The organism is Sinosporangium album, from assembly GCF_900100605.1.
GTDB lineage: Bacteria > Actinomycetota > Actinomycetes > Streptosporangiales > Streptosporangiaceae > Sinosporangium > Sinosporangium album.
In genome coordinates this window covers 255,928-300,439 of record NZ_FNCN01000006.1, presented here as the reverse complement: position 1 = coordinate 300,439, position 44,512 = coordinate 255,928, and the positions used below count along the sequence as shown (strand labels likewise).

Sequence of the window (44,512 nt, the reverse complement as noted above, 5' to 3'; positions counted from 1 at the left end):
TCACGCTCACCGCAGGCGCGGACACCAGGTAGCAGCCGCTACGCGGCCCGACAGACACCGTCGCGACCTCCCACCCGGCTTCGTCGACCGCGAGCAGTTCCCCGTTGCTCTGCATCACCGGGGACAGCCCCAGCTCAGACGAGAGCAGCAGGGATTCGGGGAGCATGCACCCGGTCATAGCGACTCCCGGCCGTACGGGAGCAGACCCGGCAGGCTGAGCGGGTCGTTGCGGAGAAGCTTGGCCAGCTCGCCCACGGGGAAGAGCCACTCCTTGGCCACCGGGTCCATCTGGCGGACGAGGAAGTGCAACTTCCGCCCGTCCCAGATCGGGGTCTCGACCACACTGACCGTCGCGGCGACCCCGCAGGCCGACCGCACCAGCAGCCGGTGACCCGCTTCATGCACCACCGCGTGCTGAGACCTCAGCGCTGAAGCGTAAGGCCGCAACACCTCCGAGGCATTCGCCCCTCTCACCGGTCTTAAGGCCGTAAGATTCATCCCAGATCGCACCTCACTTGCGATCGAGGGTCCGTCGTTCGAATGCCATCGTTCGACGGACCCGTACTGGTCGTTATCGGTCTTCGTGGCTTCGCGTGAACTATCACCGGCTTGACATCGGTCGAGCCTTTGACTCACCACTCGCTTAGCCGCCTTAGATAGATGTGCCTCTAAGGTCTCTAGGTCGCTGGCCCTTATGCAGGCTTCTGCGCCATCAATGCGACGAGCGACCCAATCCCCATGACGCCCCTGATCGATTTCGCGCCAAATCTCCCAGGCATCGCTGAATTTCGCTTGCAGCTCCTCAGCGGGAGTTGGCCATGGGCCATGCAAGCTCTCCCCACGTACTCGCTCAGGTCTCATCATCACCTCGCTGGGCACGACGAGAGAGACGATAGGCGGAGGTGCCCCACCAAAACAGAAGCGCAGCACGGCCCTTACCGTGCTGCGCGATCTGAAGGGCTACGTTTCGTAGACCTAGTCCATGATTCCCATATGGTCGGCCAGGGCCCTCTGTTGCTCCGTGAGCTTCCGGGCACGAGTGGCGAGCACATCACGCAAGGTGTCTCGCCCGAGCTGCTGATATCTCAGCCATTGGGGACTACGCCGCCGCAGCTCTACTAGAACTTCTGTAGCTTCTTCAGCGTTGCCGGTCTGCACATGAGCACGTGCTCTGTCGAGAAGATGACGGTTCCACTCCTCATCGGTGAGGTCTTCAGTCCTTGAAAGCGTGGATGCGAGGGCGAGCGCCTTGTCAGGTGCCCCAGAGACAAGGTGATTCTCGACCGCCTTTAGCGCGACCGTCGCAGGCCCGAAGCTCTTCTGATCCACGGTTGGGTGCTCCCGCCGGAGCGGCGCGGCGGCAGCGGCGGCCATCCCCTGGTACTCCGCTGCTTCATGAGGGCGATTGTTCCTGGCCGCAGCCGCACTTGCCCGCAACAGCATCCAGCCCCACGCTGATAGCTGTGCGGGGGTTGCCTTGGACAGCCTTGGTTCGAGCTGCATCGCTGCTTCGGCGCACAGTATCTCTACCTCTGCGAGGCGGCCCTGTCGCAACATGGCGTGAGCCTGTCCGCTCACGGCCGCAGCCGCCCGCGCGGCATCATCGATCTCTAGTGCATCCCGAAGCGACGCGTGAAGCGCAACAAGGGCCAAGTCATGAGCCCGAATCTGGATCAGATAGCGCCCTGCTAGTCCAACCACATCCGCGCGTAGCTGTAGCGCTTCCCGATGAGTTTGGCCTTGGTCCATCGAGTGGCCATCAACGTGATGGTGCGCTGAACGCACCAGCGACGGTAGAAAGCTAGCTAGATCGTCATATCGGTTGGTTCGGTATGCCCTTTCGGCCAGTTTGACCGCCTTAGCCAAGTGCTCTAGGTCGAGTTCCTCGTCATCAGCCGACCCGTAGATAGGGCGGCCTGTGAGCCCCATGGGTGGCGAGATCGCGGATCTTAAATCCGCAAGCACCGCGTCATCGTTATCTTCTTTCGGCTCAGGCGAAGTCGGTCCGACGAAGGTGAGGGTTACCACTCCTAGAGCCCGTGCAAGTTGGTGCAGCGTTTCCAGCCTTGCACTCCCACCACGTTCGATCTTTTTCACCACCTGAAGACTCAGGCCCGATGCGTGGGCGAGCTCTTCCTGTGTAAGGCCGCGTCGTCTACGCAGGTCGCGTAGACGGTCTGCGATTCCGTGGTTGTCTGCGATGGTGCATCACCCTCTCGCAATTTGCGCTGATCCCAGGCTAGCCGAACAGTCACCACATGCCGGGTGAGCCAACATGAGGCATAGCTCTACTATGCGGATAGCGTGACATTGCTCACGGCCCAAATGGCGGTAGTCCGCATAAGCCCAGGTCAAAGGCGGATGGGCTAGGGCACCCTTAAGAAGGCTTGTTTGTCCAAGCACCGGCGCCCCCTCGCGCTCCCGGGGTGGGCGGGTCCGGAATGGGGACGGGCCGGGTTGGCCGACTCCCGGCATGTTGGGCAAGCTGTGTTTGATGGCGACGCTTCGCGTCGCGGCGAGGGGGCTCTTGATCCGGTGCTTTCCCTCGTCGCTTTGGTCGCTGCGCTCCCGGCGCTCCTCAGTCCAAGCACCGGCGCCCCCTCGCGCTCCCGGGGTGGCCGATCACCGAATCGGTATGGGCTTCGGTCGGGCGGAGGCCGTCGGTCGGCCGCTGCTGCCCGGTGGGAGGGATGAACGTTCTTCCTCTGCTGTCCTTGGACACCGGAGCCGCTTGGGTGTCGGCGGTCAGCGTCATTCCTTCACTCGCGCTCATTGAGCACCGCCGGCCTTGCGCGGTCGAGTCTGTTCACGGTCCACCGCGATCGGCGCTGGCTCTCGACCGTCTGGATTGTCCGTGACGACCGCCTTTCGACCGAGGTCGGCGACGAACCGGATCTCATCAAGCGTGATCACAGCGACTCCCGACCGTAGGGGAGCAGGCCGGGCAGGCTGAGCGGGTCGTTGCGGAGAAGCCCGGCCAGCTCGCCCACGGGGAAGAGCCATTCTGCGGTAGTCCTTGTCGCCCAGGGCGATGTAGACGAGGGAATCGCCGAGGCTCGTCGATGCATTATCGGTGCGGAAAACGTTAAATCTGTCAGCATCCGAAATGATTTACGAATGTTGGCAGCGGAAATGCGCACCCACGGACATGTGGAAGTTGCCGATGAGCTGGAGCGAGATTGATGACATTTTGCAGGAGGCGTTGATCCATCACAGGCGGAAAGGTAATGCCTGAAAGCCGGTGCTGCCAGGGCGGGGAGACCCTGAAAGTGCGACCTGGTTCCTTTCTTCAGGTCCCTGGGAGACCGGCCTCGGGTTGGTGCGGGGCCCGAAGGGTCAGGGGCGGAGGGCTTGCCAGGCGTCGGTGATGATGGCGTGGAGGCTGGGGTGGGCGGGCTTCCAGGAGAGTTCGTGCTGGATGCGGGCGGAGGAGGCGACGAGGACGGCGGGGTCGCCGGGGCGGCGGGGGCGGGTGATGGCGGGGATGGGGTGGCCTGTGACGTCGCGGCAGGCGGAGAGGACTTGGCGCACGGAGAAGCCGGTGCCGTTGCCGAGGTTGTAGATGGTGTGGGTGCCTTCGGCGCAGGCGGGCAGGGCCAGGAGGTGGGCCTGGGCGAGGTCGGCGACGTGGATGTAGTCGCGGATGCAGGTGCCGTCAGGGGTGGGGTAGTCGTCGCCGAAGACGCTGACGGAGTCGTCGAGGCCGAGGGCTACGGCGAGGACGCGGGGGATGAGGTGGGTTTCGACGGTGTGGCGTTCGCGGTAGACGCGGTGGTCGGCGGCGGTGTAGGCGCCGGCGACGTTGAAGTAGCGCAGGCTGACGGCGGCGAGGCCGTACATTCCGGCGAAGGCGGTGAGGGCGGTGTCGACGGCGAGTTTGCTTGCGCCGTACGGGTTGGTGGGGCGGGTGGGGGCGTTCTCTTCGATGGGGGTGGTGTCGGGTTCGCCGTAGGTGGCGGCGGTGGAGGAGAAGACGATGCGCGGGACGCGGTGGGTGCGCATGGCGTCGAGGAGGGCGAGGGTGCCGCCGAGGTTGTTGGCCCAGTAGAGGTCGGGGTGTTCGACCGATTCGCCGACTAGGGATCGGGCGGCGAAGTGGAGGACGCCGTGGAAGCCGCCTTCGGCCAGGGTGTCGCCGGCTTCGGTGATCGGGGCGCGGACGAAGCGGGCCGCGGGGGGGACGGCGTCGGCGTGCCCGGTGCTCAGGTCGTCGAGGACGACGACGTCGTGTCCGGCTTCGCAGAGCTGTGCGGCGACGACGCTTCCGATGTATCCAGCGCCTCCGGTGACCAGCAGTTTCACGAGATCCTCACGGTGATCGGCTTATGGGACGGATGCGGGGCCGCGCGCTGGTTTCGCCCGGCCGGGGGACGGCGCGGCGGGGGAGAGGAACGCATTCGATAAGATCGAAGTTTCCAGCATAGGGGGTTGTCACTTCGGGGAGTACGCTGACAGCTCCACGTCAGCGTCTGCGCAATCCGGACGGGAATCGAGCCGTTGAACAGCGTCCTGGTCAACTCCGCCATCGTCCTGCTCTTCATTCTGATCGGTGGCTTCTTCGCCGCGGCCGAGATGGCGCTGGTGTCGCTGCGGGAGAGCCAGGTGCGCAATCTGGCCGCGCGGGGGAGGGGCGGAGCCCGTGTGGCGCGTTTGGCGCGCGACCCGAACCGGTTCCTGTCGGCGGTGCAGATCGGTGTGACGGTGGCGACGATGCTGTCGGCGGCGTTCGGCGCCGAGACGCTGGCCGCCCACCTGATTCCCACGCTGGTGTCGTGGGGGCTGCCTCAGGGCCTCGCGCCCGCGGCGTCGTTGGTGCTGGTGACGCTGGCCATCTCCTATGTTTCGCTGGTGTTCGGCGAGCTGGTGCCGAAGCGGCTGGCCAGGCAGCGTGCGGAGGGCCTGTCGCTGTTCGTCGCGCCGCTGCTGGACGGCATGGCGACGCTGTCCAGGCCGGTGATCTGGGCGCTGTCGAAGTCGACCGATGTCGTGGTGAAGCTGCTCGGCGGCAACCCGTCGGCCGACCGCGAGGAGATGACGACCGAGGAGCTGCGCGACATGGTCGTCGGCCACCACGAGCTCACCGAGGACGAGCGGCATCTGATCGGCGAGGTGTTCGCCGCCGGGAAGAGGCAGCTCAGGGAGGTGATGCTGCCGCGCACGGAGGTCGAGTTCATGGCGGCCGACACCGCGCTGGCGGAGGCGGCGGTGCTCGCGGTCGCCATGCCGCATTCGCGCTATCCGGTCTTCCGCGATTCCTACGATGAGATCATCGGGTTCGTCCATGTCAAGGATCTGCTCGACCCGGTGCTCACGGGCCGGATCGAGCCCATCAGTGAGCTGGTGCCGATCCGCCCGGTGAAGCTGGTGCCCGCGAGTAAGCGGGTGCTCACGACGTTGTCGGAGATGCGGGACGAGGGCCACCATTTGGCGATCGTGGTGGATGAGTACGGCGGGACCGCGGGGATCGTCACCCTCGAAGATCTGGTCGAGGAGCTCATCGGCGACATCCGCGATGAATACGATCTCGATGGCGGCCGGTCGGTGCGCCTGCCGGCTGGTGAGGTCGAGATCGAGGGTCTGGTCAACCTTGATGAGTTCGCCGCTAAATGCGGGATCAGGCTGCCCGACGGGCCTTATGAGACGCTGGGCGGGTTCATGATGGCGGCGCTCGGCCATCTGCCGACTCTCGGCGAGCGGGTGGAGATCCCCGGTTTCGAGTTGGCCGTCACCGCGATGGACGGCCGCCGTGTGGACCGGGTCCGGGTCAAGCGCCGCACGCCGTCCCCTCCGCCGGACTCGTCGCTTTTGCCCCCTGCCCAGGTCGGCGAGTCGGCGTCATTGTCCGCGCCGTCCTCCGAGGCCGATCCGCGATCTGCGACCGGGCAGTCCACCGGTGTGCGGCCCACGGCGTCCGGGCCGGAGGCGAACGGCAGGGGACCCGGTGGTGCCGAGTCGCATCCGCCCCCCGGGGCCTGACAGAATTGCACGCTATGGCAGCCAGACCACGTGTGCTTTCCGGCATCCAGCCCACGGCCGACTCTTTCCACCTGGGCAACTACCTCGGTGCGGTGCGTCAGTGGGTGCCGTTCCAGGACACGCACGAGGCGTTCTACTGCGTTGTCGACCTCCACGCCATCACGGTGCAGCCTGACCCGAAGGAGCTGCGCCACCGCACGCGCGTGGCCGCCGCTCAGCTGTTCGCGGTGGGGCTCGACCCGGAGCGGTGCACGGTGTTCGTGCAGAGCCACGTGTCTGAGCATGCCGAGCTGGCGTGGGTGCTCAACTGCATGACCGGCATGGGCGAGGCGGGCCGGATGACGCAGTTCAAGGACAAGTCCGCGAAATACGGTGAGGGTGCGGCCAGCGTCGGCCTGTTCACCTATCCGATTCTGCAGGCCGCCGACATTCTGCTCTACCACGCCGATCAGGTGCCGGTGGGGGCCGACCAGAAGCAGCATCTGGAGTTGACCCGCGATCTCGCGCAGCGGTTCAACCACAGGCACGGGGAGACGTTCACGCTGCCGTCGCCGTTCATTCTCAAAGAGGTCGAGAAGATCTCCGATCTGCAGGACCCGTCGGCGAAGATGTCCAAGTCGTCCTCCAGCCCGCAGGGCATCCTGGACGTGCTGGAGCAGCCGTCGTCGCTCCGCAAGAAGGTGATGCGCGCGGTCACCGACACCGGCACCGAGGTGAAGGCCGACGAGGTCGACAAGCCGGGCGTCACCAATCTGCTGCGCATCCAGTCGGCGCTGACGGGCACCTCGATCTCCGATCTTGAGGCGCGTTACGCGGGGCAGGGCTACGGCACCTTCAAGAAGGAGGTGGCCGAGGTGGTGGTGGACGCCTTCACGCCGATCCGGGAGCGCACCGAGGCCCTGCTGGCCGATGAGGAGAAGCTCGACCGCATGCTGGCGATCGGCGCCGAGCGTGCCCGCGCGGTGGCGGCGGAGACGATGACCAAGGTCCGCGACAGGGTGGGGTTCCTGCCGAGAGGCTGACCGGTCGGTACCGCGAAAGCGCCTGAAACATCCTGAATGTCCGGCTCGTGTGTCTGCGGGTCGGACATTCTGCTGTGGCGGGCGATGTCGATCGTTGACACTGGTGTTCTTTTTTAGATTGATGTTGTTCTTTCATGATGGAGGCAGTGGCACTCCAGAGACACGCTTGAACTGCGTCAACATTGTTCAACTTCAGGCGTATGGGTGAACCGGGCGGGCAGGTGTGGCTACATGCGAATCCGTACGAAGCTACCCTGAGATCACCATGGGGACGAAACACCTGGTGTCGGTCACGGCGCTACTCGCCTCTGTCGTACTCGTCCATGCGCCTCCCGCGCAGGCCCGTACGGCGCCGCCCATCGGCGGCGACCTGCTCGGCCATCGGGGCCTGGTGGCCCCGGCCGAGGTCAAAGCGCCACCGAAGACCAAGGCGAGGTCCTATGTCGTCGCCGACGCGGGCACCGGCGAGGTGCTCGCGGCCAAGGACGCGCACGGACGCTACTTGCCGGCCAGCACCCTGAAGTCCCTCACGGCGCTGACCCTTATCCCGCAGCTCAACCGCAACAAGCGGGTCACGCCCAGCCGCACCGCGTGCAACCAGGAGGGCAGCGCGGTCGGCCTGGTGCCGAAGCCCCTCTACCAGGTGCACGATCTGTTCCGGGCGCTGATGCTGTCGTCGGGCAACGACGCGGCGATGGCGCTCGCGGAGGCGAACGGCGGGCTGGAGCCGACGCTCGCGCAGATGAATGCCGTCGCCCACAAGCTCCAGGCGATGGACACGGTCGCCAAAACCCCCAGCGGGCTGGACAAAGCCGGACAGAGCAGCTCGGCCTACGACCTTGCCCTCATCACCCGGGCAGGGCTCGCAAACCCCGAGTTCCGCCGCTATGTCAGCACAAAGACTGCTAAGTTCCCCGCGCCCAAGGGCTACTACGAGATCGGCAACCACAACAAGCTGCTGTGGAGCTACGACGGCATGGTCGGCGGCAAGAACGGCTGGACCACCAAGGCCATGGGCAGCTTCTCCGGAGCCGCCACACGCGGGGGCCACACCGTCATCGTCGCGATCATGCGCCACGAGGGAGCGTTCTGGGGCGAAGTGGCCGACCTGCTCGACTGGGGATTCGCCGCGCGGGGCAAGGTCACCCCGGTGGGGCGCCTGGTCGACCCGCTGCCCGACAAGCCTGCCCAGACCGCGTCACCCAGCCCGGTGGGCACGCCCATGAACGCCGCCCCCGCCGACGCGGCCAAGGCGTCGGCGCCGGGCACCGGCTCCGGCCTCGCCGTACCGCTGCTGATCGGCGTCAGCCTGCTCGGCGGCGTGGCAGGTGTCCTGTACGGCATGCGCCGCAAGGTCAAGGCCCGTGCCCGTTGAGCGCAGGCCCCGGTGACCTCGGCATCCCGAGGCCCGGCACCGGGGTGGGCGCGGGAGGAGGGCCCATGTCGGCGGTGGCCGTCCAGGCGGCGACGTACAGCGTGAGCCGGGCCGACAGGTTGATCCAGATCAGCAGCCCCACCATGACCGCGAAGGCGCCGTAGATCGGGTTGTTGAGCGTGACCGGCAGCACGAGCGCCGCGATCTGCTTGAGCACCCCGAACCCGATGGCGCCGAGCACCGCGCCCTTGAGGATGGTGCGGAAGGGCTGGGAGGGCTTGGCCACCCAGCCGAGCACGATCAGGAACAGCACGATGTCCGCGGCGACGCCGACCAGCACCCCGGCGAGCCAGACGGCACGTTCGGCCACGGCCGATCCGTCCAGGCCGACCCAGCCCGTGACGATGGCGCCGGCGCTGGTGGCGAGCCCCGTCACGACCGTCGACACGATCAGAGTGAGCCCCAGCATGAACAGCGTGGCCAGGTCGCGCAGCTTGGCGAGGGCGAAGTTCAACGGCGGCTCCGTGGTCATCCAGATCTGCCGCAGTGCGCCGCGGAGCGCGTCGATCGCGCCCAGCCCGGCGTAGAGCAGGCCGAGCACACCGATGAGCCCCGCGCTGAACCTGGCCTCTCCCAGGTGCGCGACGTCGAGCTGTTCGGCCAGGCCGGGCAGTTGCCCGTTGATGGCGTTGGTGAGCACCTGCAGCGCGTCCGGGCGGAAGGTCACGATGTAGCCGAACACCGCGAAGGCCAAGGCGAGGATCGGGAAGAACGACAGGAACGCGAAGTAGGTGACCGCGCCCGCGAGGCGGTCGCCGTACTGGACCTGGTAGCGCTGAACCGTCCTGATCAGATGGTCGACCCAGGGGTGGCGCACGCGCTCGCGGCTGGTCACGTGTCGGCCCCACTCCTTGACCGACTCGACGCGGCGTTGGATAAGGGTGACCGTATTTCCCATAGAGGACCATTACCCCATGGATTACGGTCAGACCCTCCCGCTCATAGGGCGGATCCCAGGGCCAGATGCGTTTTCCGGTGCAGCGCCATGGCCTCCTCCGGCGAGTCCGCGATGCTCGTGAACCCCAGCTTGCCGTGCTCCGGCACCGACCCCAGCAGGTGCAGCACATTGCCGGTACGGCTGCGCCGGTCGAACCCGAGCCCGAGTTCCTCGACCCTGCGCACCACCTCCCCGGGCGTGCTGCCCCGCAGGCTCGGCGAGGCGCAGTTGTCGGTCGCCGTGTAGTACTTGGGCCTGCCGTCCGCCGCCACCGCGCCGAGCACCGGGTCGAAACGCGCACCTGTGGTGAGGAGCATCGCGCCGAAGGGGTGCGTGGTTCCGCCGATGCGCAGGTTGATCTCACAGAGCAGCGCCCGGTAGCCGCCGTCGGTCTTCACGACGAAGAAGTCGATGCCGAACAGGCCGATGACGCCTTTGCCGGCCAGCACGCGGCCGATGCGCAGGGCGCAGCCGTTCACCTCGGCGCGGTACTCCCCGCGTGAGGGGAAGTTGCATCCCTGGTACAGGTCGGCGTTCACGCCGCCGAGCACCTGGTCGTGCGTCGCGATCACCTCGGCCCGCCCGTTCGGCGTGATCTGCACAAGTGCGCTGGGGAAGGAGACCAGGTCCTGCTCGATGTACTCCTCCAGCACCGCGCCGCGCTCGCAGATCTTCTTGGCGAACTTGTCCCAGGTCTCCCTCGCGGCGGAGAAGCTCGTGGGGGAGTCGGCCAGGGAGTGTCCGCTCCTGGTGACGATGGCGTTGCCCAGGCCCGAGTAGCCGTCGTTCAGTTTGACGATCATGCGGCGGCCGGACAGCGCTCGCGCGGCGTGCTCCACCTCGGCGAGGGAGTGCAGGTCGGCGAAGCCGCGCGGCATGGGCACCCCCGCCTGCCGTCCCGCTTCGCGGGACCCGCTCTTGGAGCCGAAGCGCGCCGCGTGGGCGGCGCTCGGGCCGTAGATCGGGAGGTTCCAGAGCCGCGCCAGCTCCGCCTCCAGGTCCGTGGAGATCCATGGGACCATCCAGGCCGGGCTCTCGTGGATTCCCGGGGCTCCCGGGGCTGTGCGCGTCTCGGCGAGGAGCGCGCGGACCCGGTGGATGAGGTCGGGCCTGTCCAGGAGGGCTTGGCTCAGCGACTGCGACTGCGACTGCGACGGCGGTCCGGGGGTGTCGGGGCCGGGAGTGTCGGCGCTGATCATGTGGAGGCGTCCGGCGGCGTCGCGGGGGTCGCGGAGGAAGCCGAGGTAGTAGTCGACGATGGCGGGGTCGACGGGGAGGGACGACACATAGATGAGGTGTACGTCCGGATGATCGAGGGCGAGCAGCAGGAACATCAGACGCTCTTCGTAGTGCCGTACGCCCTTGATGCAGCTCAGTTCCGCTGGGGGAAGTGAGATCGAGGGAACGACCACCATGGTCCCCTCGCTCGGTTCGAAGATGTTCAAACTTCCACACTTCCCGGCGAATGGGATATTAGCGATCACAAGGGCAGTGAAACATGCATTTGTCCTGGTGGCATGAGTCGAGGGGGTGCGATGAGTGGCACCGGGGGTTACGGCATTTGCATGGCTAGTCGATGTTTGCCGAAAAGATCGGCGGGACAGAGTGGGAGGATGTTTGTCCGGGATTGTCCGGTCGCCTGTCACGCTGTGGAGTGGGCCTAATACGCGAATCCGGCGAAGCCGGATTAGAGGGGTCATCTCTCACATGACCCCCTGTGACTACGGAGGCATGGTGTCTCCGGATGGTTGGTGGATCATCTGCGTGGCCACCGGTGATGTTCGCCCACGTGAAGGCCTGGTCAGCGGCATGCTGCATCCCAACATTTGGTGCGGTTACTCACGTGACCAGGCGTGAGCGGGATACAGTCGAATCATTCGTCAACGCGCACACGGCCTTCCCGCCGTGTCTCTTCGCGATGGCGATCTCAGATGGGAAGGGTAACAATGCGGGGACGTGACCTACGGGGGGAGCTTGACGCGTTCCTGGCCGGGACCGAACGGGCTCTGGTCGGCTTTCGCCGTGACATCCACATGCATCCGGAGCTGGCCTTCGCGGAATACCGCACGACTCAGCGCATCGTCGACAGGCTCGCCGAGGCCGGGCTCGCCCCCGTGGTGATGCCGAGGGGCACGGGCGTCATCTGCGACATCGGCAGCGGCGACGGGCCGACGGTGGCCCTCCGCGCCGACATCGACGCCCTGGCGCTGCCGGATGAGAAGGACGTCCCCTACGCCTCGACCGTCCCCGGCGTGTGCCACGCCTGCGGGCACGACGTGCACACCGCCATCCTGCTGGGCACGGGCCTGTTCCTCGCGGGCCAGGCCGCCGAGGGGCTGCTGCCCGGCAGGGTCCGTCTCATCTTCCAGCCGGCCGAGGAGCTGCCCGGCGGCGCGCGTGAGGTGCTGGCCTGCGGCGGCATCAGCGGCGTCGACCGGATCTTCGGCCTTCACTGCGACCCGAGGGTCGAGGTCGGGCAGGTCGGGCTCAAGGCCGGGCCGATCACCTCCGCGTGCGACAAGGTCGCCATCCACGTCAGCGGCCCCGGCGGCCACACCGCGCGGCCCCACCTGACCGCCGACCTGGTCTTCGCCCTCGCCAAGATCGTCACCGAGGTGCCCGCGGGCCTGTCCCGCCGGGTCGACCCCCGCTCCTCGCTCAGCCTGGTGTGGGGCCGGGTCGAGGCCGGTTCGGTGGCCAACGCGATCCCCGACGGCGGCGTCGCCGAGGGCACCGTGCGCTGCCTGGACGAGGAGGCGTGGCACGCGGCCCCGGAGCTGATCCAGACGCTGCTCGACTCCGTGGCGGGCGCGTACGGCATCGAGGCCAAAATGGACTACGCGCGCGGCGTTCCCCCCGTCGTCAACGACGAGGAGAGCGTGCAGATGCTCGCCGAGGCGGCCGAGCGCGTGCTCGGCGCCCAGGCCGTGGTGCCCACCCAGCAGAGCCTCGGCGGTGAGGACTTCGGGTGGTATCTCGAATCCATTCCGGGCGCCTTCGCCAGACTCGGCACCCGCAGACCGGGTTCCCCGCTCCAGACCGACATCCACCAGGGCACGTTCGACGTCGACGAGAGCTGCATCGGCATGGGCGTGCGTTTCATGGCCGCCACGGCGCTGACCGCGCTGTGGGAGGGCGGCAGGCCGAGCGTCGACGGCCTCACCGAGCAGTTGAGCGAGCTGGGCAGGGTCTGAGCACACCGTCTTCCGCCCCGGGCATGGGGAGTGTGGAGATTTTGGTGAACTCCTGTGACGTTTCCTTGTGGTGAAGCTGGTCACACTCTGACTAGCCAACCAAGGAGTCCCATGCACGCCCCTCCCGTGGCAGTCGGTTCGCGGGCTCGTGCCGTACGGCTTGTCGCCGCACATGCCGGGCCCGTCGGGCCCGGCCTTGATCTCCCCGCCTGGTCACGGGCAGGAGTGCGCCGGATAACGGACGTGTTGCGGACTACATCCTGGGTTTGGCCATGGCAGGTCAATCACATACCTTCCGTCCAGAGTTGCCGTGCATCGCTCTCTCCATGCATGTACACAAGTTGGACGCGGGGACAGGAAGGGAGTCACCTTGCTCCGCAATCGAGTGGGCAGAATGGCCGCCGGCGTGCTGGCGGGTGCCATGGTCACCGTCGGGGTGGCCGCGTGTGGGGGAGACAGCACCACCGCGACTCCGGCTGAGGGCGGCTCGTCGGCCGCCGCGCCGACAGGAGCGAAGGTCGGACTCGCTTACGACATCGGCGGACGGGGTGACCAGTCGTTCAACGACTCGGCCGCCGCGGGGCTCGACAAGGCGAAGTCGGAGTTGAAGCTGCCCGACCCCCGTGAGCTGACCGCGAGCCCCGGGGAGACCGAGGCGCAGAAGGAGGAGCGGCTGCGTCTGCTCGCGACCAGCGGCTACAACCCGGTCGTGGCCGTCGGCTTCGCCTACTCCGGCCCGGTGAAGAAGGTCGCCGCGGAGTTCCCCGACGTCAAGTTCGCGATCGTCGACGACGCCGCCGCGACCGGCCCCAACATCTCCAACCTGGTCTTCGCCGAGCACGAGGGCTCCTTCCTCGTCGGAGCCGCCGCCGCGCTGAAGTCGACGAAGAACAACGTCGGCTTCGTCGGCGGCGTGCAGGTGCCGCTGATCCAGAAGTTCGAGGCGGGCTTCGCCGCCGGCGCCAAGGCGGTCAACAAGGACATCACCATCCAGAGCAAGTACCTCAGCCAGCCGCCGGAGTTCACCGGCTTCAACGACCCGGCCAAGGGCAAGACGGTGGCCGAGGGCATGATCGACGCCGGGGCCGACGTGGTCTACCACGCCGCCGGCGGCTCGGGCAGCGGCGTCTTCGAGGCGGCCAAGGCGGGCAAGGCGCAGGCCATCGGCGTCGATGCCGACCAGGCGCTGACCGCCGACGCGGCCGTCAAGGACGTCGTCATGACCTCGATGCTCAAGAAGCTCGACGTCGCCGTCTACGACTTCCTCAAGAGCTTCGCCGCGGGCACCGTGAAGCCCGGGACGACCGTCTACGACCTGAAGGTCGCGGGTGTCGACTACTCCGTCACCGGCGGAAAGGTGGACGACATCAAGGACAAGCTTGAGGAATACAAGCAGAAGATCGTCAGCGGCGAGATCAAGGTGCCGGAGACGACCTCCTGACCTGCGCTGATCCCGAGGGCTCGGCGCGATGGTCGCCGAGCCTTCGTGGTCTAGTGTCAAACACCGGTTCGTTCGGCGACCGTATGAGGGAGGCCGCCATCAGCATTCCGACAGAGGTCGTGGCGCAGCCCGCCGTAGAGCTTGAGGGGATCACCAAGAGGTTTCCCGGGGTGGTCGCCAACCGCGACATCCGCCTGATGGTCAGGCGAGGTCACGTCCACGCGATCGTCGGTGAGAACGGCGCGGGCAAGTCGACCCTGATGAAGATCTTGTACGGCATGCAGCGCCCCGACGAGGGCGTCATCAAGATCAATGGCGATCCCGTCGCGTTCCGCTCGCCGGAAGGCGCGATCACCGCCGGCATCGGCATGGTTCACCAGCACTTCATGCTGGCCGACAACCTGACCGTGCTGGAGAACGTGGTCCTCGGCAGCGAACCCCGCAAGGGCGGCATCGCCATCGACTTCAGGGCGGCCCGCAAGAAGATCAAAGAGATCTCCGACGCCTACGGCCTCGGCATCGAACCCGACATGCTGGTGGAGGAGCTCGGCGTCGGCGCACGTCAGCGGGTCGAGATCCTCAAGGTGCTCTTCCGCGGAGCGCGCATCCTCATCCTCGACGAACCCACCGCCGTCCTCGTGCCACAGGAGGTCGAGGAACTCTTCGACAACCTCCGCGTGCTCGTCGGCCAGGGGCTCACCATCATCTTCATCTCCCACAAACTCGACGAGGTCCTGTCCGTGGCCGACGCGATCACCGTGATCCGGCGGGGGGAGACCGTCGCCGAGGTCGACCCGAGCGCCGTCACCGCACGTCAGCTCGCCGAACTCATGGTCGGCAGCGAACTGCCGAGCCCCGAGACCCGCGACTCCACCGTCACCGACGTGGTCGCGCTCTCGGTCGAGGGCCTCACCGTGCGCGCTCCCGACGGCAGAGCCGCCGTCGACCAGGTCGCCTTCACCATCCACAAGGGTGAGGTGCTCGGCATCGCCGGCGTCGAAGGCAACGGCCAGGCCGAACTCGTGGAGGCCATCATGGGCATGCGTCCCGCCGATGGCACGATCCACCTCGCCGACGCCGACATATCATCGTGGTCCACGCTGCGCCGCCGCGAAGGCGGCATCGGCTACATCCCCGAAGACCGGCACCGCCACGGGCTGCTGCTGGAAGCGCCGCTGTGGGAGAACCGCATCCTCGGCCACCAGACGCGGCGACCCAACGCCAAGGGGCCGTGGATCGACCGGGCGGGCGCCCGCGGGGACACCGAGCGCATCGCCCGCGAATACGACGTGCGCACCCCCGGCATCGACGTCGACGCCGCCGCGCTGTCCGGCGGCAACCAGCAGAAACTCATCGTCGGGCGCGAGATGAGCGGCGACCCCGTCGTGCTCATCGCCTCGCATCCCACGCGCGGGGTGGACGTGGGCGCGCAGGCCGCCATCTGGGATCACCTGCGCGCGGCGCGCGCGGACGGCCTCGCCGTACTGCTCGTGTCGGCCGACCTCGACGAACTGATCGGGCTGTCCGACACGCTCAAGGTGATTCTGCGCGGCCGGATCGTCGCCGATGTCGACCCGAGCGCCGTCACCCCCGAACAGCTCGGTTCCGCCATGACCGGCGCGGGGGAGGAGTCATGAGCCCGGCGGCCGGCGGTTTCCTCGACCGCGTGTCCGGCCGGGTCAAGCTCACCGGCTGGCTGTCGCTCGCCGCGCCGCTGCTCGCGATCCTGTTCGCCGCGGTCATCACCGCGGTCGTGCTGCTGATCACCGGCAACGCGCCGTTCGCGACGTTCGCGCTGATGGCGGAGTACGGCGTGCAGCCCCGTTCGCTGGTGCTGACGCTGAACTTCGCCACGACGTACTACCTGGCAGGGCTCGCCGTCGCGATCGGGTTCCGGATGAACCTGTTCAACATCGGCGTGGACGGGCAATACCGGTTGGCCGCGCTGCTCGCGGCGGCCGTCGGCGGCACGGTGGCCCTCCCGGGACCGCTGCTCATCGTGGTGGTGGTGCTGGTCGGCGTGCTGGTCGGCGCCCTGTGGGCGGGCATCGTGGGCCTGCTCAAGGCCACCCGCGGCGTCAGCGAGGTCATCTCCTCGATCATGCTCAACGCCATCGCCACGGGCGTCGGCGCGTGGCTGCTCACGCCCGCGCTGCTGGCGGTGCCCGTGGCCGGCAGCAACAACATCGGCACCAGGCCGATCCCCGAATCCGCGCACTTCCCGGGCTTCGCCCTGATCCCCGGCACCACGGTGAAGGTCTTCGGGTTCATCGTGGTGGCGATACTGATGGGCATCGCCTATCACGTGCTGCTCACCCGCACGGTCTTCGGCTTCGACCTGCGGGCCACGGGCAGGTCCGAGTCGGCCGCCGTGGCGAGCGGCGTGAACGTCAAGAAGATGGTGCTCGCCACCATGCTGATCTCCGGCGCGGTGGCCGGAATGGTGGGCATGCCCCAGCTTCTCGGCGCGTCCTACTCCTACAGCCTGGACTTCCCCGCCGGCCTCGGCTTCACCGGCATCGCCATCGCGCTCCTCGGGCGCAACCACCCGGTCGGCATCGCCGTCGGGGCGCTGCTGTGGAGCTTCCTCGACAACTCCTCCAACATCCTGGACCTCGAAGGCATCCCCAAGGAGATCGTGATCATCATGCAGGGCACGATCGTGCTCTCCGTGATCGTGGCCTACGAACTGGTCCATCGATACCGGATGGCGGCCGAGCAGCGCAGGGTCAGCCGCGAGCTCACCGGCGGCACCGGCGGCAGCGGCGGCGCAGGCGGTACGGCGACGCCGGAGGGGGCGGTGAGCCGATGACGGCCACCGGACTCGCCGCCCGGCAGCCGACCGGCACCGCGCCCGCGGCCCGCGGATTCAAGCTCACCTGGCCGGTGGTGCTCCTCGGGGTCGCCGGGTTCCTCGCGCTCCTGTCCCTGGTGCGGATCGTCACCGGCGCGACCGACATCGCCTCGGGCGGCACGGTGAGCGCCGCGCTGAGCCTTGCCGTACCGATCGGACTGGCGGGACTCGGCGGCCTCTGGGCCGAGCGGGCGGGCGTGGTGAACATCGGCCTTGAAGGCATGATGATCTTCGGCACGTGGTTCGGCGCCTGGGGGGCGATCGTCACCGGCAACCCGTGGGCCGGAGTGGTCGCCGGGGCGGTCGGCGGCCTGCTCGGCGGGCTGCTGCACGCCGTCGCCACCGTGACGTTCGGCGTCGACCACATCATCTCCGGCGTCGCCATCAACATCCTGGCGATGGGCGTCGTGCAGTATCTCTCCAAGCTCGTCTTCGCCCCGATGCGGGGCGGCGGCGAGACCCAGTCGCCGCGCATCCCCGGCATCGACCGGATCAGCCTCCCCGGCATCGGCGAACCGCTGCGCCAGGTGGAGAGCAACGGCTGGTTCTTCGTCTCCGACCTCGCTGGAGTGCTGCGGGGGCTCACCCAGAACGTGTCGCTGTTCACGATCCTCGCCATCCTGCTCGTGCCGCTCAGCGTCTTCCTGCTGTGGAGGACCGCCTTCGGCCTGCGGCTGCGCGCGTGCGGCGAGCGGCCGGTGGCCGCCGAGTCGCTGGGCGTCAACGTCTACACCTACAAGTACCTCGCCGTCGTCGTCTCCGGCGCGCTCGCCGGCCTTGGAGGCGCGTATCTGTCGATCGTGGCCGCCGGCATCTACCGCGAGGGCCAGACCGGCGGGCGCGGCTACATCGGGCTGGCCGCGATGATCTTCGGCAACTGGCGGCCGGGCGGCCTCGCCGCGGGCTCCACGCTGTTCGGCTACACCGACGCCCTCCAACTCCGGCAGGGCGGCACCTCGGTCCACGCACTGCTTCTGTTCGTGGCCCTGATCCTCGCGGCCGTGGCCGTCTACCAGCTCGTCAAGCAGCAGCGTGTCCGCGCCGCCGTGATCACGGCGGTGAGCGCGGCCGTGGTGTTCACCGTCTTCGCGGTCACCGACACCGTGCCCGAGCAGTTCACCTCGTTCACTCCGCACCTCACCACCCTGCTGGTGTTGGCGTTGGCCTCGCAGCGGCTGCGCCCGCCCGCGGCCGACGGTGTGCGCTACCGCAAAGGGCAGGCGAAATGACCGCAGCAATCGACTGGGACGCCCTGCGGGCCGCGGCGGCCGAGGCCATGACCCACGCCTACGCGCCGTACTCCAAGTTCCCCGTCGGCGCCTCCGCCCTGGTGGACGACGGGCGTATCGTGACCGGGTGCAACGTGGAGAACGCTTCGTACGGCCTCGGCCTGTGTGCCGAGTGCGGCCTGGTGTCCGCGCTCCACGCCACGGGCGGCGGCAGGCTCGTGGCGTTCACCTGTGTGGACGGGCACGGCGAGCCGCTCATGCCCTGCGGGCGCTGCCGCCAGCTTCTCTACGAGCACGGCGGGGCCGACCTGCTGGTCGAGACCCCGGAGGGGCCGTGGCGGCTCGCCACGCTCATGCCGTTCGCCTTCGGGCCTGAAGATCTGTCCAGGGGAGCCTGAACGTTGGACGCCATCGAGGTCATCACCACCAAGCGCGACGGTCGGCCGCTGTCGGCCGCGCAGATCGACTGGGTGATCGGCGCGTACACCGCCGGGGGAGTGGCCGACGAGCAGATGTCGGCGCTGGCCATGGCGATCCTGCTCAACGGCATGGACCGCCGGGAGATCGCCGACTGGACCGCGGCGATGATCCGCTCCGGTGAGCGCATGGACTGGTCCGCCCTCGACCGGCCCACCGCCGACAAGCACTCCACCGGCGGCGTCGGCGACAAGATCACACTGCCGCTCGCCCCTCTCGTCGCCGCCTGCGGCGCCTACGTGCCGCAGCTGTCGGGGCGCGGCCTCGGCCACACCGGCGGCACCCTCGACAAGCTGGAGTCCATCGCCGGGTGGCGGGCGTCGCTGTCGAACGACGAGATGCTCGCGGTGCTGCGCGGCGCGGGCGCGGTCATCTGCGCGGCGGGCGGCGGCCTGGCCCCCGCCGACAAGAAGCTCTACGCCCTGCGCGACGTCACCGGCACCGTCGAGTCGATCCCGCTGATCGCCTCCTCCATCATGTCCAAGAAGATCGCCGAGGGCACGGGCGCGCTGGTCCTGGACGTCAAGGTCGGCTCTGGGGCGTTCATGAAGACCGTGGACGACGCCCGCGAACTCGCCGCCACCATGGTCGGCCTCGGCGCCGACGCCGGCGTCGCCACCGTCGCCCTGCTCACGGCCATGGACCGCCCCCTCGGCCGGGCGGTCGGCAACGCCCTGGAGGTCGCCGAGGCCGTCGAGGTCCTCGCCGGAGGCGGCCCCGCCGACGTGGTGGAGCTCACCGTACGGCTGGCGCGCGAAATGCTGGACACGGCCGGGGTGCACGGCAAGGACCCCGAGGACGCCCTGATGGACGGCTCGGCCATGGACGCCTGGCGGCGCATGGTCGCGGCCCAGGGGGGCGACCCCGACGCGGTGCTGCCGAGCGCCGCCGAGACCGTCCAGATCACCGCCCCGGCGTCCGGCGTGCTGCGCAGGCTCGACGCGTACGGCGTGGGCCTGGCGGCGTGGCGGCTCGGCGCGGGGAGGGCGCGCAAGGAGGATCCCGTGTCGCTCGGCGCGGGCGTGACCCTGCACGCCGGGTTCGGCGACATCGTGCGCGCCGGGCAGCCGCTGATGACGTTGCACGCCGATGAGACCGAGCGCTTCGAGCGCGCGCTCGAAGCGCTGGACGGGGCCTACGAGGTGGGGCCCGCGAGCGACCCCGACGCCCTGCCGCTCATCATCGACCGCATCACCGCCTGAGCCGATCCGCAGGCGGCCGACCAGGTCGAGAACGCCTCGGCGAGCACCGCGCGGTACGTCGGCAGGGCCTCGGCCGGGCGGGGTGGCCCGACTTCGGCTGGTCGGTTCCCCCAATCCGGGTGAACGATCTGATGTTACGGAGCGTCATGACGTGAACAACGGCGGTTGAGGGGGCATCACGTGACCATGGACCCCACCATTCACTCTGTCCGCGCCGGTCGCTCAGTCCGCCCCGGTGCGGTGGCGAAGTCTCGCGGCGGCGCACGCCGTACCGCATCGTTGATCGCGGGAGGTGCGGCGCTGGCGATGCTGATGCTCGCGGGCTGCGGCGGCGCGCCCACGGCGCCGCAGGCGCCGACCGCCTCGCCCCCGATCGGTACGGCGCCGGCCCCGCCTTCGGCGGGCTCCACAGCCGAGGAATCGTCCCCCGACGCGCGGGCTCTTCAACCGCCGACCAGCCAGCGAGAGATCGAGGTCAAGCGCGCGACGGAGTCGCCGGCGCTGGTCACGGGGGTGAGGTTCGCCGGGCACCCGGGGTTCGACCGGGTGGTGATCGACCTGCGGCACGCGGTGCCGGGGTACAGCGTGCGCTGGGTCGACGAGTTCGTGCAGGACGGTTCGGGCAAGATCATCAAGACCCGCGGCAAGGCATATCTCCAGGTCGCGCTGAGTCCGGCCAACGCCCACACCGAAACGGGCGACTCCACGTGGACCGGCGGGCCGGTCTACCCGACGGGGTTGACCAACGTGCTGAACGTCGTCCGCATCGGCGATTTCGAGGCGGTCGTGGGCGTCGGGCTGGCGCTGAACCGCCGGGCGGGCTTCCGGGTGTTCAGCCAGTCGTCGCCGGACCGGTTGGTGATCGATGTGGCTCATTGACCCCGCAGACGCCCGAGTCACACCCGAGCCGACTCATCGGCGATATGGGGAACCGGCTTGCCTAAGATGGGCAGATGAGCCAGCGACCCACCCTAGATGAGATCCGTCGGGCACCGAAGGTTCTGCTCCATGACCACCTCGACGGTGGTGTGCGCCCGGAAACCGTCGTGGACCTCGCCCGAGAGTCCGGTTACAGCAAGTTGCCGACCACCGACGCGGACAACCTGCGGACGTGGTTCCGGGAGGCGTCCGACTCCGGGTCGTTGGAACGTTACCTGGAGACCTTCGCCCACACGGTCGGAGTCATGCAGTCGGCCGAGGCGCTGACCCGCGTCGCGGCCGAGTGCGCGGCCGACCTGGCCGACGACGGGGTGGTCTACGCGGAGGTGCGTTATGCGCCCGAGCTGCACACCTCGCAGGGGCTCAGCCTGGACGAGGTGGTCGAGGCGGTGCTCGAAGGGTTCAGGATCGGGTCCGCGGGGCGCGGCATCCGGGTCGGCGCGCTGCTGACGGCCATGCGGCACCAGGCGAGGTCCATGGAGATCGCCGAGCTCGCGGTGCGCTACCGCGATGTCGGCGTCGTCGGGTTCGACATCGCGGGCGCGGAGGCGGGCTATCCTCCGACCCGCCACCTGGACGCGTTCGAATACCTCCAGCGGGAGAACTCCCACTTCACGATCCACGCCGGTGAGGGCTTCGGCCTTCCGTCGATCTGGCAGGCCATCCAGTGGTGCGGGGCCGACCGGCTGGGGCACGGTGTCCGGATCATCGATGACATCTCCGTATCCGAGGATGGCACGGCGAAGCTCGGAAGGCTCGCGGCTTACGTGCGTGACAAGCGGATTCCGCTGGAGATGTGCCCGACGTCCAACCTGCAGACCGGCGCCGCGTCCTCCATCGCCGACCACCCGATCGGCCTGCTGCGCCGCCTTCACTTCCGGGTGACGGTCAACACCGACAACCGGCTCATGAGCGGCACGTCGGTGTCGGAGGAGTTCGCCAGGCTGGTGGACGCGTTCGACTACGGCTGGGATGACCTCCAGTGGTTCACGGTCAATGCGATGAAGTCGGCCTTCATTCCGTTCGATGAGCGGCTCTCCCTGATCAACGGTGTGATCAAGCCGGGGTTCGCCCAACTGAAGTGGCAAGCGTGAAACAGGTATTCCGATCCAAGTTCGCTCTGGTCCTCGGCTGGCTGTGGATGGCCTTCGCCGCGTTCAACGCGGTCGACCTGGTCATCCGCTTCACCGGACCGGATTCGCTGGTGGCCGCGGCGGTGCTCGGGGTGCTGACCCTGGCGATCTACATCACCTGCCTGAGGCCCGCCCTGATCCTCGGCGAGGACGGGGTGACTGTGCGCAACCCGCTGCGTACGGCGTTCCTGCCCTGGACGTCGATCGACGGCGTGCGCGTGTCCCACGCCGTCCTCATCGAGTCCGGCGACACCACCGTGCGCTGCTGGACGCCGCAGGCGTCGGCCCGCGAGCGGGCCACGGCCGGCCGCAGGGGGGCGCCCCCGGAGCGCCGGGGCCGCTTCCAGACCGAGCCCGCCCTCTCCAAGGGCGAGCAGGCGGCCCTTGAGGCCACCGCGGGCAAGACCCACGCCGACTGGGTCGCGGAGCAGATCGGCGAACGCGCGGAGGCCGCCCGCCGCAAGGGCGACCCGACCCCCGGCGACGTGCGCGCCTCCTGGGCGCCGGACGCCCTCGTCGCGACGGGCGTGACGGTCGTGCTGGTCGTCGCGGCGGTCATCGCGAAGCTCTGAGCCTCTGGGGTGCGCCCCTGAGGGGGTGCCCCTGAGGTGCCCCCGAAGTGCCTGTGAGGTGCCCTTGAGGCGGGCCTGACGCGGACCTCGGTTCCCTTGGAGCCGGGGTCCTTCTGTTGACCGCTCCACCTCAGACGTGATTAGGTATGCCTAACCTAAGTTCTGCGGTACGTCGGCGGCCCACAGCGCCGGCCGTACCGTGTGCCGAAGGCCAGACCGGATGAGCGCGGAGATTGCGCGGTCGTCCGCGCTCCCGGTCTGGCCCTCCGGTGAATCGGCCGTGCCGGTCCCTGTCGTCACGCGGTGCTGCTCGCCACGCTCGCGTCGCGTCGATGGGGGGCGGCACGGCCTCGCCACGTTCGGCGGGCCTCTTTCTTGACACATACCTCTTTCTTGACACATACATCGACACGCGCCAGGGCCTTCCAGTAGACAAGACCTGTCTTGGAGTGGGAACGGACCTAGCCCCGTGGAGCGTCAAGCTATGATCACCCGCTCGGATGTCGTGACCGCGATGCGGCGCATTGACGGCCGTGTCCGCACGACTCCGGTCCTCGCCGCGCATTTCAACACCCTTCCGGCCCCCGTCGCGCTCAAGCTCGAATATCTCCAGCACACAGGCAGCTTCAAGGCGAGAGGCGCGTTCAACCGCATTCTCGCCGCCCGTGAGAACGGGCGGATGGGGAAGGCCGGCGTGGTGACGGCGTCGGGAGGCAACGCGGGGCTCGCGGTGGCGCACGTGGCGCGGTCGATCGCCGTGGAGGCGACGGTGTTCGTGCCGGAGACGTCCCCCAAGGTCAAGGTGGACAGGCTCGTCCGCCTCGGCGCCGTCGTGCACCGGTCCGGCGAGCGCTATCAGGACGCCTACGAGGCCGCGGTCAAACACGCCGACGACTCGGGCGCGCTGTTCTGCCACGCCTACGACCAGGCCGAGGTGTGCGCGGGGCAGGGCACCCTCGCGATCGAGCTCGAACGGCAGGCCGAGACCCTCGACACGGTATTCGTCGCCGTGGGAGGCGGAGGGCTGCTCGCGGGGGTCGCCGCCGCGTTCGAAGGGCGTGTCCAGGTGATAGGCGTGGAGCCGGAGTCCAGCCCCACCCTGGCCGCGGCGCTGTCGGCGGGCCGCCCCGTGGACGTCGCGGTCGGCGGGGTCTGCGTGGACTCCCTCGGGGCCACGCGGATCGGGGACATTCCGTACGGCGTCGCCGTACGCGCCGGGGTGCGCTGGCTTCTCGTGGACGACGAGCACGTGATCGGGGCGCGGCAGTTCCTGTGGGACGAGTTTCGCGTCGCCGTGGAATATGGTGCGGCCGCGGCTCTCGCCCCGCTGCTCAGCGGTCAGTATCGTCCGGAGCCGGATGAGCGGATCGCGGTGGTGCTGTGCGGCGCCAACACCGACCTCATCGACCTCGGCTGACCTGGGGGTTTCACAGGCGGGCGGTCAGCCGTCCCACCCGGTCGAGGTGGACCTTTCACATGGCTGCGCGCAACATGCCCGTAGTGTAGTGGGGAGATTACCATCTTCTATGGTTCACTGCACAGGTAATGAACCCATGAAGCGGTTGAGGTGGGCGTTGTTCGACAACCGTAGTCCGATCTACCGGCAGATCGCCGAACAGATCAAAGCCGACGTGCTCAACGGCACGCTGCAGGCCGACGAGCAGGTCATGTCGACCAACCAATATGCCGCGTACTACCGAATCAACCCGGCGACGGCCGCGAAGGCGTTCCAGCAGTTGGTGGATGAAGGTGTGCTTTACAAGAAGCGAGGCATCGGCATGTTCGTCAGTCCCAAGGCCCGTGACGACCTGCGGGCGCAGCACAGGGACCGATTCTTCGCCGACATCGTGGACCCGATGGTGGCTCAGGCCAACGCCATCGGCATTCCCCTGACCGACGTCATCACGCACATCACTCACATCGCGGGCACCGGAGGCACCGGAGGCACCGGAGGCACCGGAGGCACCGGGGGCACCGGGGGCATCGCCGGAGAGGGCGGCCGGTGACCGCGACGGTGGAGGTACGCGGCCTGGGGGTGCGCTACAGGGACGTACAGGCCCTTTCGGACGTGACGCTCACCCTGCACGGCGGCAAGATCTACGGTCTGCTCGGCAGGAACGGCTCGGGCAAGACGAGCCTGCTGTCCACCATGGCGGGGTTCCTGCGGCCCACCGCGGGCACCGTACTGATCGACGGGGAGCAGGTGTTCGAGAACCCCCGCGCGATGCGGCGGGTCTGCCTGATCCGGCAGACCGCCGACGTCCTCGACAGGTTCGTCACCGTGCGCGATGTGCTGGAGTTCGGCACGCAACTGCGGGCGGGATGGGACGCGGACTACGCCGACAGGTTGATCGAGCGGTTCGAGGTGCCGCGCAAGCACATGACCGACCTCTCCCGGGGACAGCTCTCCGCGCTCGGCATCGTCATCGGACTGGCGAGCAGGGCGCCGCTGACCATCTTCGACGAGTCCTACCTGGGGATGGACGCCCCCGCCCGCGCGGCGTTCCAGGACGAACTGCTTTCCGATTTCATGGACACCCCGCGCACCATCGTGCTGTCGACACATCTCATCGAGGAGCTCGGCTCCCTGTTCGAGGAGGTGCTGATCATCGACCGGGGGCGCCTGCTCCTGCACGACGAAGCCGACGCTCTCCGCGGACGCGGCATGTCCGTCACCGGTCCGGCCCCCGACGTCGACGCCTTCGTCGGCGACTGCGAGGGCCTGGCCGTGCTGGGGCAGAAGCAGCTCGGCCCCACCAAATCCGCGATCCTGTACGGCGGGCTCGCAGGCGAACACCGGGACAAGGCCAGGGCGGCCGGGCTCGACCTCGGCCCGATCCCGCTCCAGGAGCTGTTCACCCACCTCACGCGGCCCTCGGGGGAACTCGCATGACGACGCGCACCACCCGGCCCTCTCAGGCCGCCCCCTGGCGACTCCCCATGGCGGTGCTGCTGCTGTTCAGCCACCTGCCGATGGTCGCCGCCTTCTGGGCGCTGCTCGTCGCCGTCGTCGGGCTGATCATCCTGGGCATGCACACGTTCGGCACGGTCTCGGCGAGCGTGTGGGACGACCTGGCCTCGGGATTCCCGCAGTGGGCCCTGCTCGGGACGGGCGTCGTCATGCTCCGAGTCTTCCTGCCCATGCACGTGGGGCACGGGCGGACCCGCCGCGAGTTCACCTGGCACACGACGCTCTTCATCGTCGCCTTCACGGGGGCTCTCGCCGTACTGCTCGCCGCGGGCTACTGGCTGGAGAAGGCGCTGTACGGCGCGGTCGGCTGGCCGCACATGATCGACCCGCACCGGTTCTTCACCGACGGCGGGCAGTTCGGGCTGATCGTGTGGGAGTTCTGGTGCGTGCTCCCGGTGTGGATGATCAGCGGCGTATGCCTGTCGGCCGCCTTCTACCGTTCGGTCAACATCGGTCTCGCCGTCGTGCCCGTCGCCCTGCTCTTCGCCGTGTTCGGCGGCAGTGGAAACGGCACGATCGGCGTCCCGTTCGTCGACACGGCCCTCCCGGCGCAGGATGTCTCCGGCCTCGCCTCCAGCGCCCTCTCCGCCGCCGTCTTCGCCCTCGGGGTCGCCCTCGCCTGGGCCCTCATCCGCGACATTCCCATCCGGTCGAAGGCCCTCTGACCCTCAGATAACCACTTCCATGATCTCCCGACCGGCGCGGATGTCATCTCGGCCGTTGGCGGGGCGGGGAGTGGGGGTGGTGCTTAGTCCACTGTGGGGAGGGGGGCTAGGGCCATGTTGTGTGGGGGGTGGATGTCTTTACGGTGGGTGGCATGAACGAAGCCGTGGTGCTTTCGCCGTGGGATCGGGTCCGGGACCATTGGGGGGCGCGGGCCTGGCTGCGCACGTTCCACGTGGCGGCGGGGACGCCGGTCGCGATGGCGACGGCGGGCGCCCTGGTGGTCTTGGGAGCTGTGGGGATCGTCTTCATCTGGACGGTCCTGGTTCCGCTTCTGGCCCTGACGCTGATCTTCTTGCTGGTGCCGCTGTTCTCGCGATGGCAGCGGGCGAGATTCATCGCGTTCCTGGACGTGGAGATCGAGCCCCTCCCGAGGCGGGGGGCCCGCCGGAGCGTACCGGCCTGGTTCTACGGCACGCTCCGAGCGGCGAGCATGTGGCGGCAGGTCGCCTACCATCTGCTCGCGCCGCTGTTCGGCCTGCTCGGGCTGACGCTGGTGCTCGGCGCCTGGGCGGGTGGCGCGGTGGCGATGACGGTGGCGGTCAAGGCCGGGGATGAGATGGGGGTGCCCGCGCAGGTGGCCTTCGTGGCGCTGTCCGCCGCGCTGTTCACGGCCGCGCCGTGGACGGCGCAGGTGGTGACGGCGCTGGACGTCACCCTGGCCAGGGCTCTGCTCGGGCCGAGCCGCAACGAGCTGCTCGCGGCGAGGGTCGCGACGCTGAGCGAGAGCCGGGCGGAGGTCGTCGACGCCGCCGACGCCGAGCGGCGCCGCATCGAGCGCGACCTCCACGACGGCACGCAGCAGCGGCTGGTGTCGCTCGCCATGAAACTCGGCATGGCGCGTGCCGTGTTCGCCGACCTGCCCGAACCGGCCCGAGACGTCATCGTGCAGGCCCACGAGGAGGCCAAACTGGCGCTCAAGGAGCTCCGTGACTTCGTGCGCGGGCTTCACCCGGCCGTGCTCAACGACCAGGGGCTCGACCCGGCCCTCTCCGGCCTCGCCGCAGGAGCGCCCTTCCCGGTGCGGCTCCGCGTGGAGATGGCCGAACGCGCCACCCCGACCATCGAGGCCGTCGCGTTCTTCGTGGTGTCCGAGGCGCTCACCAACATCGCCAAGCACGCCGAGGCGTCGGGTGCCGACGTGGTGCTCACCCGCGACGGCGACGTGATCCGCCTGCTTGTCCGCGACGACGGCAGGGGCGGGGCCGATCCGGCTCGCGGCAGCGGTCTGCGCGGCCTGTCCCAGCGGGTCGGCTCGGTGGACGGCACCCTGCGCATCGACAGCCCGCCGGGCGGTCCGACGACGATCGAAGTGGAGTTACCGTGCGAGTAGTCCTGGCCGAGGATTCCGTCCTGCTCAGGGAAGGGCTGATCTGGGTGCTCGGTTCGGCGGGCATCGAGGTGGTGGCCTCGGTGGCCGAAGCCGACGGGCTGCTCCGCGCGGTCGAGGAGCACCGCCCTGAGCTTGTGATCACCGACGTGCGCATGCCGCCGTCGCACACCGACGAGGGGCTGCGCGCCGCCCTGGTGCTGCGTCGGCAGTGGCCCGGGCTGCCGATCGTGGTGCTGTCGCAATACGTCGAGGAGCGCTACGCCACGCAACTGCTGTCGACCGAGACCAGCGGCATCGGCTATCTGCTGAAAGACCGGGTGGCCGACGTCGCGGAGTTCCTCGACGCGCTGCGGCGCGTGGCCGGCGGCGGCACGGCCCTCGACCCGGAGGTCGTCGCCCAGCTGCTGATCCGCGGGCGCAGAGACTCGATGGACCTGCTGACCCCCCGCGAACACGAGGTGCTGGCCCTCATCGCGGAGGGCCGGTCCAACAGCGGCGTCGCCGAGGCCCTGGTGATCTCCGACGGCGCCGTCGGCAAGCACATCAACAACATCTTCACGAAGCTCGGCCTCTCCAACGCCGACAAGGACCACCGCAGGGTGCTGGCGGTGCTCCGCTTCCTCAACGTCTGAGCCATGCGCGTGTTCAGGCCCTTCCGACCCGGCGAAAGGAGATCCGTGGTGAGACCGGTGACATCCGGGGGTGTGATGCAGCGCAGGACCAGACTGGCCTGGCTCGTCTCCGGTGGACTGCTCACGCTCGTGACGGTGGTGGCGTTCCCCCTCGCAGCATGGATCCAGCTCGACAGCGCCGAGACCGCCTACCCCAACTTCGTGCTGCACGAGGAGGGGAGCGAGACCACGACCACCGTCTACACGACGACCGCTCCAGAACTCGTCGTGAGGTCCTCCGCCGACGCCCAGGTCACCGTCGTGAAAGGCACGCCGGGCCGGGTGACGGTCAAACGTGAGATCACCTGGTCGCGGACGCGCCCCGACTTGGGGGAGAGCTGGAACGGCGGCACATTGGAGCTCGACGTCCAGTGCCCCCCGGGAGCCGCTTCCGCGGGGTGCGGGGCCGCCTACACCATCACCGTCCCCGACATTCCCGTCATCCGGGTGCCCCTCTGACCACGGTCCCGGGGCCGGATCACAGGCCGAGGGCGGGGGCGAGGTCGGCACGGAGGGCGGCGAGGTGCTCCTCGGCGCGGGTGCGCGCCTCCGCGACAGACCCCGTCACGGGGACGACGACCTCCAGATAGCACTTGAGCTTCGGCTCGGTGCCCGAGGGCCGCACGATGACGCGGGCGCCGCCTTCCAGGCGGTAGCGCAGCCCGTCGGTGGGCGGCAGGCCGCCCGCGCCCAGGGCCAGGTCCTCGGCCGACTCGACGGCTCGGCCGCCGAGAGAGGCCGGGGGAGCGGCCCGCAGCCGGGCCATCGCCGCGGCGATGAGGGACAGGTCGCTCACGCGGAGGGAGAGCTGGCCCGTCGCGTGCAAGCCGTACCTCCTGGCCTGGTCGTCGAGCAGGTCGAGCAGCGTGCGCCCCTCGCGTTCGGCCGTCGCGGCCATGCCCGCGACGGTCAGGGCCGCCCCGATGCCGTCCTTGTCGCGTACGGCGAGGCCGTCATCGGACCCGACGCTGTACCCGAGGGCCTCCTCGTAGCCGTAGACCAGCCGCTCACCCTCGCCGGCCGCCTTCACGATCCACTTGAACCCGGTCAGCGTGGCGGCGAAACGCACCCCGTGGTCCGCCGCGATCGCCGACAGCAGGGAACTGGACACGATGCTGCACGCCACCACGCGGTCGGCCCCGCGCGTGTGCTTGAGCACGTGCTCGGCGAGCAGCCCCCCGACCTCGTCCCCGGTCAGCATCCGGTAGGTCCCGTCGGCGGCCCTCACCCCCACGGCGCAGCGGTCGGCGTCCGGGTCGTTGGCCAGCACGAGATCGGCCTCGCTCCCGCCCGCGAGGGAGAGAGCGAGATCCATCGCGCCGGGCTCCTCCGGGTTGGGGAAGGCCACGGTGGGAAAGTCGGGGTCCGGGGTGAACTGCTCGGCCACCACCGCCGGCGCGGCGAACCCCGCACGCGCGAAGGCGCGCATCACGATCGCGCCGCCGACCCCGTGCATGGGGGTGTAGACGACGCTCACATCCCTGGCATCCCTGGCATCCCTGGCCGCGCCGACCGGTAGGCCGACCGGTAGGCCGATCGGCAGGGCCAGGACCGCCGACAGGTAAGGCTCCACGATGTCGGCGTCCGACAGCGTCCGCCAGCCGTCCCCGAGGGGCAGCTTGTCCACCGGGCCGACCGCGTCGATCGCCTCGGAGATCAGCGTGTCGAGCGGCGGCACGATCTGCCCGCCGTCCCCCCAGTAGACCTTGTATCCGTTGTCCCTCGGGGGGTTGTGCGACGCCGTGACCATGACCCCCGCCGCCGCCCCCAGATGCGGTACGGCGAAAGCCAGCACAGGCGTCGGCCAATGCCCGCCCATGAGCGCCACGCGCAGCCCCGCGCCGGTCAGCACGGCGGCCGTGTCCCGGGCGAACACGTCGGAGTTGTGCCGGGCGTCGTAGCCGACGACGACAAGGTCACCCGGGCTCAGCACCGCGGCGAGTCCCGCCGCGGCGCGCATGACGGTCACGCGGTTCATGCGGTTCGGGCCCGCGCCCAGCTCTCCGCGCAGCCCCGCCGTACCGAACTCCAGTTTCCCGGCGAACCGGTCGGCCAGCGCGGAGGCGCCGGACCGGTCGGAGGCGTCGCCTCCGGCGTCGAGGAGCGCGGCCAGCTCGGCCCGGGTCTCCGGGTCGGGGTCCTGGGCGAGCCACGCGCGCGCACGCCGTACGAGCTCGGCCTTGTCGTTCATGGGGGTCCCCCGCACTGGAGTCAGAGCCTGTCCACGATCTTGGCGAGCAGCACGCCCATGCGGGAGGCGGTGGCCCGGCCCACTTCGAGCACCTCGGCGTGGTTCAGGGGTTCGCCGACGAGGCCGGCGCCAGGGTTGGTGACCAGGGAGACGCCGAGGATCTCGGCGCCGCCCTCGCGGGCGGCGATGGCCTCAAGCACCGTGGACATGCCGATCAGGTCGCCGCCGAGCGTGCGGAGCATGCGGATCTCGGCCGGGGTCTCGTAGGTGGGGCCGCGGAACGCGACGTAGACGCCTTCGCTCAGGGAGGGGTCGAGCTCGCGGGCCAGGGCGCGCAGGCGCGGGGTGTAGACGTCCGTCAGGTCGATGAAGGTCGTGCCGGTGAGGGGGTTCGCCCCGGTCATGTTGATGTGGTCGCTGATCAGCACCGGGTCGCCGACCTTCTGCGTCTCCGGGCGCAGGCCGCCCGCGGCGTTGGTGAGCACGAAGGTGCCGACGCCGGCGGCGAGAGCCGTGCGCACACCGTGGACCACCGGCTCGACGCCCCTGCCCTCGTAGAGGTGGGTGCGTCCGAGGAAGAGCAACGCGTGCTTGCCCGCGGCGGTCTCCACCACGCGGATCATGCCGCTGTGGCCCGCCACGGCCGGCGGGGCGAAGCCGGGCAGGGAAGACATCTCCACCTGGGCGACCGTGCGCCCGATCGGCTCTGCCGCCGGCACCCATCCGGAGCCCATCACGAGCGCCACGTCGAAGGAGTCGACCCCGACGGCGGCGGTCAGCGCGGCGGCGGCGTCTTTGGCGAGGGCATATGCGTCTCTGCTCACGACAAATGAGGTTACAGCGCGGAGCTGCGAATCGGACTTTCAGGGACTCCGCGCAGGTCGGGGCTTTGAGGCCCCGACGTCGCCGCCGGGCCCGCCCGGTCGGAGGCCGCCCAGCCGGGCCTGCTCAGAGGGACCTGCTCAGCCGGGCCTGCTCAGCCGGGCCTGGTCAGTCGCCCAGCGACGTGCAGGGGCGGCCTCGCAGCTCCTTCACGTAGTCGTCGGGCGCCCCCGCCTTCTCGGCCGCGTCGGCGATGATGCCGAGGTAGCGGGCGGAGGGCATACCGCCTTCGTAGTCGTCGAGCACGTAGAACCAGGCGACGACCTCGCCCTCAAGGGTCTGGACGCGCAGCCGCACCTTGTGGTGAAGGAGGGCGCCGCCCTCCCACTGGTCGAGGGACGCCTCATCCCATTCGGGGACGTCGTAGAGCACCACGAAGACCTGTTCGCCGGGATCTTCCACGATCGTGGCGAGCGCGCCCTCCCACCCGACGTCCTCAGCTCCGAAGGTCAGACGCCAGCCCTGCAGCCACCCCGTCCCACGCATGGGGGAGTGCGGCGCGCGCTGGGCCATCTGCTTGGGGTCCATGTTGCTGCCGTAGGAGGCGTAAACAGGCACGGCACCAAAGCCTAGCGTCGCGCCATCGCCGATACTCCCCGGGTTCCTACGAGATTCGGTACGAAACTCGCCCCCTCCTGCGCGGTTGAGAAAAAGCGCGCCCGCCTTGAGCCCCCGGGGGCGGGGGGAAGCCCCGTATACGGGACAATGGGACGGTGACAAGGATCGTGATCATAGGTGGAGGGCCAGGAGGCTACGAAGCGGCATTGGTCGCCGCGCAACTCGGCGCACAGGTCACGGTGGTCGAGGAGGACGGGCCTGGCGGCGCGTGCGTCCTCACCGACTGCGTGCCCTCCAAGACGCTGATCGCGACCTCTGTCCGCAAGCAGGCACTCCTCGACGCGGCCTCCCTCGGCGTCTATTTCACCGGCGGGCCAGACGGAGACGTCGGCGGCGTCTACGCCGACATGCCGCTCGTCAACACCCGGGTCAAGGAGCTCGCCCAGGCGCAGTCGGCCGACATCGCCTCCCGCCTCGCCGCCGAAGGCGTCGAGATCGTCAAAGCCCGCGGTCGCCTCGTCGACCCGCAGGTCGTGCGTGCGGGCGACCGCACCATCCGCGCCGACGTGGTCATCGTGGCCACCGGAGCCACCCCGCGCATCCTCCAGGGTGCCGAGCCCGACGGCGAACGGGTGCTCACCTGGCGGCAGATGTACGACCTCGACGCCCTGCCCGAGCACCTCATCGTGGTCGGGTCCGGTGTCACCGGCGCCGAGTTCGCCGGGGCCTACCGCTCCCTCGGCTCCCAGGTCACGCTCGTGTCGAGCCGCGACCGCATGATGCCCAACGAGGACGCCGACGCCGCCGAGGTCCTCGAAGAGGTCTACCGCAGGCGGGGCATGAACGTCATGGGCCGCTCCCGGGCGGCCTCCGTCAAACGCACCGCCGACGGTGTCGTCGTCACCCTCGAAGACGGGCGCACCGCCGAGGGCACCCACTGCCTCATGACCGTCGGCATGGTGCCCAACACCGCCGGCATCGGCCTTGAGGAGGCCGGAGTCACCCTCGACAAGGGCGGCTTCATCCAGGTGGACAAGGTCTCCCGCACCTCCGCCCCCGGCGTCTACGCCGCCGGCGACTGCACCGGCGTGCTCATGCTGGCCTCCGTGGCCGCCATGCAGGGCCGCATCGCCGTCTGGCACGCGCTCGGCGAGGCCGTTCAGCCGCTCAGGCTCGCGACCGTCGCCTCCAACATCTTCACCGACCCCGAGATCGCCGCCGTCGGCGTGGCGCAGCGCGCCATCGAAAGCGGCGAGGTGGAGGCCAACGTCGTCAAACTGCCGCTGGCCACCAACGCGCGGGCCAAGATGCAGGGGTTCAACGACGGTTTCATCAAGCTGTTCTGCCGCCCCCACACCGGCATCGTGCTCGGTGGCGTCGTGGTGGCGCCGAGCGCGTCCGAGCTGATCCTCGCCGTGTCGGTGGCGGTCCAGCAGCGCCTCACCGTCGACCAACTGGCCCACACCTTCGCCGTCTACCCGTCGATGAGCGGCTCCATCACCGAGGCGGCGCGCCGCCTGATGCAGCCCGTCCCGAACGGCGGCCTGTAGCCCGGTCCCCGGTCACGCGTGGCCGGGGGACAGGCGCTGGAGCGCGCTCTGCGCGTTGTGTACGGCATGAGCGATGTAGGCCAGCTCCTCGGACGTGGTGGCGTTGGTGAGCAGGCTGAGGGCGGCCTGGTAGGCGTCCAGGGCCTGCTGCCAATCGCGCTCGCCGTGGGGCGTGGGGAAGCGGCCGGCGGAGCGGAGGCCGCGGTCCATGGCCTCGATGCGGCGGCCGAGGGCGATGACGTCGTCCTCGGTGGTCCGGTAGGCGAGGGCGAAGACGGCGTTGTCGCGGCCGTGGCGGCGGTGGGCCGCCGCCCACAGGCCGCTGGTGAGGGTCAGCCCGGCGGCGCCCACGATGACCATGATCAGACCGATGGACGGGCCTGAGTCCCGGTCGGCCGGGTGTTCCACGGAGAGCTGCGGCACGGTCGGCCGCGTGGGGCGGACCACCTTGGTCGGCGTGGGTGACGGTGCGCCCTTGGCGTCGTCGGGCACGTTCTTGGGGGTGCCTGTGGCGCCGGTGAGGTCGAGGTCGTCGGCCATCGTGAACGAGGCGTCCTGGACGTTCGCCCCGGTGAACGGCGCCCCGTCGAGGTCGGCCATGGTGAAGTCGGTTTCGCGCAGGTCGGCGTTGGTGAAGGTGGCGTTGAGAAGCTGGGCCTGACCCAGTTTGGCCTCATGCAGGCGTGCGCCGGTGAAGTCGGCCTTGCGGCCCTTGATCTGGCCGAGCACGGCATTGCGCAGGTCTGCTCCGGCCAGCGAGGCGTTGACCAGGGTGGCCTGGGTGAGCACTGTGCGGACGAACCGCGCCCCGCCCAGCTTCGCGTGCTGGAACTGTGCTTGACCCGCCTCCGCGTCGGTGAAGATGGCCTTGCGGGCATCCGACCGGTCCGCGTGCATCTGGCCGAGGTCGGCGTCGGTGAAGTTCGCCTCCCGCAGATCCGCGTACGTGACCGTGGCCTGGGTCAGGTCGGCCTCCTTCAGCGACGCGCCCCGGAGAATGGCCCCCGTCATGTCCTTCTGGAGGAGACTGACCCCGTCGAGCTTGGCGTTGGTCAGGTCGGCGCAGCGCAGGCTGCGCGGGAGCACACCCCGCCTGAGGTCGCGTCCCCGGAGGTCGAGGCCCTCCCCGGGGCGGCAGGGGCGGGCCGCGGCGCTCAGGCCCGCGGGCTGGAGCCGTACGGCATGCGCGGGCGCGCCGACCGTGCCCGGGAGCGTGGCGCGGGCGGACGGCGTGGCGAGGCTGGACGGCGCGGCGAGGGTGGCCGGTGCGCCCAGCAGGAGAGACGCCGCGCCGACGCACATGGTCAGGGCCGTGGTCAGGGCCGTGGTCAGGGCCGTGGTCAGGGCCGTGGTCAGGGTTGTGGTCACCGCCGGTGTGCGGGTGACCGTACGCCGGGGGCTGGTGGAACGGCGGGGGGTGATACGGCGGGGAGTGGAACGACGCAACGGGGAGCCTCCTCGGACCGCCTCCGAGTGTGCCAGGCATTTTTGATCGCCGCTTGAGCACCCCTTGCCTCAACGGTCACTCCCATGTCGGGCGTTCGAGGCGCGCACGCGAAGGCCGGTGGGTGCTTGAAGCACCCACCGGCCTGTGAGCTTCCCGGCCTGTGCGAGGCGGGGCGAAGGGCTAGAAGTCTCCGAAGTCTCCGCCGCCGAAGTCGCCCCAGCCGCCGAGGTCACCTCCGCCGAAGTCTCCGCCTCCGGCGTCGAGGCCCTGCTCGTATCCGGCGTCGTAGCCCGCGCCGTAGCCTCCGTAACCCCAGCCGCCCATCATGCTGCCGAGCATCGTGCCGACGAGCATCATGCTCATGACGTCGCCGAAGCCGCCGTAGTAGCCCGAGGCGTACGGCTGGTAGGCCGGGCCGGCCTCCCAGTAGGGGCGGCGCTCGCCGTTGACCATGACGGTGCGCATCTGCGGGTCGAAACCGCGTTCGATGGCCTCGGCGTCGGCGGCGCAGGCGGGCACGTCGCGCACGGTGCCGCAGGGCGGCGCCCAGCGGACGTCGCGGGCGGACGGGCCGTGCTGCGGGTTGAAGAAGCAGGGCGCGCGCCGCTCGGGGAGGGGGCGGTGCTCGACCCTGGCCTTCACACAGGCGAGGGCGTAGCGTCCGTCCTCCAGCGCGGTGGTGACGTTCCTGATCTCCTGGGCGTGCTTGACGGCGGCCAGTTCGGACTTGGCCTTCTCGTAGGAGTCGAGGGCGTGCTGCCAGTCGTGCTGGTGTTCGGCGCCGGCCCCGAGCAGACGCACCTCGGTGTCCAGGTCGGTGATCTCCTCACCGAACTTGGTCACGTCCTCCTCGACCGTCTTCTTGACGGCGGAGAGCTGGGCGGCCTCAAGGGCGGCCTGCTTCTTGTTCTTGCCGCGCGAGTAGAGGAAGTAGCCACCGCCGCCGACCAGGGCCAGCGCGCCGAGGGCGATGAGGGCTCCGAGGCCGGAGCCGCCGCCGGAGGAGGGTGCCGAGGCGCCCTCAGGGGGCGCCTTGCCGGTGCCCGCGGCCTCGGCGGATCCGATGAAGGCCGCCACCTTGTCCGCGGCGGTGCCGCTGGTCCGCCGCGCGTCCCGGATCAGCCTGTCGACGTTCACGTCGGGGATCGAGGTGTGCGCGATGAGCGTCTGGCCGACCATGACGCCGACGGTGTTCTCGCCGCCTACCTTGTCACTGAGCGAGGTCAGGAAGGTCTTGGCCTCATTGGTGTTGACCGACTTGGCGGGCAGGACGGCGAGGTAGACGGTGCTCGCCTTGGCGGCGGCCTCGCGCATGTCGGTCACGGCGCTCTCCGGCGCCTGGACCGACGGGTCAATGTAAAAGTGTCCGTTGCGTTTCCACTCGGACACGATCGTGTCGGGATCCGGAGCGGCGGCGTGGGCGGCGGGCGCCAACGCGGTGATCGCGAGCAGTCCGGCAAGTAGCGCAGTGAGCGCTGCCCCCACACGTCGCGCCGCAGTGGTGGTCTTCACGGCAACAAGCCCTCCTTCGTCGGAAGGACGAATGAGCAATACAAGAAGTTCCCTGCTTAATGTGACACTACGTATCGCTGTGGGGTGCTCTTGATCCGGCGCGGGGGGTGAGGGCGGTGAGCTGGACGCCCGGCCGGTCGCCCGCAGGGGCGGTGAACCGGCCGGGGCGCGGAATCAGACGTCCTTGATCTCGCAGATGACGGCACCGGAGGTGACGGTCTGGCCGACGGCGGCGGCGAGGCCGGTGATCGTGCCGGCCTTGTGAGCGGTGAGAGGCTGCTCCATCTTCATGGCCTCAAGCACGACGATGGTGTCGCCTTCGGAGACGGTGTCGCCGTCGGTGGCGACCACCTTGACGATGGTGCCCTGCATGGGGCTGACCAGGGCGTCGCCGCTGACGGCGGCCTTCCGGGCGCCGCCCCCGGCGCGCCGGGCGGGCTTCTTGGCGCTGGGTGCGGAGCTCACGGCGCCGAACCCCTGGGGGAGCACCACTTCGAGGCGCTTGCCACCGACCTCGACGGTGATGCGCTCCCGTTCGGCGGGTTCGGCGGTCTCGACGGCTCCGGCGTAGGGCTCGATGGTGTTGTCGAACTCGGTCTCGATCCACCGGGTGTGGACGGAGAACGGCTCGGAGGTGAAGGCCGGGTCGGTGACGATGGCCCGGTGGAAGGGGAGGACGGTCGGCATGCCGTCGATCTCGAACTCGGCGAGGGCACGGCGGGAGCGTTCGAGCGCCTCCGTCCGGGTGCGCCCGGTGACGACGAGCTTGGCGACGAGCGAGTCGAACGCCTGCGGCACGGTCATGCCGGCCTCGTAGCCGGCGTCGAGCCGTACGCCGGGGCCGGTGGGGGTGCGCATGGCGGTGATGCTGCCGGGGGCGGGCAGGAAGCCCCGGCCGGCGTCCTCGGCGTTGATCCGGAACTCGATGGAGTGGCCGCGCAGCACCGGGTCGCCGTAGCCGAGCTCCTCACCGGCGGCGATCCTGAACATCTCGCGGACGAGGTCGACCCCGGCGACCTCCTCGGTCACGGGGTGCTCGACCTGGAGCCGGGTGTTGACCTCAAGGAAGGAGATCGTGCCGTCCTGGCCGACGAGGAACTCGCACGTGCCGGCGCCGACGTAGCCGGCCTCGCGCAGGATCGCCTTGGAGCTGGTGTAGAGCAGCTCGATCTGTTCGGCGTTGAGGAAGGGCGCGGGGGCCTCTTCGACCAGCTTCTGGTGGCGGCGCTGCAGCGAGCAGTCGCGGGTGCTGACGACCACGACGTTGCCGTGGGAGTCGGCGAGGCACTGGGTTTCGACGTGGCGCGGCCGGTCGAGGTAGCGCTCGACGAAGCATTCGCCCCGCCCGAAGGCGGTGACGGCCTCGCGGACGGCCGACTCGTAGAGGTCGGGGATCTCCTCGATTGTGCGGGCGACCTTGAGGCCGCGCCCGCCTCCGCCGTACGCGGCCTTGATCGCGACGGGCAGGCCGTGCTCCTGGGCGAACGCGACGACCTCGTCGACGCCGGAGACGGGGTCGGGGGTGCCCGCGACCAGCGGCGCCCCGACGGCCTGGGCGATGTGCCGGGCCTGCACCTTGTCGCCGAGCGCGGTGATCGCGGAGGGCGGAGGACCGATCCAGGTCAGCCCCGCGTCGATGACGGCCTGGGCGAAGTCGGCGTTCTCCGCGAGGAAGCCGTAGCCGGGGTGTACGGCGTCGGCCCCCGTCTCGCGGGCGATCCGGAGGAGCTTGTCGACGTTCAGATAGGTCTCCGCCGGGCTCTGCCCTCCCAGCGCGTGGGCCTCGTCGGCGACCTTGACGTGGAGCGCGTCCAAGTCCTGGTCCGAGTAGACGGCCACACCGGAGATTCCGGCGTCCTTGCACGCGCGGGCGATCCGCACCGCGATCTCGCCTCTGTTGGCGATCAGGACCTTACGCACCGACGGGTTCCCCTTCCAGGTCATACCAGCCGAGCTCGCAGGGGTTTCCACGAGGCAGGGCGGCCTCCCAGGGAGTGTATGAGCCTCCGTCGAGCCGTCGTGAAGGACCCCCCTCCAGCCATCAGCAAGCCAGCGCTTCATAGCCGTTCTGCATAATGTGGATCTATCCCCTATCTGGCGTCTATCGTGGGGAAGCTTTGCTTTGGGACGTCGATCCAGAAGGAGACTGGCATGAGCCAGAGCTTGCTCGGTGGCAACCCCGCGGAAATGCAGCAGATGGCTACCGCGTTCAGCCAGCAGGCCGACCAGGTACGCACCACGATGGCGGCGCTCGACCGTGAGGCGGCCAAGGTGGGCACGGCGTGGACCGGTCCTGGCGCCGAGCGTTTTCGCGACGCGTGGCAGAGCTCCCGCGCCGCGTTCCAGCGCATGTCGGAGGAGCTGCAGGAGGCCGCCCGGGTGATCAACACCTACCGCGGCAACATCGAGTCCGCGACCCGCTGACCGGGGTCCCGCGCCCCGAGGGAAAGCGGGGTGCGGGCACCCGGTGGGGGGTCAGGTCCTCCTCAGAGGAGCACCAGGGGAGCATCAAGGGAGCATCAAGGGAGCATCAAGGGAGCGCGGCCTGCACGGGCGTCACCGTACCCGCGGTGACGAGCAGGCCGCGTCCCGGCGGACCGCCGCTCGCGCCGCGCGCGAGCCGTACGTTGAACAGGTCGCCGTCGGCGGGGCTCTGCACCGACAGCAGCAGGCCGGTGCGCGACTTGCGGGCCTCGGCCACGAACCCGCGGTAGGCCGAGGTCAGATCGCCGGTGGTGCCCGCGATGAGCAATCCGTGGTCGGCGTCCCGGCCCGCTCTCAGAACCTCCTCCAAGGCCATGCCGAGAGGCGAGTCCGGTGAGATGAGCTCGGCGTCGTCCACGATCACGACGTAGCTCCGCAGCTCCGCCACCGCCGCCCGCAGGTCGCCTTCCGCGGATAGGACGGCCGCCACCCCGGGCAGGCCGTCGAGGTCGCGCAGAGGGCTGCGCCGCGGGGCCACCGCCACCACGGGCGTCCCCCGGGACAGCAGCGAGTGCGCCGCCGTGACCAGCGCCGACGACCGGCCCGACCGGGAGGGGCCCGCCACGACCGCCCCCGGCCCGTGGGCCAGCACATCCACACCGAGCGGAACCAGGGCATCGCCCCCGACGCCCAGCAGCGCCCACAGCGGCGACGGGGCGGCGAAGTCGGGAACGAGGTCCATCGCCTGCCCCGCCGTCACATGCATCGGAAGCACGTCGACCCGCAGCGGCCCCCGGGCGCGCGGCGGCGCGACCTCGCGGGCGAGCGCCTGCAGGGCCGCCACCTGCGCGGGCCCCGAAGGGTCGTCGCAGAGCAGCGCGACCTGGCTTTCCGCCAATCCTTGCTCGCCGAGCGCGAGCACGCGCCCGGGCGGCATCGACGCGGGGAGATCCCGCATCGGGAATCCGGCCAGCCCGTAATCCGCGGAATCGGCCATCTTCATGATCAGCCGGTCGTCGAACACGGTGGAGATCTGGCCGAGCAGCCCGGAGCGGTCCGAGGTGACCACCGCCCGCAGCCCCACGGCCGGGCCTTCCCGCAACAACTGCAGGAACGCCTCGATCAGCCGCCCGTAGTCGTAGCCCTCGAAGGCGCCGACGAACCCCTCCCAGCGGTCCAGTAGAAGCAGCATCCACGGCGGACGCTCCCCGCCCGGCGGCGCCGCCGCGCGCAACTCGGCCAGCGACGCGTATCCCGCCTCCGCCAGCATCCGCTGCCGCCGCCCCACCTCGTCCCTGAGGCGGGTCAGGAGGCGCTCCACGCGCTCCAACTGGTCCCGCGTCACCACCGCCCCGCAGTGCGGCAGCGCGACCAGCGGCAGCAGCGCCCCGGAGCCGCAGTCGATCGCGTGCAGATGCACGTCGTCGGCCGACGCCCGGGCCGCGAGCGACCCGGCGATCGTACGCAGCAGCGTGGAACGCCCCGTGCGCGCCGCGCCCGCGACCAGCAGATGCCCGCCGCGCACCAGGTCCACGGCGAGCGCCTTCCGGTCCTGCGCCCACGGTCGGTCGGTCGTCCCGAACACCAGCGGAGGCACCTCGCCGCCGCCCTCCGCCGCCGGGTCCTCCGCCTCCGCCAGCGTGACCCGCTCCGGCAGCGGAGGCAGCCACGGCGACGGCCTGCGCGCCACCCCCGCCAGCGACGCGGCGTCCACCACCGCGTCGGCCAGCATCGCCAGGTCGGTGACCTCGGCGGTCTCCCTCGTGTCCCGTACGGCCGGCAGCGGCAGCCCCAGCGTCCGCCACGAAAGGTCGACCACGCGCAGCTCCGCCGTCTCCTCCCCGGCCTGCGCCCGCCCCCCGACCCGCGCGGTCTGTACGGCTGTCGCCGCCCCGCCGCCACCCACCACCACGTAGCAGCGGCCCGGCGTCGACGGGGAGATGTGTGCCGCGTCGGGCCGGTCGATGATGTCGGCCGACTCCTCCGGCTCGGTGACCCGCAGCGCGATCCGCAGCGAGGTGTTGGCCTGGATGTCGGCGGTGACCACCCCGCCGGGCCGCTGCGTCGCCAGCACCAGATGGATGCCGAGCGAACGGCCGCGCCGCGCGATGTCCACCAGCCCGGTCACGAAGTCCGGCAGTTCCGTCACCAGCGCCGCGAACTCATCGATGATCAGCACGAGCCGGGGCAGCGGCTCGGTGACGACACCCTTGTCCCGCAAAATCAGGTAATCGTCGATGTCCTTGGTGCCGGAGGCCAGCAGCAGGCGCTCACGCCGCCGGATCTCCGCCGCGAGCGACTGGAGCGCGCGCTGCGTGAGGTGACCGTCGAGGTCGCTGACCATGCCGACCGTGTGCGGGAGCCGTACGCACTCCTTGAACGCCGCCCCGCCCTTGTAGTCGATGAGCACGAACGTCATCTCGTCGGGCGGGTTGGCCGCCGCCAGGGACGCGATCAGCGTCTGGAGGAGCTCGGACTTGCCGGACCCCGTCGTACCGGCGACGAGAGCGTGCGGGCCGTCGAGGCGCAGGTCCACCGTGAACGGCCCCTCCGGGCCGACACCGATCAACGCCTCGGTGGTGCGGGTGCCGGGCCGCCACCGCTTGCGTACGGCATGGCCCGTCAACGCGGGCAGCTCCAGCAGATCGAGCAGGCGCGCCGCCGTCGGCAGGGCCGACGCCTCGTCGTCGCGGCTCACGTCGCGGATCGGCGCGAGCGCGCGGGCCAGCCGATCGCACCACGCCGCCGACACCCCGTCGACCAGGATCGGCCCGATGGCGTCGAGGCCGCCGCCGCGCAGCCGTACCATCCCGTCGCGCCCGCACTCGGCGACCGTCGCGCACTCCTCGGGGAGCAGGCGCTGGTCCTCGTCGATCGCCAGCGTGTAGACGCCGGCACGGGGCCCCTGGCGCAGCACCTGCGGCATACCCGGCAGACCGCGCAGCACCTGCGCGCCGTCGACGACGACGAGGACGTCATAGGGGCGCTGGTCGTAGGAGGAGAACGCGGGCTCGCCGTCCCCGCGCTTCTCGCCGGTCCAGGAGCCGCCGAACTCCTCCCACGCCGCCGCCGTACGGCCGGGGGCCTTCGGCGCGTCCTCGTCCAGCCGCTCGTTGATCAGGGCCACCAGTTCGGCGACGCGCCGCCCGGCGGTCTCGGGGTCGCCGCCGATCAGCGTGACGCAGTCCTCGGCCCCGTGCGGGGCGCAATGCGGCAGCCAGCGGACGAAATCCCACCGCGCCGCCCCGTCGCCGTGCGCCGTCAGCACCACGATGGCCAGGTCGCGGGGGCTGTGCAGCGCCGCCGCCTGGCCGACCAGCCACCGCACGAGACCCCCGACCACCTTGCGCGGCCCGGTCACGCCGGCCACCCCCAGCCGCCGCATCGCCAGCGCGACCGGCACGTCGCGGGACGTCGGCGGATCGGGCAGCCTCATGTCCATCGACGCGCCCCGCTCCGGCACGAGCTCCACATCCGCCGGCAGATCCGCCAGCCCGACCCTCAGGCGCAGCGCGTCCGCGTCGTGGACGCGCCGCTCCCACAGCCTGCGCCGCGGCCCCGTCGCCGTCAGCAGCACCTCCGCCGGGTCCGGCGCGGCGGCCCTGCGGGCCTTCTCATCGGCGGCCCTGGCCCGGTCCATGGAGCCGTCGAACTCCTCCATCCGCTCCTTGTAGAGCTTCATGGCCTGCCGGTGCTGCTTGCGTCCGTGTCTACGGTCGCTCCACCACGTCGCGATGAAGATCAACGGGGTGAGCAGGGCGAACAGCAGGAACATCCAGTTGCCCAGGATGAACACCATCGTCACGCCGAGCAGCGCCGGCAGGAACGCCGCCAGCAACTGCAGGCGCATGCCCTCGCTGGGCTTCGGCTCGGCGGGCACCTCGAACCGGCGCCGCGACTCCGTCTCGCGCAGCCTCGGGGGGCGGTTGTAGGCCAGGCCGCCGTCCTGCCGCACGTCCAGGTGCGCGTCGGGCGGTTCGATGGGCCGCACCGTGAACACCGAGGCCCCGCAGCGCAGCAGCGCGTCCTGCGGCCAGTGGACGGGCCGCGTCAGCCGCTTGCCCGCGAGCTCGGCGTCGGCGTACTCCAGCCGCTCCGACGCCCCCCTCATCTCCTCCCAGGGGGCCGCCTCGGCGTTCCGGTCGCCCGGCCGGTCGGAGTAGTCCTTCTCCTCGTAGACCGCCAGCCCCTCGTCCCACAGCCGCCGCAGCCGCCCGTCGTCGTCCCACGGCACCTCCTCGTCCCTGCGCCGCCGCCGCAGGCCCTTGACCTGCACCCCGTCCGGGGTCACCCGCATCACAACGGCTTCGGCGGCCAGCAGGGGATCCGGTACGGCTATCGCACACGCCGGCGACGACCCGATGACGTGGGCCCCGAGGCCCACCCGGTGCACCGCGCCGCCCGCCGGTCCGCCCACGACCCGCACCTCCACCACCCCGGCGGGCTCCTCCGCGATCGTCGCCGCGGCCAGCCGCCGGTCCAGCGTCACCAGGTCGCCGTCGCGCAGCACCGCTTGCGCCCGCGCCGCGGGGTCGAGCTCCCGCCCGTCCCGCCACAGCCGCACCGGTTCGGGGTCGGCTCCCCGGTCCATGCCGTACGGCGCCCGCGTCCTCGCCAGTTTGACCACCTTGGCGTGTTTCGCGGGCTTCCGCGTGGGCCCGTTGCTCAACGACCGCGCCACGTGGGCGACCGTCGTCGTCTCGTCGCCCTCCACCACGACCTCGCGGTCCGCTTGCTCCCCGAGCACGGTGAGCATGATCCGCATCGTGATCCCCCTCGGAGGTTCATGATCTCGACGACAGGCACGCACTCAACGTACCGACCCATCGGGGCATTCGGGATGGGGCGTTATCCACATGACATGTGCGGTGGATCGGCCCCGCGGTCGCTCGGCGGTCCCCCTGGGATCGCCCTCTGGTCGCCTCTCCGGTCGCGTCTGTGGCTGGGCTGTGGCTGGCTGTGGTCGCCCCGGGGCGCGTCGTTGTGGATCTTGTGTGCCCGCGGGTGCCCTTGGCGTGGTCCGCTGGTGTATTCCGCGCTCATGCCCTGTGGACGGCCGACCTGGCCTGTGGATGACATGGCAATCTGTGGACAGAGCTGTGGATAACTGGGGTAGCGCGTGGTGGCTTCGGGTGGTATGTGGGCACTTGAAATGGTCAAATGCCTCGGGTACGGCTTGTGGATGGGCGTGCACCCTCTGTGGAAAAGCCATGGTGGGACGGGGTGCCGCCGGGCGCCTGCGGGGCTGCGGCGCCGCGCCGGGGGGATGCTGTCGGGGCGCCGTTGATTATCTCGAACGTGAGGCGATTTGACCAAACGTGGCTTGTTGTGTCGGGTCCCCGGGATTGGACTTGAAGACGGAGGCAGAGGAGCTTCTCATGAAATTCGTCCAAGTCATCGAGTTCGACACCACGCACGAAGAACAGATCCAAAGCCTGCTGGACAAGTGGCGCGAGTCCACCGTCGGTGACCGTACAGCCACCCACACCATGCTGACCCGCGACCACCGGCGCCCTCAGCACTACATGGCGATCATCGAGTTCCCCTCCTACGAGGAGGCGATACGCAACAGCGAGCTCCCGCAGACCGGGGACCTGGCCCACCGCATGGCCGCCCTGTGCGACGGTCCACCGCGCTTCGTCGACCTGGACCTCGTCCGAGACGAGAGGTTCTGACCGCCCAGGCCGCCTGATGCCCCTTCAACGTGCCGCTCCCGGCGGGTCGGCAGGTCGCGGCGCCCACACGGCCGACCCGACCGCCGCCCGACCCCTGGGAGCGGTGCCGAGTCCGGCCCGGGGAGAACCCCATGTTCAGCGCCTGGCCGGTCAGGCATATGTCA

At 69.8% G+C, this 44,512-nt stretch carries 36 protein-coding genes; 23 read left to right on the top strand and 13 right to left on the bottom strand.

Annotated features, from left to right (window positions below; translation table 11 throughout):
* Window positions 1-174 precede the first annotated feature (174 nt).
* The 4 genes from BLQ73_RS09015 to galE all read right to left on the bottom strand — a co-directional run bounded on the left by BLQ73_RS09015 (window position 175) and on the right by galE (window position 4,302).
* On the bottom strand, window positions 175-405 hold the full coding sequence (locus BLQ73_RS09015) for a hypothetical protein (RefSeq protein ID WP_143020184.1): 231 nt from the start codon (window positions 403-405) through the stop codon (window positions 175-177).
* A 570-nt stretch (window positions 406-975) separates the two neighbouring features.
* Entirely contained in the window at window positions 976-2,184 is a 1,209-nt protein-coding gene (locus BLQ73_RS09010; RefSeq protein ID WP_275936277.1) for a helix-turn-helix domain-containing protein, read from the bottom strand.
* A 585-nt stretch (window positions 2,185-2,769) separates the two neighbouring features.
* Window positions 2,770-2,913 carry a hypothetical protein gene (locus BLQ73_RS32170; RefSeq protein WP_176955337.1) on the bottom strand — a complete coding sequence of 48 codons (144 nt, stop codon included), beginning with the start codon at window positions 2,911-2,913 and terminating at the stop codon, window positions 2,770-2,772.
* A 423-nt stretch (window positions 2,914-3,336) separates the two neighbouring features.
* Complete coding sequence (galE, locus tag BLQ73_RS09005; RefSeq protein ID WP_093169892.1) at window positions 3,337-4,302, bottom strand: UDP-glucose 4-epimerase GalE; 966 nt, start codon at window positions 4,300-4,302, stop codon at window positions 3,337-3,339.
* A 195-nt stretch (window positions 4,303-4,497) separates the two neighbouring features.
* Here galE and BLQ73_RS09000 point away from each other — a divergent pair, with 195 nt between their 5' ends.
* From BLQ73_RS09000 to BLQ73_RS08990, 3 genes are all read left to right on the top strand, one after another.
* Window positions 4,498-5,976: a hemolysin family protein gene (locus BLQ73_RS09000; RefSeq protein WP_245690915.1), complete on the top strand. Its 1,479-nt coding sequence runs from the start codon at window positions 4,498-4,500 to the stop codon at window positions 5,974-5,976.
* A gap of 14 nt (window positions 5,977-5,990) precedes the next feature.
* Window positions 5,991-6,998 carry a tryptophan--tRNA ligase gene (gene trpS, locus BLQ73_RS08995; RefSeq protein WP_093169891.1) on the top strand — a complete coding sequence of 336 codons (1,008 nt, stop codon included), beginning with the start codon at window positions 5,991-5,993 and terminating at the stop codon, window positions 6,996-6,998.
* A 265-nt stretch (window positions 6,999-7,263) separates the two neighbouring features.
* Window positions 7,264-8,373, top strand: coding sequence for a D-alanyl-D-alanine carboxypeptidase family protein (locus BLQ73_RS08990; RefSeq protein ID WP_093169890.1), 1,110 nt, complete (start codon window positions 7,264-7,266; stop codon window positions 8,371-8,373).
* Here BLQ73_RS08990 and BLQ73_RS08985 read toward each other — a convergent pair.
* Window positions 8,354-9,268, bottom strand: a complete 915-nt coding sequence (locus tag BLQ73_RS08985; RefSeq protein ID WP_245690914.1) for a YihY/virulence factor BrkB family protein — start codon at window positions 9,266-9,268, stop codon at window positions 8,354-8,356. The two genes, BLQ73_RS08990 and BLQ73_RS08985, sit on opposite strands and share 20 nt — an antisense overlap.
* A gap of 104 nt (window positions 9,269-9,372) precedes the next feature.
* The gene (locus tag BLQ73_RS08980) at window positions 9,373-10,815 is read right to left on the bottom strand and encodes a peptide ligase PGM1-related protein (protein ID WP_093169888.1); all 1,443 of its coding nucleotides are present in this window, start codon (window positions 10,813-10,815) and stop codon (window positions 9,373-9,375) included.
* 501 nt (window positions 10,816-11,316) lie between these two features.
* Here BLQ73_RS08980 and BLQ73_RS08975 point away from each other — a divergent pair.
* From BLQ73_RS08975 to BLQ73_RS08895, 17 genes are all read left to right on the top strand, one after another.
* Window positions 11,317-12,564 (top strand): amidohydrolase, encoded by a 1,248-nt coding sequence (locus BLQ73_RS08975; protein WP_093169887.1) that lies wholly within the window; start codon window positions 11,317-11,319, stop codon window positions 12,562-12,564.
* A gap of 370 nt (window positions 12,565-12,934) precedes the next feature.
* Window positions 12,935-14,005, top strand: coding sequence for a BMP family lipoprotein (locus tag BLQ73_RS08970; protein ID WP_218125677.1), 1,071 nt, complete (start codon window positions 12,935-12,937; stop codon window positions 14,003-14,005).
* Between the two features lie 83 nt (window positions 14,006-14,088).
* Complete coding sequence (locus tag BLQ73_RS08965; RefSeq protein ID WP_093169937.1) at window positions 14,089-15,642, top strand: ABC transporter ATP-binding protein; 1,554 nt, start codon at window positions 14,089-14,091, stop codon at window positions 15,640-15,642.
* A complete protein-coding gene (locus tag BLQ73_RS08960; RefSeq protein ID WP_093169885.1) occupies window positions 15,639-16,817 on the top strand; it encodes an ABC transporter permease in 1,179 nt (392 codons plus the stop codon). The genes BLQ73_RS08965 and BLQ73_RS08960 overlap by 4 nt, the downstream gene beginning before the upstream one ends.
* Window positions 16,814-18,088, top strand: coding sequence for an ABC transporter permease (locus BLQ73_RS08955; protein WP_093169884.1), 1,275 nt, complete (start codon window positions 16,814-16,816; stop codon window positions 18,086-18,088). Before BLQ73_RS08960 ends, BLQ73_RS08955 begins: the two co-directional genes overlap by 4 nt.
* Window positions 18,085-18,486, top strand: coding sequence for a cytidine deaminase (locus BLQ73_RS08950; protein WP_093169883.1), 402 nt, complete (start codon window positions 18,085-18,087; stop codon window positions 18,484-18,486). The genes BLQ73_RS08955 and BLQ73_RS08950 overlap by 4 nt, the downstream gene beginning before the upstream one ends.
* A gap of 3 nt (window positions 18,487-18,489) precedes the next feature.
* On the top strand, window positions 18,490-19,767 hold the full coding sequence (locus tag BLQ73_RS08945; RefSeq protein WP_093169882.1) for a thymidine phosphorylase: 1,278 nt from the start codon (window positions 18,490-18,492) through the stop codon (window positions 19,765-19,767).
* Between the two features lie 240 nt (window positions 19,768-20,007).
* Window positions 20,008-20,646, top strand: a complete 639-nt coding sequence (locus tag BLQ73_RS08940; RefSeq protein ID WP_093169936.1) for an AMIN-like domain-containing (lipo)protein — start codon at window positions 20,008-20,010, stop codon at window positions 20,644-20,646.
* Between the two features lie 74 nt (window positions 20,647-20,720).
* Window positions 20,721-21,800 carry an adenosine deaminase gene (locus BLQ73_RS08935; protein WP_093169881.1) on the top strand — a complete coding sequence of 360 codons (1,080 nt, stop codon included), beginning with the start codon at window positions 20,721-20,723 and terminating at the stop codon, window positions 21,798-21,800.
* On the top strand, window positions 21,797-22,411 hold the full coding sequence (locus BLQ73_RS08930; protein WP_093169880.1) for a PH domain-containing protein: 615 nt from the start codon (window positions 21,797-21,799) through the stop codon (window positions 22,409-22,411). The genes BLQ73_RS08935 and BLQ73_RS08930 overlap by 4 nt, the downstream gene beginning before the upstream one ends.
* Window positions 22,412-22,895: 484 nt before the next feature.
* Window positions 22,896-23,828, top strand: coding sequence for a threonine/serine dehydratase (locus BLQ73_RS08925; RefSeq protein WP_093169879.1), 933 nt, complete (start codon window positions 22,896-22,898; stop codon window positions 23,826-23,828).
* A 157-nt stretch (window positions 23,829-23,985) separates the two neighbouring features.
* Complete coding sequence (locus tag BLQ73_RS08920) at window positions 23,986-24,417, top strand: GntR family transcriptional regulator (RefSeq protein WP_093169935.1); 432 nt, start codon at window positions 23,986-23,988, stop codon at window positions 24,415-24,417.
* Window positions 24,414-25,304, top strand: coding sequence for an ATP-binding cassette domain-containing protein (locus BLQ73_RS08915; RefSeq protein WP_093169878.1), 891 nt, complete (start codon window positions 24,414-24,416; stop codon window positions 25,302-25,304). The genes BLQ73_RS08920 and BLQ73_RS08915 overlap by 4 nt, the downstream gene beginning before the upstream one ends.
* Complete coding sequence (locus tag BLQ73_RS08910) at window positions 25,301-26,047, top strand: hypothetical protein (RefSeq protein ID WP_093169877.1); 747 nt, start codon at window positions 25,301-25,303, stop codon at window positions 26,045-26,047. The genes BLQ73_RS08915 and BLQ73_RS08910 overlap by 4 nt, the downstream gene beginning before the upstream one ends.
* Window positions 26,048-26,199: 152 nt before the next feature.
* Window positions 26,200-27,438 (top strand): sensor histidine kinase, encoded by a 1,239-nt coding sequence (locus tag BLQ73_RS08905; protein ID WP_093169876.1) that lies wholly within the window; start codon window positions 26,200-26,202, stop codon window positions 27,436-27,438.
* A complete protein-coding gene (locus tag BLQ73_RS08900) occupies window positions 27,429-28,070 on the top strand; it encodes a response regulator (protein WP_093169875.1) in 642 nt (213 codons plus the stop codon). The genes BLQ73_RS08905 and BLQ73_RS08900 overlap by 10 nt, the downstream gene beginning before the upstream one ends.
* A 48-nt stretch (window positions 28,071-28,118) precedes the next feature.
* On the top strand, window positions 28,119-28,568 hold the full coding sequence (locus BLQ73_RS08895) for a hypothetical protein (RefSeq protein WP_143020183.1): 450 nt from the start codon (window positions 28,119-28,121) through the stop codon (window positions 28,566-28,568).
* Window positions 28,569-28,587: 19 nt separating this feature from the next.
* On the opposite strand, the gene BLQ73_RS08890 is transcribed toward BLQ73_RS08895, so the two are convergent.
* From BLQ73_RS08890 to BLQ73_RS08880, 3 genes are all read right to left on the bottom strand, one after another.
* The gene (locus BLQ73_RS08890; RefSeq protein WP_093169873.1) at window positions 28,588-30,300 is read right to left on the bottom strand and encodes a phospho-sugar mutase; all 1,713 of its coding nucleotides are present in this window, start codon (window positions 30,298-30,300) and stop codon (window positions 28,588-28,590) included.
* A 20-nt stretch (window positions 30,301-30,320) separates the two neighbouring features.
* On the bottom strand, window positions 30,321-31,124 hold the full coding sequence (locus BLQ73_RS08885; RefSeq protein WP_093169872.1) for a purine-nucleoside phosphorylase: 804 nt from the start codon (window positions 31,122-31,124) through the stop codon (window positions 30,321-30,323).
* 166 nt (window positions 31,125-31,290) lie between these two features.
* Window positions 31,291-31,740 carry a gamma-glutamylcyclotransferase family protein gene (locus tag BLQ73_RS08880; protein ID WP_093169871.1) on the bottom strand — a complete coding sequence of 150 codons (450 nt, stop codon included), beginning with the start codon at window positions 31,738-31,740 and terminating at the stop codon, window positions 31,291-31,293.
* Between the two features lie 155 nt (window positions 31,741-31,895).
* Between BLQ73_RS08880 and BLQ73_RS08875 the strand changes: the two genes are divergently transcribed.
* Window positions 31,896-33,290, top strand: a complete 1,395-nt coding sequence (locus tag BLQ73_RS08875; protein ID WP_093169870.1) for an NAD(P)H-quinone dehydrogenase — start codon at window positions 31,896-31,898, stop codon at window positions 33,288-33,290.
* 12 nt (window positions 33,291-33,302) lie between these two features.
* On the opposite strand, the gene BLQ73_RS08870 is transcribed toward BLQ73_RS08875, so the two are convergent.
* The 3 genes from BLQ73_RS08870 to BLQ73_RS08860 form a co-directional block, all read right to left on the bottom strand.
* Entirely contained in the window at window positions 33,303-34,736 is a 1,434-nt protein-coding gene (locus BLQ73_RS08870) for a pentapeptide repeat-containing protein (RefSeq protein ID WP_143020182.1), read from the bottom strand.
* 181 nt (window positions 34,737-34,917) lie between these two features.
* Window positions 34,918-36,249, bottom strand: a complete 1,332-nt coding sequence (locus BLQ73_RS08865) for a hypothetical protein (protein ID WP_093169868.1) — start codon at window positions 36,247-36,249, stop codon at window positions 34,918-34,920.
* A 174-nt stretch (window positions 36,250-36,423) separates the two neighbouring features.
* Window positions 36,424-38,169 carry an acetyl/propionyl/methylcrotonyl-CoA carboxylase subunit alpha gene (locus tag BLQ73_RS08860; protein WP_093169934.1) on the bottom strand — a complete coding sequence of 582 codons (1,746 nt, stop codon included), beginning with the start codon at window positions 38,167-38,169 and terminating at the stop codon, window positions 36,424-36,426.
* Window positions 38,170-38,400: 231 nt separating this feature from the next.
* On the opposite strand from BLQ73_RS08860, the gene BLQ73_RS08855 reads away from it, so the two are divergent.
* Window positions 38,401-38,673 carry a WXG100 family type VII secretion target gene (locus BLQ73_RS08855; RefSeq protein ID WP_093169867.1) on the top strand — a complete coding sequence of 91 codons (273 nt, stop codon included), beginning with the start codon at window positions 38,401-38,403 and terminating at the stop codon, window positions 38,671-38,673.
* 106 nt (window positions 38,674-38,779) lie between these two features.
* Here the strand turns inward: BLQ73_RS08855 and BLQ73_RS08850 are convergent, their stop codons facing one another.
* A complete protein-coding gene (locus BLQ73_RS08850; RefSeq protein WP_218125676.1) occupies window positions 38,780-43,438 on the bottom strand; it encodes an FtsK/SpoIIIE domain-containing protein in 4,659 nt (1,552 codons plus the stop codon).
* 613 nt (window positions 43,439-44,051) lie between these two features.
* Here BLQ73_RS08850 and BLQ73_RS08845 point away from each other — a divergent pair.
* Window positions 44,052-44,348 carry a hypothetical protein gene (locus BLQ73_RS08845; protein WP_093169866.1) on the top strand — a complete coding sequence of 99 codons (297 nt, stop codon included), beginning with the start codon at window positions 44,052-44,054 and terminating at the stop codon, window positions 44,346-44,348.
* Window positions 44,349-44,512 lie beyond the last annotated feature (164 nt).

Bases quoted from the DNA above. Each gene is read 5' to 3' on its own strand.
- trpS (WP_093169891.1), top strand. From the start codon at position 5,991: ATGGCAGCCAGACCACGTGTGCTTTCCGGCATCCAGCCCACGGCCGAC.
- BLQ73_RS08990 (WP_093169890.1), top strand. From the start codon at position 7,264: ATGGGGACGAAACACCTGGTGTCGGTCACGGCGCTACTCGCCTCTGTC.
- BLQ73_RS08975 (WP_093169887.1), top strand. From the start codon at position 11,317: ATGCGGGGACGTGACCTACGGGGGGAGCTTGACGCGTTCCTGGCCGGG.
- BLQ73_RS08965 (WP_093169937.1), top strand. From the start codon at position 14,089: ATGAGGGAGGCCGCCATCAGCATTCCGACAGAGGTCGTGGCGCAGCCC.
- BLQ73_RS08960 (WP_093169885.1), top strand. From the start codon at position 15,639: ATGAGCCCGGCGGCCGGCGGTTTCCTCGACCGCGTGTCCGGCCGGGTC.
- BLQ73_RS08955 (WP_093169884.1), top strand. From the start codon at position 16,814: ATGACGGCCACCGGACTCGCCGCCCGGCAGCCGACCGGCACCGCGCCC.
- BLQ73_RS08950 (WP_093169883.1), top strand. From the start codon at position 18,085: ATGACCGCAGCAATCGACTGGGACGCCCTGCGGGCCGCGGCGGCCGAG.
- BLQ73_RS08935 (WP_093169881.1), top strand. From the start codon at position 20,721: ATGAGCCAGCGACCCACCCTAGATGAGATCCGTCGGGCACCGAAGGTT.
- BLQ73_RS08925 (WP_093169879.1), top strand. From the start codon at position 22,896: ATGATCACCCGCTCGGATGTCGTGACCGCGATGCGGCGCATTGACGGC.
- BLQ73_RS08910 (WP_093169877.1), top strand. From the start codon at position 25,301: ATGACGACGCGCACCACCCGGCCCTCTCAGGCCGCCCCCTGGCGACTC.
- BLQ73_RS08905 (WP_093169876.1), top strand. From the start codon at position 26,200: ATGAACGAAGCCGTGGTGCTTTCGCCGTGGGATCGGGTCCGGGACCAT.
- BLQ73_RS08890 (WP_093169873.1), bottom strand. From the start codon at position 30,300: ATGAACGACAAGGCCGAGCTCGTACGGCGTGCGCGCGCGTGGCTCGCC.
- BLQ73_RS08855 (WP_093169867.1), top strand. From the start codon at position 38,401: ATGAGCCAGAGCTTGCTCGGTGGCAACCCCGCGGAAATGCAGCAGATG.
- BLQ73_RS08850 (WP_218125676.1), bottom strand. From the start codon at position 43,438: ATGCGGATCATGCTCACCGTGCTCGGGGAGCAAGCGGACCGCGAGGTC.
- BLQ73_RS08845 (WP_093169866.1), top strand. From the start codon at position 44,052: ATGAAATTCGTCCAAGTCATCGAGTTCGACACCACGCACGAAGAACAG.